At 31.8% G+C, this 57671-nt stretch carries 57 protein-coding genes and 3 tRNA genes (2 of these 60 only partly in view); 22 read left to right on the top strand and 38 right to left on the bottom strand.

From position 1 onward, the window contains the following. The 4 genes from FF52_RS23190 to FF52_RS12775 all read right to left on the bottom strand — a co-directional run. On the bottom strand, positions 1 to 221 hold the 5' end (the start) of the coding sequence (locus tag FF52_RS23190) for a DUF3267 domain-containing protein (protein WP_008466039.1). Its footprint begins 352 nt before the window's first position; the window shows 221 of its 573 coding nt (coding positions 1-221); its start codon is at positions 219 to 221; the stop codon falls past the left edge of the window. 33 nt (positions 222 to 254) lie between these two features. Then, complete coding sequence (locus tag FF52_RS12785; protein ID WP_008466037.1) at positions 255 to 731, bottom strand: hypothetical protein; 477 nt, start codon at positions 729 to 731, stop codon at positions 255 to 257. Positions 732 to 794: 63 nt separating this feature from the next. After that, on the bottom strand, positions 795 to 1010 hold the full coding sequence (locus tag FF52_RS23760) for a hypothetical protein (RefSeq protein ID WP_008466035.1): 216 nt from the start codon (positions 1008 to 1010) through the stop codon (positions 795 to 797). A 67-nt stretch (positions 1011 to 1077) separates the two neighbouring features. Then, the gene (locus FF52_RS12775) at positions 1078 to 1362 is read right to left on the bottom strand and encodes a hypothetical protein (protein WP_008466032.1); all 285 of its coding nucleotides are present in this window, start codon (positions 1360 to 1362) and stop codon (positions 1078 to 1080) included. 372 nt (positions 1363 to 1734) lie between these two features. Here FF52_RS12775 and rseP point away from each other — a divergent pair, with 372 nt between their 5' ends. The 3 genes from rseP (at position 1735) to FF52_RS12760 (ending at position 3348) form a co-directional block, all read left to right on the top strand. Continuing rightward, positions 1735 to 3078 carry an RIP metalloprotease RseP gene (gene rseP, locus FF52_RS12770; RefSeq protein ID WP_008466030.1) on the top strand — a complete coding sequence of 448 codons (1344 nt, stop codon included), beginning with the start codon at positions 1735 to 1737 and terminating at the stop codon, positions 3076 to 3078. 83 nt (positions 3079 to 3161) lie between these two features. Then, positions 3162 to 3235 (top strand) — tRNA-Asn (locus tag FF52_RS12765). A gap of 39 nt (positions 3236 to 3274) precedes the next feature. Next, positions 3275 to 3348: transfer RNA gene (locus FF52_RS12760), tRNA-Asn, on the top strand. A gap of 508 nt (positions 3349 to 3856) precedes the next feature. Here the strand turns inward: FF52_RS12760 and FF52_RS23185 are convergent. Together FF52_RS23185 and FF52_RS12750 are read right to left on the bottom strand one after the other, a co-directional pair. Continuing rightward, positions 3857 to 4537, bottom strand: a complete 681-nt coding sequence (locus FF52_RS23185; RefSeq protein WP_008466028.1) for a hypothetical protein — start codon at positions 4535 to 4537, stop codon at positions 3857 to 3859. Positions 4538 to 4655: 118 nt separating this feature from the next. Beyond that, positions 4656 to 4934, bottom strand: coding sequence for a hypothetical protein (locus FF52_RS12750; RefSeq protein ID WP_008466027.1), 279 nt, complete (start codon positions 4932 to 4934; stop codon positions 4656 to 4658). Positions 4935 to 5109: 175 nt separating this feature from the next. Here FF52_RS12750 and FF52_RS12745 point away from each other — a divergent pair, with 175 nt between their 5' ends. The 3 genes from FF52_RS12745 (at position 5110) to FF52_RS12735 (ending at position 9041) form a co-directional block, all read left to right on the top strand. Then, positions 5110 to 5517 carry a helix-turn-helix domain-containing protein gene (locus tag FF52_RS12745; RefSeq protein ID WP_008466026.1) on the top strand — a complete coding sequence of 136 codons (408 nt, stop codon included), beginning with the start codon at positions 5110 to 5112 and terminating at the stop codon, positions 5515 to 5517. Positions 5518 to 5754: 237 nt separating this feature from the next. Beyond that, entirely contained in the window at positions 5755 to 6663 is a 909-nt protein-coding gene (locus FF52_RS12740; protein ID WP_008466025.1) for a Hachiman antiphage defense system protein HamA, read from the top strand. Next, positions 6633 to 9041, top strand: coding sequence for a helicase-related protein (locus FF52_RS12735; protein ID WP_008466024.1), 2409 nt, complete (start codon positions 6633 to 6635; stop codon positions 9039 to 9041). Before FF52_RS12740 ends, FF52_RS12735 begins: the two co-directional genes overlap by 31 nt. A gap of 70 nt (positions 9042 to 9111) precedes the next feature. Here FF52_RS12735 and FF52_RS12730 read toward each other — a convergent pair whose 3' ends face one another. The 13 genes from FF52_RS12730 to FF52_RS12670 all read right to left on the bottom strand — a co-directional run bounded on the left by FF52_RS12730 (position 9112) and on the right by FF52_RS12670 (position 24134). Beyond that, complete coding sequence (locus tag FF52_RS12730; RefSeq protein ID WP_008466022.1) at positions 9112 to 10308, bottom strand: aminopeptidase C; 1197 nt, start codon at positions 10306 to 10308, stop codon at positions 9112 to 9114. Positions 10309 to 10522: 214 nt separating this feature from the next. Beyond that, a complete protein-coding gene (locus FF52_RS12725) occupies positions 10523 to 11683 on the bottom strand; it encodes a BamA/TamA family outer membrane protein (protein ID WP_008466020.1) in 1161 nt (386 codons plus the stop codon). Between the two features lie 87 nt (positions 11684 to 11770). Further along, positions 11771 to 12946: a helix-turn-helix domain-containing protein gene (locus FF52_RS12720; protein ID WP_008466018.1), complete on the bottom strand. Its 1176-nt coding sequence runs from the start codon at positions 12944 to 12946 to the stop codon at positions 11771 to 11773. Between the two features lie 128 nt (positions 12947 to 13074). Then, positions 13075 to 13653 (bottom strand): DUF4136 domain-containing protein, encoded by a 579-nt coding sequence (locus FF52_RS12715; RefSeq protein WP_008466016.1) that lies wholly within the window; start codon positions 13651 to 13653, stop codon positions 13075 to 13077. 269 nt (positions 13654 to 13922) lie between these two features. Next, positions 13923 to 15323 (bottom strand): DUF2252 domain-containing protein, encoded by a 1401-nt coding sequence (locus FF52_RS12710; protein ID WP_008466013.1) that lies wholly within the window; start codon positions 15321 to 15323, stop codon positions 13923 to 13925. Positions 15324 to 15336: 13 nt separating this feature from the next. Further along, on the bottom strand, positions 15337 to 16155 hold the full coding sequence (locus FF52_RS12705; RefSeq protein WP_008466011.1) for a hypothetical protein: 819 nt from the start codon (positions 16153 to 16155) through the stop codon (positions 15337 to 15339). A gap of 91 nt (positions 16156 to 16246) precedes the next feature. Continuing rightward, positions 16247 to 17263, bottom strand: coding sequence for an HAD family hydrolase (locus tag FF52_RS12700; protein WP_008466009.1), 1017 nt, complete (start codon positions 17261 to 17263; stop codon positions 16247 to 16249). Between the two features lie 59 nt (positions 17264 to 17322). Next, positions 17323 to 18999: an arylsulfatase gene (locus FF52_RS12695; RefSeq protein ID WP_008466008.1), complete on the bottom strand. Its 1677-nt coding sequence runs from the start codon at positions 18997 to 18999 to the stop codon at positions 17323 to 17325. A 601-nt stretch (positions 19000 to 19600) separates the two neighbouring features. Beyond that, on the bottom strand, positions 19601 to 21034 hold the full coding sequence (pyk, locus tag FF52_RS12690) for a pyruvate kinase (protein ID WP_008466005.1): 1434 nt from the start codon (positions 21032 to 21034) through the stop codon (positions 19601 to 19603). Between the two features lie 5 nt (positions 21035 to 21039). Continuing rightward, positions 21040 to 21528, bottom strand: coding sequence for an IPExxxVDY family protein (locus tag FF52_RS12685; RefSeq protein ID WP_008466002.1), 489 nt, complete (start codon positions 21526 to 21528; stop codon positions 21040 to 21042). A 125-nt stretch (positions 21529 to 21653) separates the two neighbouring features. Continuing rightward, positions 21654 to 22394, bottom strand: coding sequence for a ribonuclease III (rnc, locus tag FF52_RS12680; RefSeq protein WP_008466000.1), 741 nt, complete (start codon positions 22392 to 22394; stop codon positions 21654 to 21656). 10 nt (positions 22395 to 22404) lie between these two features. Beyond that, a complete protein-coding gene (fabF, locus tag FF52_RS12675) occupies positions 22405 to 23658 on the bottom strand; it encodes a beta-ketoacyl-ACP synthase II (protein ID WP_008465997.1) in 1254 nt (417 codons plus the stop codon). A gap of 239 nt (positions 23659 to 23897) precedes the next feature. After that, on the bottom strand, positions 23898 to 24134 hold the full coding sequence (locus FF52_RS12670; RefSeq protein WP_007137004.1) for an acyl carrier protein: 237 nt from the start codon (positions 24132 to 24134) through the stop codon (positions 23898 to 23900). Between the two features lie 175 nt (positions 24135 to 24309). Between FF52_RS12670 and purN the strand changes: the two genes are divergently transcribed. Both purN and rnhA read left to right on the top strand, forming a co-directional pair. Beyond that, complete coding sequence (gene purN, locus FF52_RS12665) at positions 24310 to 24873, top strand: phosphoribosylglycinamide formyltransferase (protein ID WP_008465995.1); 564 nt, start codon at positions 24310 to 24312, stop codon at positions 24871 to 24873. Positions 24874 to 25023: 150 nt separating this feature from the next. Further along, positions 25024 to 25503, top strand: coding sequence for a ribonuclease HI (gene rnhA / locus FF52_RS12660; RefSeq protein ID WP_008465993.1), 480 nt, complete (start codon positions 25024 to 25026; stop codon positions 25501 to 25503). Positions 25504 to 25566: 63 nt separating this feature from the next. Here the strand turns inward: rnhA and FF52_RS12655 are convergent, their stop codons facing one another. Continuing rightward, the gene (locus tag FF52_RS12655; protein WP_008465992.1) at positions 25567 to 25914 is read right to left on the bottom strand and encodes a DUF6249 domain-containing protein; all 348 of its coding nucleotides are present in this window, start codon (positions 25912 to 25914) and stop codon (positions 25567 to 25569) included. A gap of 309 nt (positions 25915 to 26223) precedes the next feature. Here FF52_RS12655 and FF52_RS12650 point away from each other — a divergent pair, with 309 nt between their 5' ends. The 4 genes from FF52_RS12650 (at position 26224) to FF52_RS12635 (ending at position 30308) form a co-directional block, all read left to right on the top strand. Next, the gene (locus tag FF52_RS12650) at positions 26224 to 26811 is read left to right on the top strand and encodes an RNA polymerase sigma factor (RefSeq protein WP_008465991.1); all 588 of its coding nucleotides are present in this window, start codon (positions 26224 to 26226) and stop codon (positions 26809 to 26811) included. Next, on the top strand, positions 26795 to 27199 hold the full coding sequence (locus FF52_RS12645) for a hypothetical protein (protein WP_008465990.1): 405 nt from the start codon (positions 26795 to 26797) through the stop codon (positions 27197 to 27199). The genes FF52_RS12650 and FF52_RS12645 overlap by 17 nt, the downstream gene beginning before the upstream one ends. 206 nt (positions 27200 to 27405) lie before the next feature. Beyond that, positions 27406 to 28329: a PfkB family carbohydrate kinase gene (locus FF52_RS12640; protein WP_008465988.1), complete on the top strand. Its 924-nt coding sequence runs from the start codon at positions 27406 to 27408 to the stop codon at positions 28327 to 28329. Positions 28330 to 28409: 80 nt separating this feature from the next. Further along, positions 28410 to 30308 carry an amidophosphoribosyltransferase gene (locus FF52_RS12635; RefSeq protein ID WP_008465986.1) on the top strand — a complete coding sequence of 633 codons (1899 nt, stop codon included), beginning with the start codon at positions 28410 to 28412 and terminating at the stop codon, positions 30306 to 30308. An 848-nt stretch (positions 30309 to 31156) separates the two neighbouring features. On the opposite strand, the gene FF52_RS12630 is transcribed toward FF52_RS12635, so the two are convergent. The 4 genes from FF52_RS12630 to FF52_RS12615 form a co-directional block, all read right to left on the bottom strand. Beyond that, positions 31157 to 31768, bottom strand: a complete 612-nt coding sequence (locus FF52_RS12630) for a superoxide dismutase (RefSeq protein ID WP_008465979.1) — start codon at positions 31766 to 31768, stop codon at positions 31157 to 31159. Between the two features lie 139 nt (positions 31769 to 31907). Further along, positions 31908 to 32537, bottom strand: coding sequence for an aminoacyl-tRNA hydrolase (gene pth, locus FF52_RS12625; RefSeq protein WP_008465978.1), 630 nt, complete (start codon positions 32535 to 32537; stop codon positions 31908 to 31910). A 371-nt stretch (positions 32538 to 32908) separates the two neighbouring features. Next, positions 32909 to 33520, bottom strand: a complete 612-nt coding sequence (locus FF52_RS12620; RefSeq protein WP_008465977.1) for a 50S ribosomal protein L25/general stress protein Ctc — start codon at positions 33518 to 33520, stop codon at positions 32909 to 32911. Positions 33521 to 33593: 73 nt separating this feature from the next. Next, positions 33594 to 34535, bottom strand: coding sequence for a ribose-phosphate pyrophosphokinase (locus FF52_RS12615; RefSeq protein ID WP_008465976.1), 942 nt, complete (start codon positions 34533 to 34535; stop codon positions 33594 to 33596). A 286-nt stretch (positions 34536 to 34821) separates the two neighbouring features. On the opposite strand from FF52_RS12615, the gene FF52_RS12610 reads away from it, so the two are divergent. After that, positions 34822 to 34901, top strand: a tRNA-Leu gene (locus FF52_RS12610). Here the strand turns inward: FF52_RS12610 and FF52_RS24035 are convergent. From FF52_RS24035 to FF52_RS12600, 3 genes are all read right to left on the bottom strand, one after another. Beyond that, positions 34855 to 36417: a recombinase family protein gene (locus FF52_RS24035; protein WP_008465975.1), complete on the bottom strand. Its 1563-nt coding sequence runs from the start codon at positions 36415 to 36417 to the stop codon at positions 34855 to 34857. The two genes, FF52_RS12610 and FF52_RS24035, sit on opposite strands and share 47 nt — an antisense overlap. A 246-nt stretch (positions 36418 to 36663) precedes the next feature. Next, positions 36664 to 37407, bottom strand: coding sequence for a hypothetical protein (locus tag FF52_RS12605; protein ID WP_157498597.1), 744 nt, complete (start codon positions 37405 to 37407; stop codon positions 36664 to 36666). A gap of 1121 nt (positions 37408 to 38528) precedes the next feature. Then, on the bottom strand, positions 38529 to 38819 hold the full coding sequence (locus FF52_RS12600; RefSeq protein ID WP_035691483.1) for a helix-turn-helix domain-containing protein: 291 nt from the start codon (positions 38817 to 38819) through the stop codon (positions 38529 to 38531). A 138-nt stretch (positions 38820 to 38957) separates the two neighbouring features. On the opposite strand from FF52_RS12600, the gene FF52_RS12595 reads away from it, so the two are divergent. The 3 genes from FF52_RS12595 to FF52_RS12585 all read left to right on the top strand — a co-directional run bounded on the left by FF52_RS12595 (position 38958) and on the right by FF52_RS12585 (position 40374). Then, the gene (locus FF52_RS12595) at positions 38958 to 39281 is read left to right on the top strand and encodes a hypothetical protein (protein WP_008465972.1); all 324 of its coding nucleotides are present in this window, start codon (positions 38958 to 38960) and stop codon (positions 39279 to 39281) included. 16 nt (positions 39282 to 39297) lie between these two features. Next, the gene (locus tag FF52_RS12590; RefSeq protein ID WP_008465971.1) at positions 39298 to 39609 is read left to right on the top strand and encodes a hypothetical protein; all 312 of its coding nucleotides are present in this window, start codon (positions 39298 to 39300) and stop codon (positions 39607 to 39609) included. Between the two features lie 138 nt (positions 39610 to 39747). Next, positions 39748 to 40374 carry a recombinase family protein gene (locus tag FF52_RS12585; protein WP_008465970.1) on the top strand — a complete coding sequence of 209 codons (627 nt, stop codon included), beginning with the start codon at positions 39748 to 39750 and terminating at the stop codon, positions 40372 to 40374. Between the two features lie 40 nt (positions 40375 to 40414). On the opposite strand, the gene FF52_RS12580 is transcribed toward FF52_RS12585, so the two are convergent. From FF52_RS12580 to FF52_RS12570, 3 genes are all read right to left on the bottom strand, one after another. Further along, the gene (locus FF52_RS12580; RefSeq protein ID WP_035691480.1) at positions 40415 to 41581 is read right to left on the bottom strand and encodes an IS3 family transposase; all 1167 of its coding nucleotides are present in this window, start codon (positions 41579 to 41581) and stop codon (positions 40415 to 40417) included. 16 nt (positions 41582 to 41597) lie between these two features. Continuing rightward, a complete protein-coding gene (locus tag FF52_RS12575) occupies positions 41598 to 42695 on the bottom strand; it encodes an IS3 family transposase (RefSeq protein ID WP_008465968.1) in 1098 nt (365 codons plus the stop codon). Positions 42696 to 42832: 137 nt separating this feature from the next. Further along, on the bottom strand, positions 42833 to 43390 hold the full coding sequence (locus tag FF52_RS12570; RefSeq protein ID WP_008465967.1) for a hypothetical protein: 558 nt from the start codon (positions 43388 to 43390) through the stop codon (positions 42833 to 42835). Positions 43391 to 43502: 112 nt separating this feature from the next. Here FF52_RS12570 and FF52_RS12565 point away from each other — a divergent pair, with 112 nt between their 5' ends. Together FF52_RS12565 and FF52_RS12560 are read left to right on the top strand one after the other, a co-directional pair. Further along, positions 43503 to 43775: a helix-turn-helix transcriptional regulator gene (locus FF52_RS12565; RefSeq protein WP_008465966.1), complete on the top strand. Its 273-nt coding sequence runs from the start codon at positions 43503 to 43505 to the stop codon at positions 43773 to 43775. A 90-nt stretch (positions 43776 to 43865) separates the two neighbouring features. After that, a complete protein-coding gene (locus FF52_RS12560) occupies positions 43866 to 44795 on the top strand; it encodes a hypothetical protein (RefSeq protein ID WP_008465965.1) in 930 nt (309 codons plus the stop codon). A gap of 39 nt (positions 44796 to 44834) precedes the next feature. Here FF52_RS12560 and FF52_RS12555 read toward each other — a convergent pair whose 3' ends face one another. The 5 genes from FF52_RS12555 to FF52_RS12535 form a co-directional block, all read right to left on the bottom strand. Then, positions 44835 to 45047: a hypothetical protein gene (locus FF52_RS12555; RefSeq protein WP_008465963.1), complete on the bottom strand. Its 213-nt coding sequence runs from the start codon at positions 45045 to 45047 to the stop codon at positions 44835 to 44837. 6 nt (positions 45048 to 45053) lie between these two features. Further along, the gene (locus tag FF52_RS12550; RefSeq protein ID WP_035691478.1) at positions 45054 to 45647 is read right to left on the bottom strand and encodes a hypothetical protein; all 594 of its coding nucleotides are present in this window, start codon (positions 45645 to 45647) and stop codon (positions 45054 to 45056) included. A 174-nt stretch (positions 45648 to 45821) separates the two neighbouring features. Further along, the gene (locus FF52_RS12545; RefSeq protein ID WP_008465960.1) at positions 45822 to 46400 is read right to left on the bottom strand and encodes a hypothetical protein; all 579 of its coding nucleotides are present in this window, start codon (positions 46398 to 46400) and stop codon (positions 45822 to 45824) included. A 102-nt stretch (positions 46401 to 46502) separates the two neighbouring features. Continuing rightward, positions 46503 to 49424: a histidine kinase gene (locus tag FF52_RS12540; protein WP_192811811.1), complete on the bottom strand. Its 2922-nt coding sequence runs from the start codon at positions 49422 to 49424 to the stop codon at positions 46503 to 46505. Between the two features lie 82 nt (positions 49425 to 49506). Next, the gene (locus FF52_RS12535; RefSeq protein ID WP_008465958.1) at positions 49507 to 50262 is read right to left on the bottom strand and encodes a LytR/AlgR family response regulator transcription factor; all 756 of its coding nucleotides are present in this window, start codon (positions 50260 to 50262) and stop codon (positions 49507 to 49509) included. Between the two features lie 163 nt (positions 50263 to 50425). On the opposite strand from FF52_RS12535, the gene FF52_RS12530 reads away from it, so the two are divergent. Next, positions 50426 to 51355, top strand: a complete 930-nt coding sequence (locus FF52_RS12530; RefSeq protein ID WP_008465957.1) for an HNH endonuclease — start codon at positions 50426 to 50428, stop codon at positions 51353 to 51355. A gap of 8 nt (positions 51356 to 51363) precedes the next feature. Here the strand turns inward: FF52_RS12530 and FF52_RS12525 are convergent, their stop codons facing one another. The 3 genes from FF52_RS12525 to FF52_RS12515 are packed head-to-tail and all read right to left on the bottom strand — an operon-like array spanning position 51364 to position 54819. Then, the gene (locus FF52_RS12525) at positions 51364 to 53421 is read right to left on the bottom strand and encodes an ATP-binding protein (protein ID WP_008465955.1); all 2058 of its coding nucleotides are present in this window, start codon (positions 53419 to 53421) and stop codon (positions 51364 to 51366) included. After that, entirely contained in the window at positions 53408 to 53887 is a 480-nt protein-coding gene (locus FF52_RS12520; protein WP_008465948.1) for a hypothetical protein, read from the bottom strand. Before FF52_RS12520 ends, FF52_RS12525 begins: the two co-directional genes overlap by 14 nt. A 2-nt stretch (positions 53888 to 53889) precedes the next feature. After that, a complete protein-coding gene (locus FF52_RS12515) occupies positions 53890 to 54819 on the bottom strand; it encodes a hypothetical protein (protein WP_008465947.1) in 930 nt (309 codons plus the stop codon). Positions 54820 to 54905: 86 nt separating this feature from the next. On the opposite strand from FF52_RS12515, the gene FF52_RS12510 reads away from it, so the two are divergent. From FF52_RS12510 to FF52_RS23180, 3 genes are all read left to right on the top strand, one after another. Further along, positions 54906 to 55859 carry a hypothetical protein gene (locus FF52_RS12510; protein ID WP_035691475.1) on the top strand — a complete coding sequence of 318 codons (954 nt, stop codon included), beginning with the start codon at positions 54906 to 54908 and terminating at the stop codon, positions 55857 to 55859. Between the two features lie 73 nt (positions 55860 to 55932). Next, positions 55933 to 56925: a hypothetical protein gene (locus FF52_RS12505; RefSeq protein ID WP_008465945.1), complete on the top strand. Its 993-nt coding sequence runs from the start codon at positions 55933 to 55935 to the stop codon at positions 56923 to 56925. 74 nt (positions 56926 to 56999) lie between these two features. After that, on the top strand, positions 57000 to 57671 hold the 5' portion of the coding sequence (locus tag FF52_RS23180) for an HNH endonuclease (protein ID WP_008465944.1). Its footprint extends 192 nt past the window's final position; 672 of the gene's 864 nt are visible here — the first part of the coding sequence; its start codon is at positions 57000 to 57002; its stop codon lies beyond the right edge, outside the window.

Genomic DNA, 57671 nt, shown 5'->3' with positions numbered 1-57671 from the left:
ATGCCTACGCAAATAATTAAATTGGGAACCAATAAAATTAAAAGCACATTTAGTTTTTTATTAACAAAAAGCTGTAATGTTTGCTTTACTGCTTTCAAACTATCTGCAAAACCTTGATTCCATGTAAAATACAAAACAAATAGAAAAAACAAAACAATCGGAACACTTATTAGCATTCCTAAAACTTGCACTTTTTTAGAATCAATAAATACTTCTTTCATTACGAATACGAGTAAGGAAATTAAATCAAGTTTTTATATCTTCTTCGCATAGCTGAACTTGTTAAAATTCTGAGGCAATTCATTCGTAATCTCCAATTTATTTGAAGTTATAGTTGGTTTTATTTTAATAGCTTTTGTTTTACTATCAATTTCAACCTTATGATCGCTTCGCATGTTAACCATATCTAAATGCTGCACTTTAAAATTATAATTTCCTTCTTTCAAATCTAAAATAACATATTCGTTTGCTTTTAATTGTCCTAACGATTTATCATTAATCCAGATGTTCAATCTAGCTGTATTGTCTATTTTATGTGAAACATCAGATCCATTATAAATCAAAACTTTTCCATTTCCAAGTTTATCTAATTCAACATTTTCAAAACCATTCTTAACAGAAGTATATTCTGAGGGAATTGCTTTTAAAGCACACGATGATACTAAAAGAATTATAACAGAAAGCGCAATCAGTTTTATTACTCTTGTATTTGATTTCATTGTAATTGACATTAATGTTTATTTTTTAGATTAAAAAGAGCCTTGATTTAATCAAGACTCTCTAATTAAATTTTATTAAAACATAAAACCACCTGTTAATACATCTTCTCTATAATAAGCTGTACCACCATTGCCTCCTGGTCCATTAACTTTTTTACTATTGTTATTAGAAATTAGGCCAACCCCAATAATTAATGCGCCGAGCGCGATAAAGGTAAAAAGCTCTCCCCCTGTTACTTCCTTTATTTCCTGAGCATTAAGCTCTACTAAATTTAAGTTTTCTAATTCCATGATGATAAACTTTAAAAATTTTAATTAATAAATTTTAACAAAAATCATTTTCTCGAGAAACAATTTGTTATAGCAAACTTATCAGAGTTCCGTCCAATAAACTTGGACGGAAGTTAGAACCGCCAAAAATTTCTTTAGATTCATCATCTTTTATTGTTTTTAGCGAAAAATTCAATATCAATTCAAAAGGAGTTTCATAATAAAAAGTCTCTCTTTTTTTACAATACTTTACTGGAGCATCAAGTTCTTTTATGAGTTCTAGCTCGTTATAAAACTGGCTTCGGCTCAGACATAACCTTTTGGCAAATGTTAGAGGAGAACCTATTTTTTCTCCAGAAATTAGTTTGTGCATTTTTTTTATTCTTTCAATTTGTCTAATAAAATTCATAGTCTCACTGTAAAAAATTAATAAAACAAAAAAGTCTTTAAGAAATTCAAAATAGTTTTGTTAACTATTTAAGAATAATCTTTTAAGCTTAAAATGAAATTAGAATTGAAATTTTAAAAACACCTCCCCAATAAGTTTTAAAAATATCAGAATAGGACATTTTGTAACATTTTCATGCAATGAAGTACTAATACAATAAGTGAGATTTACTTTTTTGTTTAATAAAAACTAATATAATTATTAACAAACATTTAAAATCTTAAACACTATCTTGCATACTTATATTAAAATAGAAAACGCTACTTTTGTGCGTTAAATACGAATTAAAAACAAAAAATGGATATAGTTATCAAACTCTCTCAATTTCTATTGAGTTTATCTTTACTTATTATTCTTCATGAATTAGGGCATTTTATCCCTGCTAAATTGTTTAAAACTAGAGTCGAAAAATTTTATTTGTTTTTTGATGTTAAATATTCACTTTTCAAAAAGAAAATCGGAGAAACAGAATATGGTATCGGATGGCTGCCGCTGGGTGGTTATGTGAAAATTTCTGGAATGATTGACGAAAGTATGGACAAGGAGCAAATGGCTCTGCCTCCTCAGCCTTGGGAATTTCGTACTAAACCGGCTTGGCAACGTTTAATTATTATGCTTGGCGGTGTTACCGTAAACTTTATCTTGGCTTTTATTATCTATATCGGAATGGCATTTGCTTACGGAGATACTTATATTGCAAATGCTGACTTAAAAGATGGTGTTGCAATTGAAAATCCTGCTATGCTTAAAGCTGGTTTTAAAACGGGTGATAAAATTATTTCTATAGATGGTAAAGCTGTAGAGAATTTTGACAGCGACATGAATATGAATGTCATCATGGCAAAACACGTTTTGATTGAAAGAAACGGAAAACAGCAAACTATTACAATGCCGACCGATTTTGTGGATCAGCTTTCTAAAACAGAAAAAGGAATGCTAATCGATATCCGCAGACCTTTTGCTATCGGAAAAGTTGGAGAAGAATCGCCAAACCAAAATTTGAAAGCAAAAGATTTGATTCTTTCTCTTAACGGACAAAAAGTTAAATATTTTGATGAAGCAAAAGCAATCTTAGCAGCTAATAAAGGAAAATCAATTTCTGCAGTTGTTTTACGCGATTTAAAAGAAACACCTCTTACTGTGAAAGTTTCTCCAGAAGGAACTTTAGGTGTTTTTGCTGGTGGTTTAGACATGAAATCATTGGAGAAATTAGGATACTATAAAATAAGCACTAAAGAATATGGTTTCTTCGAATCTATTCCGATTGGTCTTGAAAAAGGAAAAGATCAATTAGTAGGTTACGGAAAACAATTGAAAATGATTTTTAACCCAGAAACTAAAGCTTACAAACAAGTGGGTGGTTTTGCGGCTATTTACAACATTTTCCCTAGTTCTTGGAGCTGGGAAGTTTTCTGGTCAATCACAGCTTTATTATCAATTATGCTTGGCGTTATGAATTTATTGCCAATTCCGGCTCTTGATGGTGGACACGTAATGTTTTTATTGTATGAAATTATTAGCGGCAAAAAACCAAGCGACAAATTCCTAGAGAATGCGCAAATGGTTGGTTTTGTTTTACTTATTTCACTGCTACTATTTGCTAATGGTAACGACATTTACAAGGCCATTGTAGGCAAGTAAAAAAAAGTCAAAAAAAGAGTGGAAATGTTTTTGAGAAACTAAAAATAGTTTTATATTTGCACTCGCTAAAAAGAGCAACACTTTCCTCCTTAGCTCAGTTGGTTAGAGCATCTGACTGTTAATCAGAGGGTCCTTGGTTCGAGCCCAAGAGGGGGAGCAACTTTTTTTAGCAAACATATTAACCTTTTAAGGTGATTCCTCCTTAGCTCAGTTGGTTAGAGCATCTGACTGTTAATCAGAGGGTCCTTGGTTCGAGCCCAAGAGGGGGAGCAAAAAAAGACTATCAGAAATGATGGTCTTTTTTTTTGTTCAAATTCCAAAGTTTTAAAATTCCAAATTCCAATATTAGGATTGTTTATTTAACCGCAAAGGGCGCAAGGCTTTTACGCAAAGTGCGCGAAGGTTTTTTTTCGAGATCTTAATAATAGGAATCTATAAAGGAGATCGCAAAGGTTACCAATCTTTGTCGATATGCGAGTGTGATCCTTCGTTCCTCAGGATGACAAACTGTAGATAAAACAAAAAATTCGCAAAGTCTTATACAAAGCTTTGCGAACTTAATCTTTAGATTTATCTCAAAATAACCTTAGCGAACTTTGCGTAAACCTTAGCGCCCTTTGCGGTAAAAAAACTTCACACAAAAAAAGCTCGCAGAGCTTTATAAACAAAGCTTTGCGAACTTAATCTTTAGATTTATCTCAAAATAAAAATAACCTTAGCGAACTTTGCGTAAAATCTTTGCGAACTTTGCGGTTAAAAAAACACACAAAGAAAAACCCTATTTCATACTCAAAGTTTCACTCTTAAATCTTTTCATCAAAGCATTTGCTTTTTCATTTTCATTTATTGCTTTTAAGGACTGAGCATATCTATAATAATAAATAACATCCAAATCTTTGGCTTGGTCAAATAATTGGGTGTAATAGCCCGCTGCTGCGGTTAGATTGCCTTCAAAATAAAAACGGTCGGCTACTTTTTTAAGCATATCGACAGATTTATACCCTTTATCAATCACTTTTTCGTAAGTGTCGACCATATTAACGGTTATATATTTTGAAGTTGAAGGCGCAGGAGCTGTAACTTCAACCTTAACAGGCGGTACAGAAGTATTCGCACTTGCAACAAGCGTTTTGGTTTCTATTGTATTTGGAGCAACTTTAGGTTTTCTTTTTACGTAATTCGGAATTACGGTTCTTGTATTATTCGGACCAAGATCGTAAGTATCGACCATGTCCAATTTTGAAACTTGGTAGGTAATAATTCTACCTCCAAAAAGTTTGTTTATTCTTTCTTCTACATAATACGATTGAATTACCATATCATCTGTAGGGAGACTATCCGTCAATAATGTCGTTTTTCCTGGTGCCGAAGAAGCAGAGGCACTGTTTGTGCTCTGAGCAAAACAGCCGAGAGAAAATACGAACGCAAGTGTACATAAAACTGCTTCATACTTTTTCATGATTTTTGAATAAAATTAATGCTCCTATTAAAAAACTCAGACTAAAGATACTGATTTTCTTTTAGTTAGCTTTTATTCTGACCATGAATTACTTAGAAAGCCGATGAAGTACTTCTTTTTACACCTTTATCATTTTAACGCAGGCTTTTTGCACTTCTTCGTCTGAAAATGGCTCTAGCGCTTTTGCCAGCATTTTACTGGTTCTAATGCAGCTTAGCATTTTAATTCGTAAGGAACGGCTGTCTCCTGATTCTGTTTCTAGAAGATGCTCAAAAATCTCGGTTAAGTATTCTGGATGATTTTTATATTCTCCGTCGAAACCAATATCTGATACCAATCTAGCTATCGATTCTATTATTTGGTTCTCATTGGCATTGCTTTCGTTTTCTGTTTTCATGGCGTTTATTTATAATTTTGGTTATGAATAATTATTGTGAGAAAAATTGTATTTTTATCTCCGCTAAATAAACAATAGAATACATTCTAACAAAACATCTGGTTTGGTAATTCACCAAAAAAGATAGTCTTTCACCAATATCTTAATTTTTAAGGATTTTTAATATCTTTGATGTATGAGCACAGCAACAAAACCAAAACATATCGGAAGAAACATAAGCCGCATTCGTGAGCTTAGAGGAATGAAACAAGAAGCACTTGCCATTGCTATTGGCATGAGCCAACAGACGATTTCTAATATTGAAGGAAGCGAAACCGTTGATGATGAAAAACTAAACGCCATTGCAGAAGCTTTGGGTGTTTCGTCTGAAGCGATTAAGAATTTTTCTGATGAAGCCGTTTTAAATGTTATTGGGAATACTTACCATGTTGATAATTCTTCGGCAATAAATTACGTGTGTACATTTAATCCTTTGGATAAATTAATACAGGCTCATGAGGAACAAATAAAACTTTATGAGCGTTTGGTTCAGGCTGAAAAGGATAAAGTGGAGTATTTCGAGAGATTGATGAAGGGGAAGTAATTTCTGGTTTTAAAAATATATAAAAAGAGGCGCATTAATTGCACCTCTTTTTTTGTTTTATGGAAATCCGTAAAATAATAAAAAACAAACACTTTATCTTTATCAATAATTAAGACTAATAGATGCTATGCTCTTTGTATATAATTCCTGGGCATAAAACAGGTGTTTATACTGTATGGAATAATATTTAAAATTCCTTATTTACAAGCAAATTTTTCGACTCTTAAAATATGCAAAATGAAAGACAGTCTAAAAAAGCTAATAGACAAGACACTTATATTAGAGTATAAATTATCCCATTCTACTTTGGGCATAGATAAAACTTGTATAACTCATAAAGATTTGAATGATGATTGTTATAAAAATGTTGATGCTGAAGATTTAAATAGGATTATTTATGAAAGTATCTTGTATTATGCATATGATGAATTTCAATTACTGGACGGAGATCATCAAAAAATGTTTATCAAAGCATTTAATACTAAATTTAAATACAATTATACTGCAACTGATTTAGCAAAAAGAAGATTAGGTATTTACGGTGAGGCATTATTATGTACTGTACTTCATCACTTTTACAATACAAACACTTTAGTTTCTAGAGGATATTTCTATGACATACAAAAAAAATCAGAAGTAACTGGATATGATTCTTTCCATTTAATTCAAAAAGGCAATGAAATTGAGCTTTGGTTTGGAGAAACCAAATTTTATGAAGATTGTGAAGACGCGATCGATAGTGTTTTTAAAAACATAGAAAAGGCAATTTCAGATGATTATTTAGTTAATACGAACTTTACAACAATTCTTCAAAAAAAAGGTAATATTACAGATAAGAGCTCAAAACTTTATAAAATACTTGATCACTGGGAAAAATGCATAATTGATTCATTAGCAGACGAGTTAATCAAAAATGAAATAAAATTAGTATACCCTATTCTTGTAACGTTTAACAAAATTAATAACGATTATAATGAAACGATTAAGACCGCAATTAAGCATATTAATGATAATTATAATCATATAAAATTTGATCAAATAACTATCGAACACTCAATATTTTTTATTCTGATTCCAATTGATGACGTAAAATCATCTAAAGAAACAATTATAAAATGGATAGACAAGAAAGAACCCTTAATGTAGTAAAAGCATTAAATTCATACAATAGCGGTAACTTACCAATGCACAAACTATTAGATGAAGTTTGTGACTTTTTTGATTTCATTAAAGATGAAGAACTTGACGATTCAGATAAAAGATTCTTAATTTATTTGTCTAATAAAGTTGGAGTTCCTCAATACTATGATGTTTTAGATAAATTTAACTCTAGTTATACTTCTTCGATTGAGGATGAAAACATTGGCTTGAGTACTTTTTCATCATTATTTTATGAATCCTCATTATTCACCGATGAAGATTCAAAGCTACACAAATTTCAAATGGATATTCTTAATTTATTTGAAACTCAAAAGCAAAACAGATATTTTCTATCGGCATCAACATCGTTTGGAAAAACGCATTTAGTTTACGAAGTAATAAAGAAAATGAAATATAGAAACATTGTATTAATATTTCCAAGTATTGCATTACTGTCAGAAAATCTATCGAAAATTAAAGAAGGTAAAATTGCTTTCCCTATTGATTATAAAATCCATACATTAAGCGATATAGATACCGATTATGGATTAAATAATATTTTCATTTTTACTCCAGAGAGATTCTTATCCTTTTTAGACAAAAATAATACATCTTTATTAATAGACTTTATTTTCGTTGATGAAGTTTATAAAATTGATAATGGATATGTCATTGATGATGAAGCGAAAGAAAATGAACGTGATGTTGCCTATAGAATGGCAATATTTTATGGACTATCACAATATACAAATGTAGATTTATTACTTGCGGGACCATACATTGAAATATTTGAAAAAAAATCACCTGGATACAACCCTTCATTTGATTTATTCTTAAATGACTTCAAAATAACCAAACTTTTAAGAAATGAATATGAAATTGTCAAGGTTAGTAAAACAGAAATTGAAAATGTAAAAGCAGAAATAAATATTGATGGTGTAAATTTTAATTTTACAAAAAAGAAGACTAAAAGAGCAAGAATGCAGGAAATCTTGGATCGAATTCTATTAGAAGATGAAAACGCAATAGTTTATTGTAATACCCAAGCCAATGCTGAAAAAGTAGCAAATGAATATGAAAGGTCTAATATAGACACAGATTTCTTTCAGGCATTTATTGATCATTTAAAAAATAAATATGACAACAGGTGGGTTGTAATTGAATCCTTAGAAAAAGGAATTGCAGTACACCATGGTGTTGTGCCAAAGTATATTCAAAAAGAAATCGTGAACTTGTTTAACACAAAAGAGTCAAATGTAAATATACTAACTTCCACAACTACAATAACTGAAGGTGTAAATACCACTGCTAAAAATATGATTGTTTACAAAAGTGAAAAAGGAGCTGGCACTAATGGAAAGCCCTTATTAACCTTTGATGCAAAAAATATTGCTGGAAGAGCTGGACGATTTATGGAACATTTTAAAGGGCGTGTAATTTCTCTAGAAGAAGAGTTTCTTAATGTAATAAATGAAGTTGGGAACCAAATTGAGCATAAGAATTATCAATTATTAAATGAAAGAAAAGAAATTGATGATGAGATGACTCCTATTGAATATCTAAATGAAACAAGTAAACAAAGACTTGCAGAAATTAAAACTTTACAAGAAGACAGAGAGATTCCAGAGGAAATACTATCGCAATTTAAAGTAATTAGCAAAAGAGATAAAATAAAAATATATGACGCTATTAATAATCTAAATGCTGAATCTCATAAAAGAATAAATACTTTGATTCATGATTTAAATTCTGGGCCATTTTTAGTATTAAATCAAATTGGCTTTCAAGAAATATTAGATATTATAAAAGAACTTACTATTGAAAATAATAATTTATATTTTTTAATTGAACGAAAATACAATACTAAGAAAGGAGAGACATTCTCAGTACTTATTGCATCTCTGGTTAGTTACATCTATAATGGATATGAAGGCGTTTACAATTACAACTTTAATAGGCTCATGGATAATATTAATAAGAGAGCTGAAGATGCTATTAAAAAAAATAAATTATTTGACATTGAAAAGGAAACTAGGAATGCAGTCAATTCCGCTATGAGAATTACATCAACTTTAGTTTTTAATACATTTAAATATCAATTAGTAAAATACATTGGAGTTTTTAATCTAATGTACAAATTTTATATTTCTAAACATCAAAATAAAGATTTTGCAGATGTAATTGGTATTGATAAGTTACTCGTTAAACTTGAATATAATGCATTTACTCCCGAGGCAAGAACTGCTAGTGATTATGGTGTCCCACAAAATATTATAAACTATTATGACTCAAATAACGAATCTGAAAGAAGAAGATTATTAGATAGTTTTGATAATTATGAAAAACAAATATACCAAAGGATAAAAAAAATAATTGAAGAATAATTTTATTCAACAAAAAAGCGCCACAATTTCATTGTAGCGCTTTTCAATTTTCTTAAAACCCTCAGGATAATTAAACCCCTAATTTCTTAGCAATTTCAGCAGGAATTCCTCCTTTGTTTACTAGAAGTGCAGTAGTTTTATATTTTACGAAGTTCTTAGTTACAAACAAGAAACCTTTGTAGTCGTTTGTTTCTCCCCAAGAATTTTTTACAATATAGTATTCTTTACCCGTTTGATCTTTTGCAAGACCAATAATGTGCATTCCGTGGTCGTCTGTTGTAGTGTAGTTATCAAACGCTGCCTGACGCATTTCTGGAGTAATTTCTGGTTCTGCTTTTGGTCCGTTAAACATGTCTGCTTTTTCTTCAGCCGTCATATCGTCGAATTTTTTAGTAGACACGTAAGCTACACCGTTTTTCCAGCTAAAGCTTTTCTCGCTAACATCTGTTGCCCAAGCTACAGTATATCCTTTTTTAAGTGCATTGTCGATAACGTCTGTCATATCGTTCAATTTTACGTTGTAAACTTGATCCAATGACCAGTTGTCTGGCACCATCATAGTTGTTTTTTGGTAGTAAGGCGCATTTGTAAAAGATGACATTTCTACGTAATCATCTGGGTTAATTCCTACTACTTCTTTAGCAAAAGATTGTGGCGTATAGTTTTTTCCTTTGTATGTAAAGTTATCTGGCACTTTTCCTAAGTAAGAATCAATAACAGCAGAATATGCTTTTTGCCAGTTTGGAGTCAATTCTCCGTTCGGGTTTTTCACCACTGCTGCCAAAACACCTTCGATAAGAGCGCTCATTTCGGCAAATTTGTTTTTGTCTGTTCCGTAGTTTAATCCTGTGTAAACTTCTCTTGGCACAGTTCCGTATTTTTTGTACATATTAATTACATCGTGAAGAGCTCCTCCATCTCCAAGCGTAATGGCTCCGTGCATACGAACATAGTTAATACCTTTTTCTACATACACGTTTCTTGCAGAATAAATTTGAGAAAGCTCAACAGGCTGTTTTCCTAAACGAATCATTTCTGACTCTAAGAATGAGTTTGTTGAGTAGCTCCAGCAAGTTCCAGATGATCCTTGAGATTTTACCGATGTTGTTCCTAGGTTAATTACTTCTGTAAATTTGAAGTTCTCTTTACTTTTGTCGCTAGCATTTAGTTTAAGTGAATTTACTAAAATGTCTTGCGCAAAACAGCCTGCAGTTCCAGCCAAAAATATTGAAGCGGCAAACACTGATTTGAATGAAAATGTATTCATAAGTTATGTTTAAGATTTACTAAAATTAGTCTCAAATGTTTCCAATTTGTTACAAAACAATTAAATATTATACAATTTGTGTAATGTTTAGTTGTTAATATTTTCTTAATGGGCCTGATTATTAAGATATTTAACACAAAAAACCTCGATACAGGAGCATCGAGGTTTTTTATTTTACAAACAACTTCTTACAAGTTTTTTTCTGTTTTTGTACTTATCGCATCCAGTTGCTTCCAAAAACGATATAGTAAGCCCATTCTTCTGGCCCTTTGGCAACGTCTACTCCCATACGGAGTTTAAATTTTCTGGCTATGAGATATCTAAAGCCTGTTCCGTAGCTGTACACAACGGGTTTTGCAAAAGCATCGTCCCAATCGTTAAAAGCGCTTGCGAGACCGCCGTAGCCCATAAGACTCCATCTTCGGTACAAATCCCATCGAAATTCTAACTCGCTCACAATACTGGTGTTTCCCATGTATCTTGCTGCGGGAATTCCTCGCATATTGATTCCTGGTTTTAAATAAAAAGGCGGACTTCCCAACGCCTGCTCCCCTTCAATCCTTAGTCCGCCAATTAAGGTTTTCGCCAACGGATAATATCCAATTGCCGATAAATTGATACGCCATGCCTGATAATCGCTCCCCAATGCTTTATCAGACCAGAAAAAATCGGTTTGGATTCTTATTCCTTTATCTGGCGTAAATATGTTGTCACGTCCGTCAAACTGAAGCGCGGCTCCAAGCTGACTTATGGTGCTCTTAATATCTTTTGGGTCAACAAATGGCGGCGGAAGATTAAAATCGGGCAGGTTTATCTTAGAATTTAAAAATAAGTACTGCGGTCCTGCGCTCCATTTTGCATTATTAAATTGTTTGAGCCATTGCGTATAAAAAATGGTCGATTTAAAATTGAGTTTAAATTCTTCGTCATTATGATTCGGCAAATTATTGGCATAAAATGATAAATTCATATCGCCGTAAGCTGCAAAAGCGCGATATAATATTTTTGGCTTTACCAATGTTGCCGAACGAAAAGCTCCTGCCAGCCAGCTTTTATTGGCCGTATACATTCCGATTCCTCCCGTAATGTCTGGATTTATAAATCGTTTTTTACCGTTTTCATCCACAACAGGAGCTCGTTTTTTCAGGAAAACTGGCGCAACAGCACCTCCAAATCCTCCAACGGCAGGTTCTGTAATAATGGTGGGCACGACTATAAATCCGTTGGCATAAATTAGAAAGTCGCTCAAATCGAAAGCGCCGTCTAAAGAATCTTTCATAACGGTATGATGCTTCTGTGCATTTAAAACATTAAACGATACTACTATCCAAAGTAAAAACAGGACTTTTTTGTGTATTGTTTTTTTGTTTTCCATAGAATGTTATCGTTTATATTCAAACTCACCTCATTAAAAAAAATAGAAACTACCGCTAGTATTAAACTCATGTATTCCGAAGTACGACTATTTAAAGTAATACGCGTTTGTATGCTCCGGATTTATTCGAATGGTTTTAAAGTATTCTGAAGGAGATTTTCCGGTGTGTTTTATAAATGCCCTAAAACAAGTAGTTCGAGATTTAAAACCAGAACCCCAAGCCATGCCTTCTAAAGACAAATCTTTCCATTCTGGATCGTTTATTTTGTCTTTAAAATACTCTATCCTTTTGAGGTTAACGTAATCCTGAAAGTGAAGCCCAAATTCAGAATTAATCAAATTGGATAAGTGGTGTACAGATATTCCGGTTTCATCTGACAAATCTCTGATTACGAAATCTTTTTTTAAGAATAGATGCTGAGAGTTCAAAACGTGATCTAGCTTTAAAAGATATTCTTCTCTTTTTTCGAGCGTCAGTTCATTTGTTATCGGAATTGCATTTTTGGTTTCTTTTGTTTTTACCTCTATTGTATTATCAACAACAAAATCGAAGGTTTCTTCTTGATCATGAAAAATATGAGGTCTGAAATAAAGCCAGCCGACCGTAAAAAACAATACAGAGGAAATAAGCACATAACAAGAAAGGTCTGTTGCATCTATTTTTCTTAATAGGAAGTGATGAACAAAAAGCGCCGAAAATAAAAACAGAATCATGAGATTATATACTCTAATCCAGTTAATTACTTTAATTTGATGAAATTGGTTTCCTCTAAATTTTTTCAGATCATAGTTTAAAATCAACATGGTTTGAAAAAAGACATAGAAAAGCCAAATCGTCAGGGTTAAAACAGAAAATGGATTTTTGATTAATTCTGCAATATAATCGACCGCTTTTATATTGGTATGGCTTCCAACATAAACAATTAGCGTTAAAAAGAAATAGATCACAAAAGGCATAAAATGCAGCCAATCGTATTTTCTAAAACTTTTATTTAATGATAAAATGTTTCTAACATATAAAAAAGAGCATGGAGCGGTTAAAAATATAAACGCTTTTGTGATAGTAAATAGATCTGGGAAATTTTTAAATAAGTTGGCTGACAGATAAAAATTGTAGATACTTACTACCGCCAAACTCAATAAAAACATTCCTAAAAAGAAACTTTTTGAATAGTTTTTTTTGGAAAACAAAACCATAATTGAAGTTGCCAAACCTGCAATTGTGGCAATAAAAAAGAAAAGTAAGAGTAATATATCGATCATTTTTTTAAGTTTAATTGGTGTGGTATTATTTTTTCTTAAAATCTTAAAAATAGAATACGATGGGGGCGTATGGAGAAGTAGAAATAATTGTACTTGCCGTACTTTCGGCAAGTACAATTATGTATCAATTATTTTTTAACTGCTCCGGGAGGGAAACCAGCTAATATTTTTTTGATTGCATCATTGATGAATTGTTCTGGATTATCTGGTTTGCTGTCAATTTCGGCATTTCCGATTCCTTGCCAAACTAGTTTATCGGTTTTTGTAGATACGATATCTATTACCAACGAGCCGTCAACATAATCATAGCTGTTGAATGTTGTGGTACCGCCGCCCATCATGGCACCGCCGCCCCAATATCCGTATGGACGATACATTCCTCCATAGCCATAAAAATTAGTATCGGCTGTCACTTGAGTTTTGTTTTTTAATATAGAAACCGCATTTACTTTAAGGTCAGGATTGCTAGACTCTGTAAATCCTTTTGCGAGCATTTCGTTTCGGATTGCTTTTGCAACACGATCAACATTTAACTGATTTACTTGGCCTTGCTGTGCTTTTAAATCATACACCGCAAAAGTTTTGTATTCGCTGAAGTTCGCAGCATGATCATAATCAGTTGTAACTTTTACAGTTGGAGAGCAGCTGTAAAACAAACCCAAAAATAAGATTGGGATTATACGAAGACTTGTCCTTTTAATATTCATGTTGTGGTATTATTAAATTAATAATTAAATCAGTTTAACTCGAATGTATTAAAGTCATAAAAATCTTGAACGAGGAGTGTAAAACATATAAATAATTGCAAAAACAACACAAGTACCTATTAAACAATTACTTAGATTACTCTCAAAGATAAATCATTTTATTTAATTAACAGTAATAAATAAATAAAATCTTACTTTGTATTCATTTGACCTATTCTGCTTAAGATTTTTTAGTTTTTTTTAATCTATTTACCTTGTACAGCTACATCTTAAATTTCGGCAGCTATTGGCAGTTTTCCATGCTTAATTGCTTCTAGCATTTTATTGTAATCCACTTCGTTTTGATCAGCATATAAAACCGAAAACTCCGAAATAGCATCGGCAAATTCGTCTGATTCTCCAATATACCCTGAAATCATGGAAGGGTCTCCCGAACGCGCATGAGCTCTTGCAAGTGCCCATCCGCAAGCTTTGGCATATTCTGCCATGTTTTTGGGTTTCATAACTTCTAGAACCGGCTTTATTTTGGCATCTCTAAGCTGTCTGATATAGAAGAATCTATCTTTACTATCGTTTGTCCAGCCTAAAAACATATCAGATGCAGACTGCATAAGCTTTTGTCCCATCACAATACGTTCTCCCTGATGGATATATTTTCCTTTAATTTTTACATTTTCTTCGAGCACACTTTTTCTGGCTTCTTTGAACTGCAAAAAAATAGGTTCGCCTGTAGCAGACATTAGCAAACTGATCCCGCAAAGCGTTCCAACACTTCCTACACCTACCACTTTTATGACAATATCATGAAGTTTATACCTGCTTAGCAAAATCTGTTTTTCTTCTGAAAGAGATTCTATATATCTTTTATGAACAATTTCTCCTTCTTTAGCAACCAGTTTTTCAAGATCTCCGCTCGGGTGAAATATTAAAGGCGGATCATCTTTTATGCGTGCTCTGGCTCCATCAAAATACGTCATTTTTGCAAATTCCTTTTCGTGAGCGGTATATTCTGAAGCTTTTTTTATTCTCTTTTGGTCAAACTCTTTTAGTTCCTTATCATGCCCTAATTCTATGAGCTCTGCCAAATCGATATCTGCATACCAAATTTGAAGCGCCGATAATTTACTGTAATCCAACATATGGCGCTTATAACTATCAGCAACATGCCAGGCAAACTCTTTACAGTTTTTATTGGAGAATTTTCGCCATCGTCCTGCAATCACAAAACTGGCTGCCAATCTTTTTACATCCCATTCCCACGGTCCAGGAAAGGTTTCGTCAAAATCATTTATATCAAAAACCAATTTGCGTTCTGGAGTTGCAAATCCGCCGAAATTCATTAAATGGCAATCACCGCAGAGCTGTAAATTTATTCCCGATACAGCAGTATGAGCTAAGTCGGTTGCCATAATTGCGGCAGCTCCTCTATAAAATGCAAAAGGCGATTCCATCATTCTGCTATACCGAATTGGCACCAGACTTTCAACTCTTCCTTTACTGGTTTGAATTAAAATATCTACAGGATCTTTTCGATTTTTAAAAGAGTTCCATTCCTGATGTTTTGCTAAAGGCGTTTTTTTTCTAATCGAAGCGCCTTTTTCATAACGCTGTGCCTTTGATGCAATAGGATCAAACTTAATTTCGTCTGTATTTTTAAGTACATCAGCCATTCTTGATAAAATATTATGATCCAGGAAACACAAAAGAAATTACAGCTCTCAAGCCCCAATCGGGTTTTATGGCCTGATGTCCCACAATCGGAATAAGTGGTTGAACTGAAAACTGTACCACTTGGTCACCAAATTTGGTAATACCCCCCATCATTGGGTTTAAAGAGATTAAAGTAGTATTTCCTTCCCAGTTTTGGGTAATTTCGGCATTTACGCCCCAGTTGGCACCACTTTTATAACTGTGCGAAAGAAATATCTGGGTGTAAAACTGATTAAAATCGGCACGGTCAGAGGCTCCAGCTACAGACCAGATCTGATTGGCAATAAAACCAACTGAAAGGCCTTTGCCCTGATGCATTACTAAAACGCTTGGTCCGACACCAAATTTTTCTGTTCCTAATAATTTATCTGTAGCCGTTGGTACTAAAAATGCTGGTCCGACTCCATAGATTATTTTTTCAGTTTTTGGAGCAAAAAATGCTGTCACTGTGGCATCGCTCAAACCAAATTCGTGTGTATTTAATCCAGTTATATTTCGCTGATCTACAACCGGCAAAATCCATCGGCTTATTAAGTTTAGGTTGTCACTCAATTTAAATGGAATAACGGGCTGAATATTAACCGTATATTTGACGCCATTGTATGGTCCGATTCCATAATTCAAATTATTCTGAAGTGGCACACTAATTAAACTCGCCACTGGATTTGCCAATTTATCAGCCAGTTCCTGAGGACTATTTCCTGGTTTATGTTCTTCTTGAGCATAAGAACTATAGCTTACAACGAAAGAGATTGTACCCAATAGTAATCTAATAAATTTATGAAACTCCATAGGCGTTCTTTTTAAATTTTGTAAACATTTTAAAATCAAAATGAAACAGCCAACCAATAAACTGTTTCACTTCAATTTTAACTAACTCAATCTAATTGTCTGCAAAAACTTTTTTCCAGTCTTTCTGCATATCTACCACATGCCATTTGTTTTTTGCAGCGGCATTTAATGAAGCATTATCCTTTTCTTGATATTTGTATTCCCTTATTGAATCATTATGATTTACAAGCAGTTGAAATGACGGATATTTATTTCCTTGCGAATAGGTAAGCATCGCAATATCTCCTGCTCCGCCTTCATTACCGCAGGCAAAAACAGGTCGCTTACCAATATGCAGCTGAATGCCTACTGGTTTTCCTTCTTTATCATTAAAATGGTCCAAAGCTGCTTCTCTCTGTACGACATTTTTAGCCGCATCATATTTGTATTTAAAAGAAGTTCCCACCACTTGATCTTTTGGGATTCCGTAAAAATCCTGAGATATAGCTCGTACCACCTCTATTGTCCCGCCAGTAACGATGTACGTTTTAAATCCGTTTGCGCGTAAATAATTTAGCAATTCCAATTGCGGCTGATAACGTATTTGTTTCACTGGAACATTTTTACCAGGATATTTTGCGCTTTTAAAGAAATCATTAACTGAAGCTTCAAATTCATCTTCGGTCATCCCGGTATGAGTTGCCGCAACCAATTCTATAAGTGCTTTATCGCCCCCCTTTTCAAAAAAGGTTTTGTCTTTTTCTATTACTGCTTTAAATGGTTGTTTTTGGGCTAATTCTGGTTTGGCTTCTACCATTTTCTGGACTTTATAAAAAGCAAAAAGTTCCTGTACATAAGGCTTTTCAGCCCATAAAGTTCCATCGTTATCAAAAGTCGCAATTCTATATTCTTCTGGAATAAAATCTGGACTTCCTTCTTTTGTTACTTTTTCAACATAAGCAATTATATCGCTTTTTAAGGCTCCGTCATTCCAGCTTGGCAAAGGGTCTCCGCTTGCAATAGTTTCCGTTTTTTTACTCTCTGTATTTGGAGAAGTTATTGTATCTGATTTTTTACAGGAAAAACAAAACAAAACTGCGAGAGACAAAATGAATATATTTTTTCTCATGGTGTTTATTTTTATTAAGAGATTCAGATCTTATTTATCTGAATCTCTTTTTGATTAATTTATTTTTTCTTTTTTGAAGCTGCCTCTTCTTCTTTCACTTTTGGTAAAATATTTTTCTCAACATATTCCCTCGCTTTTATATCTTTTATTGCATCTTCCATGATAGTATAAGCAGAGAAACTTGGCGGGATTGATCTTGGAGGATATTCTTTAAAGGTTTCTGCAAATACCGTCACATCATATATAGCGCCATATACCATCTGTACATGATTCATTACCCAATCCCAATATGTATTTGAGGTTATATCGGCTCTCTCAAATGGGTCTTGGTATAGATTGAATATTTTCTGTAAACGCAATTTAGTAAAAGGCTCACCCCAAACTCCCAATGTTCCTTGCATACGCTGTTCTGCAAAAACATATTTATAATCTCCTTCTCTTAAACCAACCAAAAGACCATCATCATCTGTATAGAAGAATTTGTCTCTGGCGCTTTTTTGTGTTTTTCCTAGTAAAAAACTACTTTGGTCATAACCATCTAAATGCACTTTATAATTTTTACCGTTAGCACTATATCCTTTTAAAAGTTTGTTAACTATATCTGGTTCTCCTGCAATAGAAGCCAAAGTTGGAATCCAATCGTTGTGACTCATCAATTCGTTAGTGATTCCTGGTTTGATATGCCCTGGCCATCTCACGATACAAGGTACACGGAAAGCTCCTTCCCAGTTAGTGTTTTTTTCTGAACGGAATGGAGTCATTGCCCCATCAGGCCATGTGTTCATATGAGGGCCATTGTCTGTTGAATAGATTACAATTGTATTATCGGCAATTCCTAAATCATCCAATGCTTTTAATATACTTCCAATAGTTTCGTCATGTTCGATCATACCATCAATATATTCACTGTCTCCGTGAGTATATCTCCCTCTATGCTCTTTTCTAACGTGCGTACGAAGATGCATACGAGTAGCGTTGAACCAGCAAAAAAATGGTTTTCCAGCTGCACTTTGTCTCTTGATATAATCAATTGCTGCTGCTGAAGTTTCATCATCTATCGTTTCCATTCTTTTTTTAGTAAGTGCTCCTGTATCTTCAATTTTTTGTTTGCCTACTCTTCCAAAACGAGGATCTGTTGTTGCATCATCGACATTTGTAGCTGTACATTTCAGAACGCCTCTAGGACCAAATTTTTTCAGATATTCTGGATCTTTAGGATAATCTGGTAATTCTGGTTCTTCTTCAGCATTTAAGTGATACAGATTCCCGAAAAATTCATCAAAACCATTTACTGTTGGAAGATTTTCATTACGATCTCCAACGTGATTTTTACCAAATTGTCCGGTTGCATAACCCAAACTTTTCATGATTCCGCCAATTGAAGGATCTAGCTGGCTCATACCCATTGGCGCACCCGGATATCCCACTTTTGTAAGTCCTGTACGAAGACCATGCTGTCCTGTTAAAAAGGCCGCACGCCCTGCTGTACAGCTTTGTTCTCCATAATAGTGTAAAAAACGCAATCCTTCATTGGCCAACTTGTCTATATTAGGAGTGGTATACCCCATAAGGCCATCACTATAAGCACTAATATTAGTTGTTCCAATATCATCGCCCCAAAGCACCAAAATATTGGGTTTCTTACTTTGTGCACTAACAGAAACACCAGATAAAAATAGTATTGCAAATAACTTTATGGCATTTATAAATCCGCATTTTAATTCGATTTGTTTCATGATAAAAAAATTCGTTAGTAATTCCTATGTATGAGTTTGAAAATCCAAAAAAAATAAATGGGAAATAGTAATTTCCAAAAAAACGCTTTTACATCAATGTTGCATCTTTTCGATATGTTTCAAATTCATTTTATATTAAAAATTTGAAACATGATATTTTAACTTTTTCTTAAGTATCTCAAAATTAACTAATAAAAGAGCGAACAATCGTATTTATTCGGCATGAGCTTGTTTCATTTTATAAAATGAAACAAGAAAATTGGAGAATCTGCAACAAAATGTTTCATTTTAGAAGATGAAACACATCAAACTGCCAGAAAATTAATCAGTTATGTTTTTATTGTAAAACGGCAAAAAAGAAGTTATTAATCGTCAAAAGATTTTTTTTGAATAGACGATTTTTAAATTTTTAGTAAAATGAAACAAAAAATTCTTTTTTTTGTCTAAAATTTTATCAGATTATTAAAAAATTATAGATCAAAATTTCCACTAAAAGACAAAATATAAATAGCGAAATCAGTTTTAATTTTAAAGACTCTTTAAAAACAAAAAACCGCTTAAAAAAATTAAGCGGTCTTTTTAAAATTATTTGAAGAAATTGTTATTCGATTTCAGAAACTCTCATCGTATTAACCATCCCTTTATCTTTAATTGGCATTGCAGCAAGGTTAATTAAATAATCACCTTTTTGTGCATAACCCTTGTCAACTGCAATTTGATTCACATCTGTTACAGTATCATCTGTACTTTCTTCATTATCATAGTAGAATGATTTAACTCCCCATAATAAATTCAATTGTGTTAAGATTCTTCTGTTTGAAGTAAATACTAAAATATGAGCTGTTGATGGTCTCCAAGCTGAAATTTGGAAAGCTGTGTAACCGCTATTTGTCAAGGTACAAATTGCTTTAGCTTCGATTTCATTTGCTAATAAAGCTGCTTGGTGGCAAACCGTTTTAGTAACAAAACGTTTCGTTTTAATTTGCGGTGTATTTTGAGGCACTTGAATAAGCGGAGAGTTTTCTACAGCTTCGCAAATTTGTGCCATTCTTTGAATAACTTGTACTGGATAGTTTCCTGTAGCAGTTTCTCCAGACAACATTACAGCATCTGCACCATCCATTACTGAGTTAGCAACGTCATTTACCTCTGCTCTTGTTGGAGTTAAACTTGTAATCATTGTTTCCATCATTTGAGTAGCAACGATAACTGGAATTCTAGCCGTTTTAGCTCTTCTGATCAAATCTTTTTGAACCAATGGAACTTCGTGAGCTGGAAGCTCAACACCAAGATCTCCACGAGCCACCATTAAACCGTCGCAGTATGCTACAATTTTATCCATGTTCTCAAGAGCTTCTGGCATTTCAATTTTAGCAATGATTGGAATTTTATATTCAGAATGCTTAGCAATTAATTCTTGTAAATCTTGCAAATCGCGAGGAGTTTTCACAAATGAAAGTGCGATCCAGTCTACTTTTTGTTCGATTGCAAAAATAGCATCTGCAATATCTTTCTCTGTTAAAGCTGGTAAAGAGATTTTTGTATTTGGAAGATTAACTCCTTTTTTAGATTTTAATTCTCCGCCTTGAATAACTTTAGCAACAACTTCAGTTTTTTTATCTGTAGAAACAATTTCAAAAATAAGTTTACCGTCATCAAGCAAGATTCGCTCTCCTGGGTTAACATCATTTGGGAAATTCTGATATTTCATGAACACTCTTTTTGATGTTCCGATAATATCTTCAGCAGTTGTAAAAGTGATTTCATCTCCATCGTTTACAACAGTACCTTCTTCCATTACACCAACTCTAAGTTTTGGTCCTTGCAAATCTCCTAAAATTGCTGTCGTGTAACCAAACTCTTCGTTTAAGCCTCTAATGATATTAATTCTTTCTTTTACTCCTTCGTAATCTGCATGCGAAAAATTGATTCTAAACACATTAACACCTGCATCGATCATATCTTTAATGATCTCTCTTGTACTACAAGCGGGGCCAAGTGTAGCAACAATTTTGGTTTTCTTGTTTGTTAGCATTTTTTTTAAAAAATTAGATTGTTTTTTGATTTTATTTTGTCTGTATCAACGGCATAAATAGCCACAATACTTTCTATTGTGTTTAATTTTTGTTGAATTTCTGAAAAATTAAGCGCCTCTTCGCCATTATCAATTTTCAAGAAAAAATCGACTTTTTTGAATTCAGGAAGTAAATGAATTGTTGTCGAAACCTCACTTGTTTCATTAGAAAACAAATTCTGGAAATCATTTGTACTCACAGAAATGATTTCATTTTTATTCTGAATTAAATTCCAGGAAACAGCTTTTTCTTCATCATAATAATAGAATCTCGAAAAATTTGCTTCACCTTCCTTAGTCTGAGCATGGATCTCGTTTTTGCTCTTACTTAAGTTGATCGGAAGGATTTTATTGATAAAATAGGCTAATCTATAATCTTCTAATGAAGTATGAATTGCCATTAAATAATAATCAATTTCGTCAAATTCGTCTAAATCCAATTTATGAATAGCCATGTCTTGAAAAATCAAGTTGTAAATATACTATTTCTAAACGGAGCATCAACAGTTATGACATGCTTGTTTTGTTAAATTATAAACGAAAACGATGTAGCCTCGTGAGAGTTACAACATTTTTGCAGCTATTTCTTGTCAATTTTTTCTTGAAACGCAAAATAAGCTCTCTGCGATGCTTTTTCTTCTGCTTTCTTTTTTGAAGTTGCTCGCGCTCTTGCGACAACTTTATCATCAATACTCAATTTAACACCAAATAGACGCTGTCCGTCTATACCGTTATCTTCAAAAATGTCATAATGAAAAACTCTTTTTTCTTTCTGGCACCATTCGATAACAAGGCTTTTATAACTTATCACTTTTCCTTCTAGTCGCGCAATATCTACATAAGGCGTCACTACTCTTTTTTGGATGAATTTCTCGCAAAAAGTATAGCCTTTGTCTAAATAAATAGCACCTATTAGGGATTCAAAAATATTACCGTGAATGTTTTCTCCAAAATGCTGAATCGGCACTTTGCTCTCTACAAACTGCACTAAATTTAAGTCTTTACCCAATTCGTTCAAATGTTCACGACTCACTATTTTCGAACGCATTTTGGTTAAATAACCTTCATCTCCATTTGGAGCTTTATTAAATAAATGTGCAGCAATCACGGCACTTAACATAGCGTCTCCTAAAAATTCTAAACGTTCATAATTAATAGGATGCCCATTTTGATCTAGTTTATTAGACGAACGATGGGTAAATGCCCGTCTATAAAAATCTACGTTAGAAGGCTGAAAACCAAGAATTTTCTGAATAGTGTCAAAAAAAATCCCGTCTTCTTGAGAACGGGATTTCGAAAATATTTTTTTGATAATATTCATATACAGAAAATTAATCAGCTAGTTTTTTAAACAATACGCAAGCATTGTGTCCACCAAAACCAAATGTATTACTCATAGCAACATTTACTTCTCTTTTTTGAGGTTTGTTTAGAGTAAGATTTAAAGATGGATCAATGTTTTCGTCAACAACTGTATGGTTAATCGTTGGAGGAACAATTCCGTGCTGCATTGCCAAGATAGAAGCAATAGCTTCAATAGCTCCAGCTGCACCCAATAAGTGTCCTGTCATAGATTTTGTAGAGTTAATGTTGATGTTTTTAGCATGATCACCAAAAACAGCACTAATTGCTTTTAATTCAGCAACGTCTCCTAATGGCGTAGAAGTTCCGTGAGTATTGATATGATCCACTTGATCGGGAGTCATTCCAGCATCTCTCAATGTGTTTTCCATTACTGCGATAACTCCAATTCCTTCCGGATGTGGTGCAGTTAAGTGGTAAGCATCAGACGACATACCGCCACCGCCAATTTCGCAATAGATTTTTGCCCCTCTTGCTTTAGCATGTTCATACTCTTCAAGAACTAAAGCTCCTGCTCCTTCACCTAAAACGAAACCATCTCTGGTTGCATCAAAAGGCCTAGAAGCTGTTTCTGGGCTTTCGTTTCTTGTAGATAAAGCGTGCATTGAGCTAAATCCTCCCATACCTGCAATTGTAACAGCAGCTTCAGAACCACCAGAAACAATAACATCGCACATTCCTAAACGAATGTAATTGAAGGCATCGATTAATGCATTTGCAGAAGATGCACAAGCAGAAACCGTAGTATAATTTGGCCCCATATACCCGTTACGCATAGAAATATGTGCAGGAGCAATATCGGCAATCATTTTAGGAATAAAGAAAGGATTGAACTTTGGAGTTCCATCACCTTTTGCATAATACAATACTTCATCTTGGAAAGTCTCTAAACCTCCAATTCCTGCTCCCCAGATAACACCAACTCTTTGTTTGTTTACGTTATCATTTGTGATTCCAGCATCTTTAATAGCTTCATCACTGGCAGCAATTGCGTATTGTGCAAATTTATCTAATCTACGAGATTCCTTGCGATCCATGTAATCTTCAATATTGAAGTTTTTTACTTCGCAGGCAAATTTCGTTTTGTGTTTCTCGGTATCATAATATGTGATTGGAGCGGCTCCGCTAACTCCATTCACAAGTGCATTCCAATATTCTTGGATATTATTCCCAATAGGAGTAAGTGCACCTAATCCTGTTACAACAACTCGCCTTAATGCCATAAATATGTGTTTTGTACTTTAAACAAATAAAACCCACGCTTTCTTAACTTATAGTTATTTAAGAGCCATGGGAATTACAATATAAATATATCTTTTTGATTGAAAAATCAATCGAAATTTAAATTTAAAAAATAATAACACCCGATTTCTAGAAATTCCAATTCTTTAAAAAACAAATTCCAATTTTGGGATTTGGATATTCAAATTTTGAGATTTTTTAGAATTCGGGTGTGGTATTATTATTTTTTTGCTTCTTCGATATAAGAAATAGCTTGACCAACAGTAGCAATGTTTTCTGCTTGATCGTCTGGAATTTGAATATCAAATTCTTTTTCGAATTCCATAATAAGCTCAACAGTGTCTAGTGAGTCAGCTCCTAAATCATTAGTGAAGCTTGCTTCTGTTACAACTTCGTTTTCGTCAACACCTAATTTGTCTACGATAATCGCTTTTACTCTTGATGCAATGTCTGACATAATCTTTAATTTTAGAATTTAATTTGTTGGCAAAAATAAAAAACTTTATTTTAAAACAACTATTTAGTTTATAAATGTGACACTAATTTATAAAATTAATTTCAAGAAAGGTCTTTTAAAGCTATTTATTTTCGATTTTTATTCCGTTTTTTGCACTCTCAAAACACACAACTTTATGAAAAAAATTATCGTTTTTGCCTCAGGATCAGGAACTAACGCAGAGAACATTATAAAATATTTTTCGAACACTGAAATTGCAAAGGTCGTTTCGGTCTTTACAAATAATGCTTCGGCAAAAGTGATTGAAAGAGCAAAAAATCATCAAATTCCAGTCGAAATCTTCGAAAAAAACGAACTTTTAGAAAGAAAAGTGCTACAAAAAATACAAAAAATCGACCCGGATTTGATAGTTTTGGCTGGTTTTCTACTCAAATTCCCAGAAAACATAATTGAACAATATCCAAATAAAATAATCAATATCCATCCTGCACTTTTACCTAATTATGGGGGCAAAGGAATGTATGGAATGCACATCCATAGAGCAATTATAAATAATAAGGAAAAGGAAACTGGAATATCTATTCATTATGTTAACGAAAACTACGACGAAGGCGCTATCATCTTTCAGGCAAATGTGGCTTTGACAGATGAAGACACTCCAGAAACAGTTGCAGAAAAGATTCATGAGCTGGAACAAAAACATTTTCCAGAAATCATACATAGATTATTAGAAATTTAAACTATTAGACTTCTTAGACATAAGACTACTTAGATTTTAATCTAAAGCATTTTTAAAAATCTAAGCAGTCTAAAATCTAAAGATGTTTAATGTCTAAAAAAGAAAAACCTAAAAGTCTAAAAATCTAAAATCTAAGCAGTCTAAAATAAAATGAATCACGAAGTACATATATATACCGATGGCGCGGCAAAGGGAAATCCAGGAAATGGCGGTTATGGGGTCGTGATGGAACTGGTGGGCACTCCGCACAAAAAAGAATTCTACGAAGGCTTTCGTCTGACTACTAATAATAGGATGGAACTTTTGGCTGTAATTGTGGGGTTAGAAAAACTGAAAAAACCCAACATGAAAGTCCTTGTGGTTTCGGACTCTAAATATGTTGTCGATTCTGTTGAAAAGAAATGGGTGCTTGGCTGGGAGAAAAAAGGTTTTGCTGGAAGAAAAAATGCAGATCTTTGGAAACGCTTTTTAATCGTCTACCGCAAACATCAAGTCGATTTTAAATGGATTAAGGGACATAACAACCATCCGCAAAACGAACGCTGTGATCAACTGGCCGTAATGGCATCTATGCAACCCAAACTTTCAATCGATTCTTATTACGAAAACATCGATTCTAAGTTGCTATAAAAAAGATAACGTATCGAAAACCTAAATTCTCGATACGTTATACTCAAATTACTAATTTCAATTTTATTCTTTATCTAAGTCTTTTGCAGTTTTAAATCCTGTCAAAAGTCCGATTCCTGACATTATAAAAATAATTGAAGGATAAACCGCACCATCATTAAGAGATGTATAAGTGGTGATTAATAGCGCAAGAAAAATTCCAACACCGCTTCCTATTAATAAGAATGCTAGATTTACTACAAAGATTTTCCAAGCTGGAACTCCACTTCCCTTTCCTTGCAAAAAGATACTGGCATCTACCCCTTTTTCTATTAGAGCCAGACGCTCTCTGTTTCTTGTTGAATAAATTAAATAAACGATTCCGAAGATCATTAAGAAAAGACTGATTGGAATTAAAATTTTTTCGTCCATGATATTTTATGTTTTTAATTGATTGATATACCTCATATGACGAGGGTTTTTAAATTGAGGTTACAAGAATTTTAAAATAAATTCCAATTTCTAAACTCCAAATTCCAAAACTTACTGATAATCAATTAATTTTGACTCTAAAAAACTTTGTCAAAGTTCAATCTTTCTAAAAGCTTATACTATATATATAATATGTATAATCTGAATTTAACTCTGATAGTTAATTAGATTGGAATTTGGGATTTGCTTTTTGGAATTTATTTTCAATTTCTTGTAACCTAAATTAACATTCTGTCGTCCTATATAATTATGAGCACATTAACTGATCAACATTATATCGATAAAATCCTGAAGGGCGAGACCAGTGCTTTTGCCGTTCTTGTAGATCGTTATAAAGATATGATCTTTACGCTGGCTCTAAAAATGGTTAAAAATCGGGAAGAAGCAGAAGAAGTTACACAGGATACTTTTATAAAAATTTATAGTTCGCTGACAAAATTTAAAGGAGAATCTAAGTTCTCAACTTGGATTTATAAAATTGCCTATAATACTTGTCTAGACCGTTTAAAGAAAAACAAAAAAGAAGATTTGAATATTTCTATTGATGATTTTTCGTCTCATTTAATCAAAACAATGGACAATGCTTTAAGCGCATTAGAAGAAAATGAACGAAAGCAGACCATTCAGAAATGTTTGACTTTATTGCCAAGTGATGAAAATTTCCTTTTAACCTTATTTTATTTTGATGATCAGAGTTTAGAAGAAATTGGAAAGATCATGAATATATCGGCCAATAATGCAAAAGTGAAATTATTTAGGAGCCGACAGAAATTAGCCGTAATTTTGAGACAGCAGTTAGAACCAGAAATAATAGAATGTTATGAGAGAGAGCGATAAAAATATAGACCAACTTATTAAGAAAATGATGGCTGAAGAAAAACTGCAGTCACCATCAGTAGATTTCACTTCAAAAATAATGGCTGAAGTTCATATACTAGAAGAGAAAAAACTCAAAGCATACAAACCTTTAATTTCTAAACCAATCTGGATTACGATTGGCTTAGCTGTGGCGGCATTAGTGCTTTATGTTTCTCTGTTTTCTGTTTCGAATAATGATTTTAAAATTGACGTAATCGGGAAATTATATTCTGATAGAATCTCAACAGCATTTTCTAGAATTCATTTTTCTAAAAACATCTTATATGCCATTTTGATTGTTCCAATTATGATTTTGGTTCAGGTTGGTATTTTGAAGAATTATTTTGATAAGAAATATAATCTGTAAAATATTCGCAATTATTTTCAAAAAACTTGCATCCTAAATTCAAAAAGCCTATTATAAACACTGCTAAAAATCAATTTTAACCCATTCATTTACAATAGTTTTACTTCGAAATCGTTGTCATTTTTTTAAGAAAATTTTGAGAACCTAAACCGTTGCAAGATTGTAACTTATGAAGTATCTTTGCACCCTAATTCGAAATTCATAAAATGAATAAACTATTGATTGTTGGAACAGTTGCTTTCGACGCTATTGAAACTCCTTTCGGAAAAACAGATAAAATATTAGGTGGTGCTGCAACGTACATCGGATTATCAGCGTCATTTTTTAACTTGCAATCGGCCATTGTTTCTGTAGTTGGCGACGATTTCCCTCAAGAACATTTGGATCTTTTAACTTCAAAAAATATTGATATCTCTGGTATCGAAATTGTAAAAGGAGGAAAGACTTTTTTCTGGAGCGGTTTATACCACAACGATTTAAATTCTAGAGATACTCTTGTAACTGAGTTGAACGTTTTAGCTGATTTTCAGCCAAAAGTTCCTCAAAACTACAAAGATGCTGATGTTGTAATGTTAGGAAACTTACACCCATTAGTACAAAGCAGTGTTTTAGATCAAATGGAGAAAAAACCAAAATTAGTAGTTTTAGACACTATGAACTTTTGGATGGACTGTGCTCTTCCAGAATTATTAGACGTTATTAAACGTGTAGATGTTATTACAATCAATGACGAAGAAGCAAGACAACTTTCAGGAGAATATTCATTAGTAAAAGCTGCCGCTAAAATCCAAGACATGGGACCAAAATATGTGGTGATCAAAAAAGGAGAACACGGAGCACTTTTATTCCACAACAGAGAAGTTTTCTTTGCACCGGCTTTACCATTAGAAGATGTTTTTGATCCAACAGGAGCAGGAGACACTTTCGCAGGTGGTTTCTCTGGATTTATTGCGCAAAGCGAAAATATTTCGTTTAACAACATGAAGAATGCAATTATTTACGGTTCAAATTTAGCTTCTTTCTGCGTTGAGAAGTTTGGAACTGAAAGAATGGAATCATTAAGCAAAGCCGAGGTAGCGATTCGATTACAGCAATTTAAGTCGTTAACTCAGTTTGACATAGAAATATAATGCCTAAGAGCCTCGATAAAACGGGGCTTTTTTATTACGAATACACACAACTTACAACAACACACAAATAACAAAAAACAATGAGCGACGCTTTAAAACACGAATGTGGGATAGCTTTAGTTAGACTACTTAAACCGCTTGAATATTATAAAGAAAAATACGGAACTGCTTTCTACGGAATCCAGAAGATGTATTTAATGATGGAAAAACAGCATAACCGTGGACAAGACGGAGCTGGTTTTGCAAGCATTAAATTTGATGTCGATCCAGGACAGCGCTACATTAGTAGAGTTCGTTCTAATCACGCACAACCTATACAAGATGTTTTTAAACAAATCAATGAAAGAATCAGCGAGGAGTTAAAAGCACATCCAGAATTGGGAGACAACATGAAAGAGCTAAAAGCAAATATTCCTTATGTTGGAGAATTGTTTTTAGGTCACGTTCGTTACGGAACTTTTGGAAAAAACAGCATCGAGAGCGTTCACCCATTCCTGCGTCAAAGCAACTGGATGCACCGTAACCTGATTTTGGCAGGAAACTTTAACATGACAAATGTTAAAGAACTTTTCGAAAACTTGGTTGAACTTGGCCAGCACCCAAAAGAAATGGCTGATACCGTTACGGTAATGGAAAAAATCGGTCACTTCTTAGACAAAGAAGTAATGCAGTTATACCAAGATTGTAAAGCTGAAGGCTACTCAAAAAGAGAAGCTTCTCCAGTAATTGCAGAACGTTTGGATATTGCTAAAATCTTAGCTCGTTCAGCGAAAAATTTAGACGGAGGTTATGCTATGGCTGGTTTACTAGGTCACGGTGACGCATTTGTTTTTAGAGATCCTGCAGGAATTCGTCCAGCTTATTATTATCAAGATGACGAAGTTGTAGTTGTCGCTTCTGAAAGACCAGTTATTCAAACTGTATTTAATGTTCCTTTTGAAAGTGTTCAGGAAATCAATCCAGGAAATGCATTGATTATCAAGAAAAATGGTAACGTTACTATGAACCAAATCTTGGAACCAACTACTTTAAAAGCTTGTTCTTTCGAAAGAATCTACTTCTCAAGAGGAAGTGATGCTGAAATTTATCAAGAACGTAAAAATTTAGGAAAATTTATTTTACCTGCTGTTCTTAAAGCAATTGATAGCGACACAGACAACACTGTTTTCTCATATATTCCAAATACAGCCGAAACATCATTCTATGGTTTAGTTGAAGCTGCTCAGGATTTCTTAAATCAGAGAAAAAATAATTACATTCTAGAAAATAGAAACACATTAACTGCAGAAACACTTCAGGAGCTTTTATCTGTAAAGATACGCACAGAGAAAGTGGCTATTAAAGATGCTAAACTTAGAACTTTCATCACAGAAGATAGCAGCCGTGACGATTTGGTGGCTCACGTCTACGATGTTACTTATGGCGTAATTAAACCAGAAGATAACTTAGTAATTATTGACGACAGTATTGTTCGTGGTACTACATTGAAAATGAGCATCATCAAAATGATGGATCGTTTAAAACCAAAGCGCATCGTAATTGTTTCATCGGCACCTCAAATTCGTTACCCTGATTGTTACGGAATCGATATGGCAAAACTAGAAGGTTTAGTTGCTTTTAGAGCAGCACTTGCTTTATTAAAAGAAAGAAACCTTTATCATATTGTAGACGAAGTTTATGCCAAATGTAAAGCTCAAGAAAATTTCGCAGACAAAGATGTTGTGAATTATGTTACAGCAATATACGATCAATTTACTGACGAAGAAATCTCAGATAAAATTGCAGAAATGCTAAGCTCACCAGAAATAAATGCAGAGGTAAAAATCATCTTCCAAACAGTAGAAGATTTACACAGAGCATGCCCTAAAAATTTAGGTGATTGGTACTTTACGGGAGATTACCCAACTCCTGGCGGAAACAGAGTTGTAAATCGTGCTTTCATGAATTTTTATGAAGGAAAAGACGCTCGAGCGTATTAATAAAATACTAATAAAAGGTTAAATAGTGCATTTCATCGGTTTTTTTTGCCGTTCATCCCATTTCTTTGGTGAAATTGAAAAGCTATGATACTTTTGAGATACCATAACATTAGTAGGTTAAGTTTATGGTAGATTTGGGGCAAAAAGGGTGGAAGCAATTCCACCTTTTTTATTGAAATAAACTCAACCTATTTATAAACAGCCGATTATATCTCTTCATCGGATTTACTTACCTTTCATCTAAAAATTTTTACTCGAAAAAATAACTGTCATACATTTACTAGACCATAACGTTAGTAGGTTAGTTTATGGTAGATTTGGGGCAAAAAAGGTGGAGTAACTTCCGCCTTTTTTATTTTAAATAATTAACGAATTGATAATCAGTGAGATAAAGTCTTTTTATCGAGTATAATTGCATTTCATCTAAATTTTTTTCTTTATAAAAATTCCCGCCATACCTTTACTGGACCATAACATTAGTAGGTTAGTTTATGGTAGATTTGGGGCAAAAAAGGCGGAACTTCTTTCCGCCTTTTTTATTGAAATATATCCCATAACTTTAACAAACAGCCATTATAAGCGTTTTATCGGATATTAATGCCTTTTATCTGAAATGTTTCCTTCAAAAAAATATCTCCCATACCTTTACAGAACCATAACATTAGTAGGTTAAGTTTATGGTAGATTTGGGGCAAAAAAGGCGGAACTTCTTTCCGCCTTTTTTATTTTCTCTTTTTTTGAGAATAGATGAAAGAAAATAGAGTAAAGATTATATACGAAATGTATAGATAAAAAAAGACGAGCACCTTTGGCACTCGTCTTTTCTCTATATTCTTTACTCTATTCTCTTATTTTTCTAAAGCAAATCTTCTTGCAACTTCTGTCCAGTTAATTACATTGAAGAAAGCTTCGATATAATCTGGTCTTCTGTTTTGATAGTTTAAGTAGTAAGCGTGCTCCCAAACATCCATTCCTAAGATCGGAGTTCCACCGTGACCAGCAACTTCTGGCATTAATGGATTATCTTGATTTGGAGTACCTACAACTTCTAACTTTCCTCCTTTTTGAACTGTTAGCCAAGCCCATCCAGAACCGAATTGCGTAGCACCAGCTTTAGCAAATTTTGCTTTAAATTCTTCGAATGATCCGAAAGAAGACTCAATTGCAGCTAATAAATCACCTGTTGGCAATCCTCCTCCGTTTGGAGACATTACAGTCCAGAATAAATTGTGATTGTAAAAACCTCCACCATTGTTACGAACTGCCGCGTTAGATTTGTCTAAGTTGATTAAGATATTTTCGATAGTTTTTCCTTCTAAATCTGTTCCAGCAATAGCAGCGTTAAGATTTGTAGTATATGCGTTGTGGTGCTTTGTATGATGGATTTCCATTGTACGTGCATCAATATGTGGTTCTAATGCATCGTATGCATAAGGTAATTGTGGTAATTCAAAAGCCATGGTATTATGATTTTTATGGTTTATAATAATTTATTCCAAATTTAGACATTTAACTTTGGAATTGAAAATACTATTTCGTTATAATTAAATTAAATTCACTGATAATTTACATTTTTAGAATATAAACACCTGAAAATCTTTATTTTCCATTAAATGTAGTCATTGTATTTTCTAAACCAGCAGTTCCGAAAGTTTTTATAATTTCAGCAGAAGTTTCTAAACGCTCTGGCAATTTTGCTTCTTCTTCGGCATTCCATTCTCCTAAAACATAATCTACCTGCTGTCCTTTTTTAAATTGGTCACTGATACCAAATCTATAGCGGGTATAGTTTTGCGTATTAAGAACTAAATTGATGTTTTTAAGTCCGTTGTGGCCGCCATCGCTTCCTTTTGGTTTGATGCGGATTGTGCCAAATGAAAGGTTCAAATCATCTGTAATAACCAGAATATTCTCTAACGGAATATTCTCCTTATCCATCCAGTATTTTACTGCTTTACCGCTAAGATTCATGTAAGTGTTTGGCTTTAAAAGAAAAAAGGTTCTTCCTTTAAATTTATATTCAGCCAATGCACCCAATTTTACGGTTTCGAATGAAAGCCCTTCTTTTTTAGCGAAAAAATCAAGCACTTTAAATCCGATATTGTGTCTGGTGTTTACGTATTCGGCTCCGATATTTCCTAATCCTACGATTAAATATTTCTTCATATTGTCTTCTTTGTTCTCTTCTTTTGATGTTGATGAAAACAGTTTTGTTATCCATTTTATCATGATTGCAAAAGTAAGATTAATTAGAGAATGCGGCAATTGGATAATTAGATAATTTGAAAATGCGGCAATTAAATAATTTCTTACTGGCCGTGGTTTAACCGCAAAGTTCGCAAGGGTTTACGCAAAGGACACTAAGATTTCTTGTCCTTCTTGTCATCCAAAGCGAAGTCGAAGGACCACATAGAAGGTCGACAACCTAAATTACATACTTTGCGTTGGCTCCGACTCCGCTCAGCCTAACATGTTCAATATTTGTCAAGCTGAGCGGAGTCGAAGCGTTACATAGCAAAAACCTTAGAATCTTAGAAACTTAGAAGCTAAAAAAAAGCCCCAATCGAAAGATTGAGGCTTTTTGTATAGTTTGAAAAAAATTATTTTTTCTTTCCTTTTGCAGGAGCTTTTGCAGCTTTTGCAGCCTCTTGAGCAGCTTTCATAGCAGCACGAGAGATTCTCACTTGACAAACTACAGTGTTGTCTGGGTGCATAATTTTGTACTCTGGTTTTCCAACTTTAGTAACGTATAATTTGTTACCCATTTCAAGTGGAGTGATGTCAGCTTCAACAAAATCAGGAAGATTTGCTGGTAAAGCTTTAACTTTTAATTTACGTTGGTTTAAACGTAAAACACCTCCCGCAAGAACACCTTTAGATGTACCAACGATTTTCACAGGAACTTCCATTGTGATTTCTTTATCATCAAATAATTGGAAGAAGTCGATGTGTAAAATTTTGTCAGTTACTGGGTGAACTTGGATATCTTGCAAAATTGCATTGAATGATTTTCCTTTTCCAAGTTCGATCACAACTGTGTGAGCGTTTGGAGTGTAAACCAAGTTTTTGAATGCAGTAACGTCTGCAGAGAAGTGTACTGCCTGGTTTCCTCCGTATAAAACGCAAGGTACCTGTCCAGCATTACGTAAGGCTTTAGTTGACACTTTGCCCACGCTTTCTCTTTCTGATCCTTTAATTGTAATCGATTTCATTGTAAAAAAATATAGTTATTAAATAAATATTCTAATTTTTAGTGTAGTGAGATTGCTTCGTTCCTCGCAATGACTACATTATAAATTTTCCACTGATGGAATTGTTGTGGTGAACCATTTGCATTACCTCAGCAAATAGAGGTGCGCAGCTTACCACTTTTATTTTCTTTGATTCTCTCTTTAACGGAATTGAATCTGTTACGATTAATTCTGTTAGTTTTGAGTTTTCAATTTTCTCATACGCTCCGCCAGATAAAATAGCATGCGTACAAATTGCTCTTACACTTAGCGCTCCTTTTTCGATCATTAGGTCTGCCGCTTTCGCTAAAGTTCCTCCTGTATCGATCATATCGTCTACTAAGATTACGTTACGTCCCTTTACTTCACCAATAAGCTCCATAGTATCGATAACGTTGGCTGCTTTTCTTTGTTTGTAACAGATTACCACATCTGATTCTAAAAACTTAGAGTAAGCGTATGCTCTTTTTGAACCTCCCATATCCGGAGATGCAATTGTCAGATTTTCTAAATTTAAACTTTCTACGTACGGTAAAAAGATGGTAGAGGCAAATAAATGATCTACCGGTTTTTCAAAGAATCCTTGAATCTGATCTGCGTGCAAATCCATTGTCATGATTCTTGTTGCTCCTGCAGCTGTTAGTAGATTTGCTACTAATTTAGCTCCAATTGGAACTCTTGGTTTGTCTTTTCTGTCTTGTCTTGCCCAACCAAAATAAGGCATAACAGCTGTAATATGTCTTGCTGATGCGCGTTTTGCCGCATCAATCATTAACAACAATTCCATCAGATTATCTGCACTTGGAAAAGTTGAACATACGATAAATACTCGTAAACCTCTGATTGATTCTTCGTAAGACGGTTGAAATTCTCCGTCACTATACGTTGACATCGTTACTTTTCCTAACGGAATCCCGTAATCTTTTGCAATTTTTTCTGCAAGATAAACACTTTGCGAACAAGCAAAAATTTTAGCTTCTGGTTCTAGGTGCGACATTGTAATTTGTTGTTTTATTCCGCTACTTTTCTACAATTCAACTTTATTATTTAAATAAAGCAGAAAGCGTATAAATGTCTCGGATGTAGTTAGTTGTGTGTGCTTCGTTTTAACGAGCTGCAAATTTATAAAATTTATTGAACACTGAAAGTAAAAATTTAAGTATTTTTAGTAGTTGGTTTAAAATTATTTTTTACATTTGCACCGTGTTAAAGGAATGGCGCCATTTATGACTTCATTCTATTGCGTTAAAATAATCGCTTTTGGTTATTTTTTCGTCTGCTACGCCCGGATGGCGGAATTGGTAGACGCGCTGGTCTCAAACACCTGTGGGAAACCGTGCCGGTTCGACTCCGGCTCCGGGTACATTAACGGAAAAGCTGTCATTTTTGACGGCTTTTCGTTTTTTAATACCTTCCGAAGCCTTGATATTCCTAGTCAGAATCTCAATTACCTCATTCACTTTAGTGGTTCGACAATTTTCATTTCCAAAAATTAATTTTTCAGAAAATATAGCTCCTGCCAGGATTCTTTTCCCTTCGTAATCACTAGTAGCAAAGAATTTTTGTAAATTCATAAGCAACTCAAGCCCTGATTCAATATCCGACTTTATCGAATCCGTTTTTAATCCCAGAATTTCAATTTCATTATTGACAATGTTTAGTTCTTTATTAATTCGGGAGACTATATTATTAAATCTATCTTTATCAATATCTTTTGCCAACAACATATCTTCTGCATCTTCTATTTTGGTTTTTAAAGTCCTTTGAAGCTCTTTTTTTAGCTTCAACTGATTTTCCTTATCCCCGTTAATTTGAGACTCAGAATCTTTTAAAATATCGAAATACAGACCCTTTGCGCTTTCATTAATTGCTAATTCAGATAGTATGTTCTCAATTTTATAATGCGCATGCTCTGCACGAACCCTAGTTTCACATTTATTTCTACAATGATAATAAGCATATTTTTTAGTTCTACCTGTAGATAAGCTACCAGTAATTTGACCTCCACAAACTTCACAAATTAAGAAATCACGCATTGGAAATTCTAAATTTTTATGAGAAGGCTTTGTTCCATACCATCTTTTTCTTTTAAAGACATCCTGCACTTTATTAAAGGTTTCAATGTCGATTAAAGCTTCATGTTTCCCATCGACCACCATCGCAGGTTCTTTCTTGTATTCAGGAACTGCTATTTTACCAATATAAATAATGTTTTTAAGCATTTCACTAAAAGCGCTTTTTTCCAACTTCATTCCTTCCGCTCTCAATCTTTTTCGGATAACTTCTACAGGCTCAATATTTATGGCTACCTCATGAAATGCTCTTTTCACAAAAATTGAATATTCATTAGCTTTTAACGTCGACTTTTTAAGTTCATTACGGAAATTATTATAACCATATGGAGCTTTTCCTGTAAAATATCCATCTTTTTTACATTGATAAGTTCCTGCTATGGTTCGACTTGATATCTTATCCCGTTCAACTTCTCCTGCTGTCAAATATATTGACAGCACCATTTTATTATCTGAATTACTTGTATCTAAATATTGTTCAGATGCGTTTAATTCAATTCCCATTGAGTCAAACTCTCTTAAAACAGTTAATGCCTGCTCAACATTACGAGAGAACCTATCCCACTTAGCAAAAAATACTTTATGAATTTCTCTTTTATTGGCTTTTGCATAAGTCTTTAATTTTGACCATTCTGGTCGGTTAAAGTTTTTTGCAGAGTGGTCTTCTCTGTATACTTTCACAATGTTATAGTTTCTCGCATCGCAGTATCTCCTTAATGACTCTTCTTGGTAATCAAGACTAAAACCTCTTTGAGCTTGCTCATCAGTACTTACTCGACAATATATTATTACATTTATATTATTCATTTTTTTTCTAATTTATTTTTATAGTACACCTCAGCAAATTTATAAAGCACATCCCTGATTAACTTTACTTCTTCATCTGTGTAACTAACACCTTTTTTATTTAATTTTTTTTTACACTCTGTTATACTTAACAATTTTATTCTCAGTCACCCATCTCAATTTTTATTAGGGAGGAAGATTGGTTTTTTGGGATAAAATCCCAATTGAAATACTTACAACCAGTAAGCACTTTTTTATTTCCAAAAATTATTCTGGAAATAATGTTTCATCTATAATCATCAATGTAGATTTCAAATAATACTTTCCTGAATCTGGCACTTTAATCGCTTCATCTTCAAATTTTGTTGCTCCATCAACGACTGTAATCGTTATAAAGGGAAAATCTCCACTCTCTTTAAATTGACCTATTAACGATTCCCCTATTCCTGTATTACTTTCTAAATCATCCCACTTAACTACAAGATATTCTTCAAAAGATTGAGACCTTTCTTGGATGTCTTTTTCAACATCCACTGGACTTTCATCTTCTCTTTCTTCAAAATAGTCAGTATCAACTTCATGTTTTTCTCTAGAAATAATTTTTGATACATCTTTAACAATTTCTGGATTCTCTATTTCGGAAGAAACTAATTTACTTTTTCTTCTTTTTCTATTCCATGAACAATTGTCACCTTTAATTTTCCTTACCGTCGGCATAATACTAATCTTTGATTTTTCTAGAAAATCATCTGGAAATATCCATTTTTCAATTTGTGTAACCTCAGCCTCACGTAAGTCATTGGTATGTTTTCCATCATTATATGGTTGAGTATTCAGATAACCTATACTCTCCAAATATTGGAAATTCATTTGAATAGTCTTCTTTTTATAAGTTCCCAACTCTTCCGCCAGAACGCTACTTGTTTTAAAGTATGGCTGTCCTTGGATTTGTCTAGATATCACGTCACTTATGATTACTTTCTGAAGAAGAGTTAGGTCTTTATTTTTCATTAGTTTAGGAAATAAACGGAGGAAATTATCTAACCCTTCAGATTCTATTTTTTTATTTTTAAACATTGCATTATAATATTATTACCCCAAATTGAAGTTGGGGATTTATTTGGATTAATATTTGCATCAATCAGACTGATTAATACTATGAAATAAAATATTGTATGATTTTAAATAATTCTTCATGAAAGGCTTAAGAACCATTTCAGATTGAAGATTTAATTAGTTTCTAGTTTTTTCAAAACCCGAATTTAATCTACCAGACAGTTGTCCTTTTTAGGCATTAAACTCCTTTATTAGTCAAACGTTAAATCACTCAAAATAACGCACTTTACTGACTTATAACAAATATACTTCGGAATTTAGGGATAGCCAATAAAAATAAATTTTGGTGTTATTTTATTTTCTCATATATTGCCCGACCCGATTAAAAATAGCACAGCCCTACCTCTCAATTAGCATAGTACTACTATCTGTAACACATAGCTATACTGCCTAAAACTGATACAGCATCCCTTCTGAAGAGTAATAAAATAATAATACAAATAACAAAAAAATAAGAAAAAGTAGAAGAATAAAATAATTCATTTAGATTGAATTAACCTTATTTCTTTAAAGAAATAACATAAAAAAAATATAAGTAACCTAAGACAAAAATTGGATATTATATCTTTTAGGAATATACCAAAAAAAAGATTTAAAACGATAACAAGCAAAGTAATTATATCTATATAAAAACTCACCAATCCTTTTCTATATCACTCCTTGCTTGACAGTACCACCATCTACATAGTACCCTTCCCTGAGGGTACCCCCCCTCCGTGGAAATCATATCACCAAATGATTATGTTAGTTACCTCTCTTTTTATATACACAATAGAAAAAATAGCAATTATATACACATCATGCCGAAAAAATATTTTTGACAATTTTTGACAATTTTCTGTACTTAAACAGCATTTTTTGAGCATCTTTTTGTACAATTTCGAAATAAAAGAGCACGTATCAAGAGGCAATTTTAGCTCCAAAACCCCTTTATTTTAGGATAATTGAACGTTTAGTTGAGTTCTCTTTATGCCGTAAAGTGATTTTTTCTATTTTTTTAAGCTTAAACTAGCTTTTTAGACCTTATCGGTTTTATTTCCTTCTAAAATCAACAAACCTTTTTCAATAAAACTTTTAGCTTCCTCAATCTCACTTTGAGCGATAGACGTTCCTTTAGTAGGAACGAACATCTCCCTTACATCAACATCAAGTGCTTCTGCCAACTGAAGCAACAAATTTATTGTTGGCAAATTTTTCTCTGATGAAATATTGGAGATTGTTGTCATGCTTACACCAACCTTGCTCGCAAGCTCATCTCTTGAAACTCCTTTTAAATTCATCAATTCTTTTAGTCGTAGTATTTCCATTTCAGTATTTTTTCAAATCCAAAGATAATCAAAAAATAAAGCATAGCTTACTTTATCATGATAAAAATAAAGTGAAATTTGCTTTTAAATAAAATATTACTTTACTTTGCAATGTAATAATAAAGCAAAACTTGATTTATGACCGCAACAGACTTTAAATTAGAATTAAGAGAAATCAAAGAAAGCCTAAAAGGACTAACACTTCAATTGGTAACTCAAAATGGCTACAGACCATATTACAGTTTAAAAGATTTTGGAAATGCAATTTTAAATGAAGAAGCAAAGGGAAATGATTTTAGGATAAATGAAGTCTGGACAGAATGTGGAACAATATCAGCTAAATCATCAAAAAATCTTGCAGAATTATTCAAAACCAACGTAATAACTGGAATCCAATTTGAAAGCTTTTGGAATCCAAAAACACAAGAAGAATTTATTAAAAGTTTTGGAGCATTAGACTAACATAATTAATAAAGACATGGAAACACCATCAAGAACAATGCAAATTGCACAAACAATATTAGAACAAATTAAGTGTGAAGATAGAAGCGCTTTAATGGCATGGGGAGCTAAAAACTTTTCCGCAATCAGTGAAAGTGAAGAGTTTGAAGGGGGATTAGCTTTTCAAGTAAATGGATTAAAACACAAAGGATGGGTTAAAATTTGTCTTCGCTGGGTTGACGATTATACGATAATATTCATCAATCGAAATCGTGAAATTGTTAAAACTTTTGAAGGAGCTTATTGCGATATGTTAGTTCCAGTTATCGACTGGATTGAAGGCAAATAAATTTCATTCCTGTTTTAGTTTTAGACTATAACCATAAATTAAAACGAGCAAACTTCTCTAAAGTCTTATCAAATGAGTCAAATGATTCAAAATAATTGAGAGTCTAATTTTGAAACAAAAATCAATAAATTTTTAGTTATGTATTACTTTTATTCTCGCATCTCAACTGCTCAACAAAATTCAAGTCGCCAAATTGAAAATTTCAAAAATCACATTGGCTATGATGCAAAATATGTTTTCATTGAAAAAATTCAAGGAAATATTCCATTCATGCAACGTCCAGAGGCAATAAAAATGTTTGATGAAATTACAAGTCAAAATAATTACTGTACTGTAGTAGTGGATTCAGTCGATAGACTTGGTCGAAATTTATTAGATATTCTGAATACTATTGAACTATTTACTCAAAACGGTATTAATCTTAAATCTTTAAAAGAAGGATTCTCAACCCTTCTGGATAATGGTCAGGAAAATCCAATGGCAAAACTTGTGATTTCAGTGATGGGAAGTATTGGAGAAATGGAACGAAACCGCATTAAAACCAGAACTGCCGAAGGTGTAGCAATTGGTAAGGCTTTGGGCAAATTCACTGGTAGAAAATTAGGAAGCATCCAAACTGACGAAAAGCTTTTACTGAGACACCAAACTATTGTCAAAAAACTTCAAAAAGGTCTTACTATTCGTGAAATTTCAGAGATTACAGGAGCGTCCTCCGCTACTATTATCAAAGTAAAAAAAGTAATGAAGTTTAGACAAATAAAGTAATCATATAATTCAAACAATTATCACATTTAATCTATGAATTTCAAAGATACTCTCGTATATAAGATTTTTCAAATTCTTCAATCGTCTTATAGCCTAAAAATGAGTGCCTTCTTTTTTTATTGTACCAATTTTCAATATATTCGTAAACTTCCTCTCTCATCTGTTTCCTCGATAGCAGTTTATTTCCAACAAGCATTTCAGCTTTGAAAAAAGTAAAAAAACTTTCGCAAACAGCATTGTCGGTATGATTTTCTCTACGGCTCATACTTCGTCTAACAAATTTACTAGAATCTAATGTATCAGTAAAAAGTTTGTTAGCGTATTGAACTCCTCTATCGGAATGGAAAATTAATTCTTTTACGATTTTTCTATTTTTAACAGCCATTTCCCATGCAGGTAAAGTTGTTGCTTTAACGCTTAATTTTGTACTTAAATTCCATCCTATGATTTTCCTGTCAAATAAATCCATAACAATTGTAAGATACATAAAGCCTTTTATTGTTTGAATATAGGTTATATCCGAAACCCAAACTTTAGCAGGCTCACTTACTGTAAATTGTCTATTTAAAGCATTTGGAACTACGTAGTGGTTATGAAATGAATCAGTCGTGACCTTAAATTTTCTTTTAATTTTTCGACGTAACCCCAACATTCTCATGTACTTTTTTACTGAAGAGTTTTTTATTTTAAATCCTCTATTTTGAAGCTCTCTTGTAATTTTGAAACATCCATATCTTCGCTTAAATTCATAGTATATAGATGTGATTTCTTGTTTCAATAAAATTACTCGAGATTCTGTATCTGTAAGTTCCTGTTTTTTTGTTCTATAATATGTTGTTTCCGACACTTCTAATACAGTTAACATTTTTGCAATTGAAAATTCAGATTTATTGTTTTCAATGAAATTTTTAGTCGCTATTTTACCTTGTGAAACGTGTTTAGTTCCTCTTTTTAAAATTTGAAGAGAAATTTTTGAATCTTTAATTTTTCTTTCAAGGTCTGTAATTACAGCTTGTTCCGCAGTTAAATTTGGGTGACCAGGGCCTGGAAAACTTCTTGTTCCAAATTTTTCAAAGTCTTTTCGCCATTTGTACAAATTATCTGGAGATATTCCCAACTCTCTTGCAAGACATGCAAGTTGTCCCTTACCTCGCTCATAACTTAATTTAACTGCATTCACTTTGAAAGTACGTTCGTATGTTTTCATAGGCTGAAGTTTATCGTCAAAGGTTTTCAAAATATTCAGATATTTTTTCTTGCATTTGTTTTCTGGTAAAAAGCATATTTAAATTAACCAATTCAGATTTAAAAGATTTGAAAAAACTTTCTGATACAGCATTGTCAGAATGATGTCCTATTCGACTCATACTTCTTCTAATAAACTTATAGGAGTCTAATTTATGGCTGAAGATTTTGTTAGCATATTGAATGCCTCTATTAGAATGAAATATTAGTCCGTTCTCTGGTTTTCTTTTATTGACAGCCATTTCCCATGCTGGCATTGTTGTTTCATTTATAGTTAATCCATTACTAAGGTTCCATCCAATAACTTTTCTGTCATATAAATCCATAATAATTGTTACAAATAAAAATCCGTTGGATGTTTGGATTCGGGCTATGTCAGATATCCATGCCTTGCATGGTTCTTCGAATGTGAATTGCTGATTTAAAATATTTGGAAATTTATATGGGCTGTTAAGTGAATTTGTCTTAAGTCGGTAATTTCTTCTAATCTTACTAACAAGACCTAGTTTTCTCATATGAATACACACTTGACCTGTTTTTATTTTAAACCCTCGACTTTGCAACTCTGCTGTAATTTTTGCACCTCCATACAACTCTCTGAATTCATAAAATATGGAAGTTATCTCTTTTTGCAACAAATTTACCCTATGCTGTCTTTGCGAAATTGTGTGACTTTTCCATTTGTCAAATGTAGTTTTATCTGTACCCAAAACTTTACACATTTTTGTAATTGTGTATTTGTCTGAATGTTTTTTTATAAAGTCATAGATGGTAAGGTTTGATTCGGAAATGTATTTACTAGCACTTTTAAAAATTTCAAGCTTAAGTTCTGATTCTTTAAGCTCGTTTTTTAGTTTCCTTTTTAGTTTAGAAAATTCTGTTTGTTCTTGATTTAATCTCCAATTACCACGTCCACAGAAACTTGTTTTTCCAAATTCAAGAAACTCTTGTCTCCAGCGAGTCATAAAGGAAGGATTAATGCCAAGCTTTCTTGCTCCTTTTGTAAGACCGATTTCATAACCTAATTGAACAGCCTTCTCTTTAAAGTTTCGGTCGTAAATTCTGCGATTTTTCATTTCTTAAATTTGAAATTTCGTTCAGATGTGAATTTAAGAAATTTAGTAACATAGATATATAAGATAATGAGATACCGTATTCAATGAAAATTTAAATTAAGAAAAAAGCAACTCGTAATTTGAGTTGCTTTTTTTGGCTATCTACAGGTCGGACATGAACTTCTTCTTGCTTCACTACAACATTTCATTGAACAGTATATTCCAATCGAAGTTGAAGAATCAGTACTGTAACATTCTGACATTTTTCCAAGATGCGTGTAATGTGTTCCACTGAACGATTTTCCACACCACGAACATGTTTTACTACCTGAACTGGTTGATGAAGAACTATAACCATAACTTGGTGTTTCCTCTTTTTCTTTTAACTTCTTTTGAAAAGTGGCAATTCTATATTTAATTCCATTTATTAATTCATCATTATTTTTTGGTATTCCTCTTTTATTGCAATCAGCTGTATAACTTATGATATCCTGATTCAATTTTGTATAGTCTACAATTATCTTCTCATATTCCCAGTCCATCTTTATTGTATCCTCTCTTGCGATTAATTGTTCATTTTCCTTAATACAAGCGTTTTTTCTTGCCTGTAAATCAGCTGGCAAATCATTACAACTTATTATGAATAAAGAAATTATTCCCAAAAATAAAAATCTACTGACGTTTCCAAAATTTAAAAATGTAATTGTTTTTCTCATTGATTTCTTGATTAAAAAATTTAATTAATATGATATTTAAAATTTTTACAAAGATATAAATTATAGCATAAGTGCTATAATGATTTTGTTTTTTATATGTTCTTTTTGATATGTGGAAAAGAATGATAATAAATCAAGAAAGTTAATCTTCGATGAGGAAGGTTTAAAGTTGTTAGCGAGAAGACTAAAAGAGATACGTTCTGAAAAGGGAGTATCGCAAGAAGAGCTTGCTTATAGGGCTGAAATAACTTTATCACAGATTGCTAGAATAGAGACAGTAAAGATAAATCCAACTGTCAGTACGGTCTTCAAAATCGCTAGAGCATTAGATATTTCTCCAAGTGAAATATTTAATTTTGAATTGACTCAACCATCAACACAATAAGCCTTTTAATTAAAGTCATAAGATAAAAGCTACTCTAATTGAGAGTAGCTTTTTTTTGTATCTTTAAAAGTTTATAACCAAAAGTAAATTATGGAGATTGGCTATCAACTTGACCCTGAGCAATTTTATAAAGTATATGAAATTCATAATTCGTCTGTAAAATATACTTATTCTAAAGATGAATATCATATCTGTCGGTACTGTAATACTACTGATAAAAAGAAGTTTAGGTCTAGGGCACATTTAATACCTGAATTTACAGGAAACAACGACGTATTCTGCTATAATGAATGTGATGACTGTAATAATATGTTTGGTCTATATGAAACTCATCTCAGTGCATTCAGTGGTATACATAATACATTTATACCTATAAAAGGCAAAAAGCAATTTCCAAAGTTCAAGGATACCAAAAATGGTTTTACAAACCAATTTCAAGGTGATAATAAAACACTGATGAGGATTGAAGGGAATTCAGATTTTATCAAACACGAAAATGGCTTCATTAATATTGAATCGGTGACACAATCATTCATTCCGCTGTACGTATACAAGTCATTAACAAAGTTTGGCGTTTCAATGTTACCAAAAGAAGATTTGCAGAACTTTTCTAAAACAATTGACTGGCTAAAAAATCCTGAAAGTCAAGCTGAAAACTTCATACCATTGCTATTAATTCACAATGAAGGGAGACCTCCTTTAATAAAACCTATTGCTATTCTGATGAAAAGAAAAGACGAATATATTAAAAATGATGTACCTGAATACTCATTTATATTTGCATACGGCTTTCATCGTTTACAAATTTTTATTCCTTTCAATACAAAAGATGAAAGGTTAAGTAAAGAAACAATTATTCTACCGCTAAATTTTGAATTTGTACTTCAAAAAGAAAAAAATAAAGGATTCTGGAATTTTGGACACATGGATATGGATTGCCTAAAAAAAGTAAAATTACGAGACAACTTCAAAGCTAAATTCACACCGCAAAGTGGAGATTTTAGTAAATTTAAAAAATAAGGGATAGCGTTAATCAAGCTATCCCTTTTTCATCATATTCTAATCTATTAAAGTATATATACTAATATCACTCATAATAAATTCCCTAACATCATTAATGTTTTCATTAAATATATCATCATCACTAACAGTGAATACATCTCTTTCAGTAGCATTAAATTCTTCTAGAATTGTCTCAGAATTTATTTTTGCTTTACCTTGATAATTAACACGCATGTATATTATTAAATGCTCTAATTCTATTCTTTTCATAAATATTTAAAATTTAATTTTTTCTCCTTTAGATGTTACTCCTTCATATTTATTCTTTTCTTTTCGAATGAAAGCATCGTAATATCTTTGTATAGCGCTGAAGAACAAATCAGAGTTATCATATCTATTATAAAAAGGGCAAAAAAATATTTCAGTACCTATTTCAATAGCCACAGAAACAACTTTATTGTTCTTTTCAATTATACCAATTAGTTTACCAAAATCCGTGTCTTCTGCAAAAATAGATTTACCTTTTAACTTTCCTTTGAGGGCAATATATTCGGTTTTACGAACGAAATTTCTCGCAAGGTCAATTAATTCTATAGGTTCATTTCGATGTACGATTATATCTTCTTCGAATGCGGATAAAATCGCTTTTGGAGTATTATCGTTTTTCTCATATAAACTTATTTTTGCTTTTTTCATATCCGAAACAACTATCTTATACCATTCATTTTCATGAAAAATCGCAAACTCAAAATCGCAATTTGAGTATATTGCAGTCAATTTCAAAATTACATCTCCATTATCGAATCTATAGACAGGCTCAGATTCAAGAGATATTTTAATCATTGATTCGAATAATTCCTTTTTATCCATTTCTCTACTTTAATTGATTATATATTTTCTAATAATAATTCTAGCGAAAATAAATCCGTAATTAATTTAAATACTTCATGAATTAGTTATCGTACCGATTTACCAATTAAACGTTGGATAAAAGCAAAAAACTATACATCTCTGAATAGTTTTTTAATTATCTTAAAAATATTTTTAAGACTTGTACTTCTCAATTTTTGTGAAATTCCCAGTTATTTTAACTTCTTTCTTTTTGTTATTATCATAAGTTTGTTCAATTTTTTCAAAACTAAACTCAGCACTCATCGTAACTCCATCAAAATAAGTTACTTTTAATTGTCCTATTGTAGTATCCTGCAAAAAATAAACACTGTTTGAAAGACCATTAAAACTAATTTGAAAATCAAAACCTGAAGAATTTATATTAAAAACCTGACCTTGTTTTATATCTTTTCCTAATTTGATAGAAACATATCCGCTTCCTGCTAAAGAAATTCCTTCTACTGAATCTATATAACCACTTACTGAATACTCTTTTTCTCCATAACTATCTTGAGACCAATTAAATGTATGGATTTTCTTGTCATAATTTGGCGGATTTGAATCAAAATGCTCTTGATAAGTCGAATTATCAATTTTCATTGAAACTTTTGAATCTTTATCTACTCCATTAATAGCATCATTTATTTCATCTACATCGCTACTACAACTACTAAATAGTGTCAAAAAAAATGTATATGCAAAAATCTTACTAAGTAATTTTAAATCATTCATTATATTGTTTTTAAGATTAATATAAATCAAAATTACTCTCAAAAAAGTGCAAAAATTTGAACAATTAGTTACCGTATCTCTTTTCTGATTAGTCGTTAAAATTTAAGAAATTATCAATCTCAAACTAACTTTAGTCCCTTCATTTAATACTGAAGAAATAGTTACTGGATTTAAATTATCTTTTTGGAATAAAGCAAGACGCTCTTTTGCTAAATCAATACCTTTAGATTTATAGAGAAGATTTAAATTTACTGATTGCATTCCTTTTCCATTATCCATGATTTCGCAGATGAGATAATTGTCTTGTTGCATAAAGGATAACATCAATTTTGGCGAAATTGAATGAGAATCAAATGCATGAACAAATGCGTTTTCAATAAATGGCTGAATCAACATTGGAGGAATTTCAATTTCAAATAAGTCTAATTGCTCATCAATAATGAGCTCAAATGCAACTTGATTTTTAAACCTCATATTTTCTAACTTAATATAAGATTGTAAATACTCAATCTCCTCATCTAATATGATTCGCTGAATAGCTGAGTTATTAAGTGTCTGACGAATTATTTTAGAAAATTCTCCCATATACATTAGAGCATCGTCCGTATTATTATCTATGATATAATTCTGAATAGAATTCATAGCATTAAAAATAAAATGGGGGTTCATTTGGCTTTGTAATGCCTCCATTTTGGTTTCAGCTAAACGTTTTTGTATTTCAGCTTTTGCACGTTCCTCAGACTTAATGATTCTGATACGCTTTAGATAAACCAAATAACCAAAAACACATATAAAAAATAAGCTTCCTAATAAAAACCACCATGTCTTCCAAAAAGGCGGAGTTATTAAAATTGTTAAAATATCATTTGAAGATACCCTACCTGCAAACAAATCTTTTGTTTGCAACCTAATTTGATACTTTCCACTTGGCAAATATGTAAGATTTATATTTTTATCTTTAGTCCATTTAGTCCAATTCGAATTCTCTAATCCAATTAACTTATAACGGTATTCTAATTTGTCAGGATACTGTATATTTTGAGGTTCAAATGCAATTGAAATTACATTCTGATTGTATGGAAGTATTATCTGGTTTGAATCGTATTTTAGCCATTTAAAACGATTCTGATTGATTGACTCAAAATTGGTTTCAACTCCTGTGATTTTAATATTTGGGGCGTTGGTTTCTGTCGATAAATAATTTTTAAAATCAAATTCGAAATATCCATCTTGCGTTCCCATAGTCAAGATTGACCCATTTATATTTGAAGAAGTAAATGCTTTAGTTTTTAATCCCTGCTCTTCATCAATAAAACGAATTGTTCCATTTTTATAGATATTAAGCCCCTTTTCAGTCCCTATAAATAAACAGTCTTTATAACATTCCACAAAAGAAATCGAATTGCCTATTAGTTGGGAATGGCTAATTTTCTTAGTTATTTTAAACCCTTTATGAACATCAATTATAAAAACATCTCCGAATGAATTTGCAACTACAAGTTGTTTTTTGTTATTAACTCTCGCTTGAACTAATTCTTTTTCTTTCCATATTTTGTTAAAACTATAGGAATAAGGTGCATCATTTTTATAACTATATAAACCTCCAGATAATGAAGCTATATAGTATTTATCATATAATGCTAAAATTGAAAAAGCATCTCGAGGAGTATTTTCATCTGACAATTCATATATTTTAAAACCTTCATTATTTCTATAATTATCAGATTTATAAAACTTACCATAAGCAATCTGGTAAATTATCTTATTCAAGTTCATAAAATTAAAAGCACTAACCGAATACGGATAATAAATCTTTATTTTTCCTTCATTGTTTATCCCGAATAAACCCGTCGTAGAATTAACCCAAATAATATTATTGATTATTTGGACACTTCTCAATTCTAAATCTTTAAGTCTGCTTTCATCAAAATACACGCTATTTTCAAACTTCTTAAGCTCAGGATTTCTATAAAATGAAGACCTCATAAAGTCATAAAACACATCTTTTGAAATTTCTTTGCTTATTTTTCCTTCTTTTAAGAAAAGTAAGCCATCCTTATGCAAAAGAATTTTTTGATTTTGATAATTTTGGATTGATACTATACTTAATTTAGGTTTTCCTAAGAATGATGGGGAGTAGTATCTTATATTTTGTTTTAAATCAACTTTAAAAAAACCTTTATCGATAGTGCCTACATAAAGTATATCCACTTTTTTATCGTAAAACAAACTCCAGACTTCGGTACTTTCGATTCCAAAAGAAGAATTCATTTTTATTAGTTTATCTCCTTCATTTTTAAAAATGCCTCCTGTAGAAATATTTATGGCATTCCCAGCAATATATGTTATGCCTCGTTTGTCAGTCGCAAAATTCCAGAAAACAGTACTCCCGAAATACGTATTAGATTGTTTACCTGAAAAATAATCTTTAATACTAATTTTATTAATCGCTCTATTTTTCTCTTCACTGTAACAAAAAAACAAGCTGTCATTTGCTTTATGAATTGAAAAAATTCCTGTATGGTCATGGTTTACTAAGCGTATCGTATTAGCTTCTAAATCGACTTTCCAGAATCCATCGTTGAAAGTTCCAAAATAGATTTTAGAATTAATTTCAACAAAATCCATTACCTGAAATAGCTTTCTACGCCCAATTACTCTTTTACTTAAAATAATTTTATGAGTTTTAATATCTAGGACAGAAATTCCAAACTCAGTTCCTATATAAAGAAGATTTTTATGGATAAATAATCGTCTGATTTTATCATGAATTAAACCGTTTTTATGATTTAATATTTTAAACTTTTTACCATCAAAAAAAGTTAAACCTCCACCATGACTCCCGAACCACATATCATGATTTTCGTCTTCTGTTATCGCCCAACAGCTATTATGAGCTAATCCATCTGAAACATAGTAATTCTTTACCCCTCCATTTTGAATTGCTGACAATCCATTTGCAGTTCCAATCCAAAGAATTCCTCTAGAATCCTTGTAAATTGAATAAACACTATTATTTGGCAATCCATCTATGGTAGAAAAGTTTCTAGATGGAAATTGTTGCGATAAAGTAATCTCAACAATAAAGAAAAGTATAAATAACAGATTATTTTTTCTGGAGGATAGCATTTATGAATTCTTCTTTTTTTCTAACAGATACAGGCAGACTTTCTCCATTGCTAAGTTCAACAAGGAGTTCATTGGTTTTATTAAATCTAATAACATAATTCAGATTTACTAAATATGTTTTATGGATTCTTTGAAAAATGGAACTTGGAAGAAGTTCTTCAACGTATTTTAAAGTTTTAGATAAGGTAATATTTCTGCCATTTAGACAAACAATTTTGCAATAATTACTATCTGCTTCACAATACAGTATTGCGTTCGTTTTAAGCAACTCAAATCCATTTTCTGTTGGTAATGCTATCCTATTAAATTCAGAGCCTCCGGTGTCGATATTTTCTAGTAGCAACTTTAGCTTTTCTTCTTGAGATGCTTTATGTTGCTTTTCATCATATTTTTTAACTGTCTCCAACAAATCAATATAATTAATTGGTTTCAGTAGATAATCTAAAGCACTACATTTTATAGCATCTATAGCAAACTCTGAGTGAGCAGTCGTGAAAATAACTTCAAAATTAACTTTACTTAATTCCTTAAAAAGTTGAAAGCCATTTTTATTAGGCATTTGAATATCCAAAAAAACTAATTCTGGATTGAATTTTTCGATAGATGGAATCGCATCATCAACACTTTCACATTTATCAAGAACTAAAAATTTATCTGGAAAATAACGAGTAAGTAGTTTTTCTAAAAACTCTCTTGCGTTGTATTCATCGTCTACAATTATAGTTTTAATCATTTGATAAATGTAAAATATTTTATTTATTTGATAAGATTCAATTAGTAAACGTACATTAAAGTGGAGTAATCGGATTATAAATCTATTGTGCAAAAAAAAAAATAGAATCTACTATCATGACGAATTAAGAAAACATTTTTTTAAATTAACTACTACTTTTATTATGAATAAAAATGCATTAGATTTTTGGCAAAAATATGAACTAATAGAATCTACAAAAACATTTATAGCAATTTCTAATAATCCCAAGAGCTGTAGATTTTGCAATTTAGATGAACAACATACAACTTTTAATACTGAAGCTCATCTTATTCCTGAACTTATGGGCGAAAATAAAATTATAAGTTATGACGAATGTGATAAATGTAATAATAAATTTAGTGGATTTGAATCCCATTTATCTATATTTTTCAGACCTTATTTAACAATAATGGGGGTAAAAGGGAAAAAAAAAATTCCAACCTTTCAATCAAGAACGGAAGATGGGAATGAACATACAAGAACTATTATAACAGTGAATGACAACAAGCGAAATGTTATCTTACAGAACCTCGATGATTATCAAATTAGTAAAGAGAACAAGACTTTCACAATAACATTTAGAAAGCCCCCTCATAAACCTTTTCTAGTTTATAAATCTCTTGTTAAAATTGCGTTGTCACTTTTACCTAGTGAAAAAATCAAAGACTATAAAAATGTGTTCGATTGGATTCTAGACAAGTCAAATGAAACAGATGCATTTATCACTGCATTTATCACTGTGATAAAAGCGGGGAAATTCCGAAAACCTTTTGCTGAATTATATTCTGCAAAAAGAATCTATTATAAAAATCACTTTTTACCCGAAATGACTTGTATAATTGGTTTTGGGAATGTTGTCGTTCAAATATTTCTTCCCTTATCAAATACGTTTGATTATAAAAAAGCAAAATTAAAAACCCCGACTTTAAACTTATTCCCCTCAGTCATCTATGACAAAAACAAAACTGTATTTAATTTTAAAGCAATTGATTTAATTGAAAAAAATTCTATAACTTATAATGAAATACTACATTTTTCTTTTGAAGATGCCGAAATTAATATCCCTCGATGATACCGATATTATCTTGAGATAGGTTGAATTAATTTCCCATCAATTTTTATTAAGTTAAAATCAATATCTTTTGTTGCTGTTGCGAATGCTTCGTCAGAATTTTCAAAAGAAGCAAAAATTAATATTTGAGAATCTTTGTGTTGAGATATATTTTTTAAAAAATTATGAAAACTTTCAATTGCGGCATCCTGTTGTTTTGGCTCATCCATCATAATCAATCTTGGATGGTTACCATTGAATTTTATAGAAGTATTTAACAAACTAAATGTGTAAGCCCAAATACATCTAATGAAGTCACTTCCAGACGAATCGAATCTTATATCATAATCTTTTGTTTCATCACCAAATGGTTTACGTATAACAGGTAAATAGTTTTCCTTAGACAAATGAATTACCTCACTTTGTTGGCTCGTATAGCTAAATTCCTTAAGTAAAATTTTGAAATTCTGTTCTAAAAAGTTTAATTTTTCATTGTCTAAACTTGAGAAATAATTTCTAGGCAATCCATTTTCGTCTGAGATAATTTTTTCCCATTCTTTAGAAAGTTTTTTTAAATCTTCTACTAAAAGATTGAAATCTTCCAGATATTTACTATAAAACTCTATTCTTTTTTTTAGGTTAAGACGATTTTCAATTTCAATAATGGATGGAAGTCTTTCATCCGAAATTAATTCCTTTTTAATTTGTCTTACATTGGCTCTAGCTTCTGACAACTTTGACCTATAAACATCCATCTTTTTTTCTTTCTCTCTGATTGTTCTCTTCTGACCATCAATATAAACCGAAATCATTTTTATTTGAGCATCGATAAAATCAATATTTTCATCCAAGCGCATTGGAATTTGTTCTACCTCCAAAGGCAATAGCGAATCCTTTAAATCCTGATTACAAGTTGGACAGCTATCATTAGCAACTTTTAAATTAAAATCTGAGCCTAGATTTTTAACTTTTAATGCTCCCTTATTTTTTCGCAAATCATCCTTAAGTAAATCTAACTGAGTTCTATAACTACGAAGTTTATCTACATCAAAATTTAATTCCGTCGATAATAATTCAAAATTTAACGATAGTTTGTTTATAAAAAGATTTAATTTCTCTAATTGAGATTCATCATTGGAAATATTTTGACCCACAGAATAAATAGATTTATTTTCTGTTTCTTTTAATTCTTTGATTTGTAAGTCAATGTAATCGGAGATTGAATAATCAACTTCGTCTTTGGTCAACAAAACATTAATTTTATTATAATCGTTTATTATAATAGGTTTTTGTTCAATACCAATTATTTTTCCTCCGCCTTTTTCAGCATGTCTAAAGAATTGATTATTCAATGATATCCATTTTTCTTCAATTAATCTTTTTGTAAAAGCAATTCTTTGTTTTCTCTTTTTATTTTCTGTTACATCCAATTTTAATAAAAATTCGATTGCTCGAGCTTCTTTATTTGTTAAACTGTAATATGGCATTGTTGCAAAAAAATCAGACCAGCCTGATTTTTGCTCAATCATAAAAGTTGATGCTATCTGTTGTATATAAAGCTTTCTGGAATCCCCAGAATTAGTTAAAACATTAGGAAGATTCCAACTTAAAAAGTTTTCCAAAAATAAATGAAAGCCATAAATTTCATCCGTTGCACCACCTTTGTCGTGAATATACATCGGTTTAAAATCAATAATATTACCTTCATTTTCATCAATATATTTACCAAAATAAACATCTACAAGTTGTGGTTTTCTACCCGAATTGCTAGCTACACTTCGTTTTATAGTGATAACCTCTTGTTTCTCATTTTCAATTTCAAGATAAACAAAGGACTGAATTACTTGATGAAAAGAACCTTCAGGAAATTCTACTTGGTCTCTAAAAACTGATTGCATTGTCTTTTCATTCTTTCCTCCGATAATCTCTTCAAATCCCAAACAATAAGTTATGGCTTGAAAGAGACTACTTTTACCACTTGTATTATTGGCTCTAATAATATTTAACCCTTCAACAAACTCATATTGCGAACCATACAATCCAGAAATTGTATTTATTTCAAACTTTATTTTATTAATTTTCAACATTGAATAATGACCATTTATTTGAAATAGATTCTATTCTATTATCCGTTATTTTTCTTTTCCCTACAAAATTCAAAAATTCTAATTCTTCATTAAAAACATCATTTTTTTTTATAAGTTTAAAAAAGCCTTTGCCTTTTTCTGTTAACAAATACTTACCTCCTTCAATTTTACAAATATCTTCTGCTACACAAAACAATAACGCTCTATTAAGCGCAGGCTCTATACCCCATACTGTCATTTCCTCAACATAATTATTCTTAATCAGTTCTAATACTTCATCTTTATTTTTATCATTTTTTAAAGCCCAACTCAATAGATGTAATTTCAATAAACTAGACTTATTTCCAGTACACGTAATACTTAAAATCATTACAATTTGAGCAATTTTATACATTGGCCTATAATCTGCAGGAATAGAAATTGGCTTTTTAGAAAATTTCAAACTTTTAATTTCAAAATCACTCATAATTATTCAAAATTTATTGGACATCTCAAAATCCAGTCTGCCATTACTTGATTTGTTAGATTAATAATCATTTCCTGCTCTAATTTTGGAAATGTAGCATTAAGTTTCTCAGTAACTAAATCTCTAAAGCTAAAATATAATTGATTTTTATCTTTCACAGGAAACATACATTTTTCAACTACTTCATTTTCAACTAGACTAACAATTGCTAAAAATTTCTCATATTCGGTTGGATATTGGTTTTCCCAAGTCCTCAATAAAATATTTCCACCTAAAAAAGATGCAATTGTTTTTTCAGTTAATATATCTACTCTTTCATCAACATTATTTGCACTGCTATCAAACCTTGATAAATGTTTTCTCTGAGCATTCTCCACCAATGATATTTCACTATCTTTCCATTTCAACTTCTCTCCTTCTGTAATTTCATCATTAGGAGATAAATTAATTTTTTGGTTAGTAGAATCTAAAGCTAGTGTTAAGTGGGGGTGAAGAAAATTAATGTCTTCGAAAATAATTTCAAAATTTTCATTATCAACAATAGACAACTGCCAAGATTTAACTTCATCTCTCTTTGATGTACAATGCGCAACTATGTCATTCTTACTATGAAGAGGAGTAACAAAATACCATTTATTGATTTTAGTATCTCCTAAAAAAGTCTTTAACTGTTTCTCATAAGTTTTAAGCTTTTTCAAATCTTTAGTTATCTTATCCCTGTGCTTTTCATATAAATCAGAGCTTGAATATGTTTCATCTGGACAATAACATTGAAAAACTTTACCAGTCCTTGTAAAACCCTCAATTCCATAATCTCCAGGTGTAGCTTTAACTTCGATATAAACTTCTTCTCTAAAATTTTGTTTAAAACAGATTTGACAAATATATTCCCACTTGTCTCCATCAAATGTTCCGAATTCAGTTTTTATCATTCTTAGAAATTAATTAGGCTCTAAAATTAATAAAATTTTATCAAGAATATGTTTATATTGTAGCCAATTAAAAGACATTATATCAGGTGATAAAAGATATACCAAATTCAGGTGAATATAAAAATATGGGCATCGAATGTTTACTTCAGGCCTATGACAATATTTGCAATGTAGACAATACCTTAAGTCCAGAAACTCCTCGTGATAAAATCTGGAATTACAATCAAATTGTTTTAAGAACTTCTATGGTACTAATTCATCAAGGAATTGAAGGATTACTTAAATCTGAAATTTGTAAAAAATCCCCACTACTGTTAATTGATAGAAAAAGAAGTGATTGGAAAACTCTACCTAATAGTGGAGATGAGTCTTTTTCTGATTTTAATACAATTGGTGGTGATGATTTATTAAAAACATTTTATGCTTGCGTAAGTTTAAAAGACATACATGAAAATTTCCCAATCCATTATGAAGAAATAAGAGTTAAACGAAATAAAATAGTTCATGGGCTAGGAACTGAAAGTTTAACCCCAGAATATGTCCTAAAATTAATTTTAAATTCATTTACATACCTATTAGGTAAAGATAGTTTTTGGGATTCTGTATTAAGTAAGTTTTATCAACACCCTGGATTTGACCATGATGATTCTCATGTAGAATGGCAAGATTGTAATCAATATATGAGGATGGAGTATCTGAACGCTTTTCTAGGAAAAAAAGAATTAAAAAAACATTTTTCTGTTAATATAACTGCACGGGAATATTTATGCCCTTTTTGTATTGAAAAAGGTGAAGAAATAACTGAAGAAGGAATTTTTAGACCCGATAGTAAGTGGGCATTTTTGAATCCAAATGAACCAAACTCAACAGATATGTCTTGTATAATTTGTCAAACAGATTTTGGAGTCATACGAGAAGATTGTATTAAAGAAGATTGTAAAGGCAATGTAAAATACTTACTTGAAGACGAAGATTTAGGAGATGAAGAAATATGGGTCTGTTTAACTTGTTGGCACGAAGAAACTAAAAAATATATTTAATACAACCTTTCATTTAACATCATTTGTCAGATTAAATAATTATAACATTATTCCAATTTAAAAATCAATATTTATGAATGAATTATACAATAAATTAGAATTGTATTTCAATTTTGACAAGAAAGATTTGGTAATTCAAAGCTTATTTAAATCAATAGTTCTCCTTTTCGGAGGTGCTTTATTAGGTGCTTTAATTACTGACTTTGAAATTTCTAAAGCTACCTTCATGATACTTTTATTGTTTTTATTCCTGCTCACAATTTATATTTATCTGGAATATAAATTTCTAATTAATCAAAAGAATTTTCCAATATCAATTTTAGAACATTTAACAGCAAAAGAAGATTTAGAAGTTTTAACAAAACACCATAATAGACAAAAAAAAGTTTTTGAATTTATTGACCATTCAATAATGTCACTAAACACTAATACTTGTCCTGTATCTTATGATGCAATTGACGACGCAATTTGTAGAGAAGACCTTAAAGAAAGTCTTTCAAATATATTAAATGACTTTATAAATAGGACTAATTATTTTCTTGAAGTTGATAAATTAAATTTTACCAATGGTGTTTATCTTAATGATATTCTAACATTTACAGAAAACATCCCTAGTGAATCCGTTCAGAACTTTAATTTTAAAGATGATTTAAACTTCAGCAAATATTTTGGAGATTTTGAGTATGATTTTAATTCTAAAGAAAAAGAATTCAAATTCCATTTGATATCCGCAATAAGTGAATCCATTTTATTTAGTAAATACATTTGTAAACAGCTAAGATTAAATGATAAAGATTATTCAATTGTAATTTCTCCAATTCCAAATATTTGTGATAGTTGTCCTCCTCGTGGCGTGATTTATGCAATATATGAAGGCACCGAAAATTGTAATTGCGATTCAAATAAAATATTAGAAATACATTGTAGGCTTTTAACAAATTGGATTTCAAAATACGAAGATTGTCTATATAATGACAAACTTAAAGAACTTGGAAATTCTGTTCAAAAAAGTAATTCGGAGCATCAACACAAAAAAACTAACATAACAGAAAATCCAGAAAATTAAACGCACATAAGAATCGCAAACAATTAAACCGAATTGAATACTCATTAATACATTTACCTTCTAATTTTAATAAAATGCTAAACCCCTTAAATGTAAAATGGATTAAAAGTGTAACAAGAGATAATGGTAAAGCTTGGGCATATACAAACTATAATCTGGGAGACACATTCTTATTAAATTTCTCCAAAAACCCCAAATGGTATCCAACAAATTACTTAAAAGCTAAACCTGGAGAAATAATTGTGCTATTTCAATCAATGTTACAAACTTCGGAATATCCCGCTGGATGGTATATGACACATTTAATTACTCCACTAGACAATCATATTGATAAAATAGATAATACATTACATCCTTATGTAAGATTAGTGGGGGTTGTTGGAAAACCAAGAAATTCAAACCCTATCAATAATGAATGGAGTTTATATAAATGTAATCGAGGTCAAATTTGTAAAATAGATACTATTGAAAACAAGAATAGAGACTTAACTATTTTACAAAAACAGGAATTCATCAGTAACTTATTTGAAATTGACACTCACTTATTAGAAAATTTGTCAAATATAGAATTTGAACAAATTGATTTCTACGAGAATGGAGTGGAAGAAGGTAGTGAGAAAACAAAACTCAAACTTCATAAATATAAAGAAAGAAATGCAGATATTATAATAAAAGCCAAAAATCAAGCTAGTCTACTTAATAAATTGTATTGTGAAGTATGCTCGTTCAATTTCGCAGATGAATAC

It is taken from the genome of Flavobacterium sp. F52 (genome assembly GCF_000278705.1).
Taxonomy (GTDB): domain Bacteria; phylum Bacteroidota; class Bacteroidia; order Flavobacteriales; family Flavobacteriaceae; genus Flavobacterium; species Flavobacterium anhuiense.
This window is presented reverse-complemented; position numbering and strand designations above follow the sequence as displayed.

Bases quoted from the DNA above. Each gene is read 5' to 3' on its own strand.
- FF52_RS12595 (WP_008465972.1), top strand. From the start codon at position 38,958: ATGACCGCAACAGACTTTAAATTAGAATTAAGAGAAATCAAAGAAAGC.
- pth (WP_008465978.1), bottom strand. From the start codon at position 32,537: ATGATAAAATGGATAACAAAACTGTTTTCATCAACATCAAAAGAAGAG.
- FF52_RS12645 (WP_008465990.1), top strand. From the start codon at position 26,795: ATGAGAGAGAGCGATAAAAATATAGACCAACTTATTAAGAAAATGATG.
- purN (WP_008465995.1), top strand. From the start codon at position 24,310: ATGAAAAAAATTATCGTTTTTGCCTCAGGATCAGGAACTAACGCAGAG.
- FF52_RS12650 (WP_008465991.1), top strand. From the start codon at position 26,224: ATGAGCACATTAACTGATCAACATTATATCGATAAAATCCTGAAGGGC.
- FF52_RS12615 (WP_008465976.1), bottom strand. From the start codon at position 34,535: ATGTCGCACCTAGAACCAGAAGCTAAAATTTTTGCTTGTTCGCAAAGT.
- FF52_RS12555 (WP_008465963.1), bottom strand. From the start codon at position 45,047: ATGAAAAGAATAGAATTAGAGCATTTAATAATATACATGCGTGTTAAT.
- FF52_RS12535 (WP_008465958.1), bottom strand. From the start codon at position 50,262: ATGATTAAAACTATAATTGTAGACGATGAATACAACGCAAGAGAGTTT.
- FF52_RS12520 (WP_008465948.1), bottom strand. From the start codon at position 53,887: ATGAGTGATTTTGAAATTAAAAGTTTGAAATTTTCTAAAAAGCCAATT.
- rseP (WP_008466030.1), top strand. From the start codon at position 1,735: ATGGATATAGTTATCAAACTCTCTCAATTTCTATTGAGTTTATCTTTA.
- FF52_RS12570 (WP_008465967.1), bottom strand. From the start codon at position 43,390: ATGAGAAAAACAATTACATTTTTAAATTTTGGAAACGTCAGTAGATTT.
- FF52_RS12605 (WP_157498597.1), bottom strand. From the start codon at position 37,407: ATGAAAAATAAAGACCTAACTCTTCTTCAGAAAGTAATCATAAGTGAC.
- FF52_RS12530 (WP_008465957.1), top strand. From the start codon at position 50,426: ATGAATAAAAATGCATTAGATTTTTGGCAAAAATATGAACTAATAGAA.
- FF52_RS12670 (WP_007137004.1), bottom strand. From the start codon at position 24,134: ATGTCAGACATTGCATCAAGAGTAAAAGCGATTATCGTAGACAAATTA.
- FF52_RS12700 (WP_008466009.1), bottom strand. From the start codon at position 17,263: ATGAGAAAAAATATATTCATTTTGTCTCTCGCAGTTTTGTTTTGTTTT.
- FF52_RS12750 (WP_008466027.1), bottom strand. From the start codon at position 4,934: ATGAAAACAGAAAACGAAAGCAATGCCAATGAGAACCAAATAATAGAA.
- FF52_RS12580 (WP_035691480.1), bottom strand. From the start codon at position 41,581: ATGAAAACATACGAACGTACTTTCAAAGTGAATGCAGTTAAATTAAGT.
- FF52_RS12560 (WP_008465965.1), top strand. From the start codon at position 43,866: ATGGAGATTGGCTATCAACTTGACCCTGAGCAATTTTATAAAGTATAT.
- FF52_RS12525 (WP_008465955.1), bottom strand. From the start codon at position 53,421: ATGTTGAAAATTAATAAAATAAAGTTTGAAATAAATACAATTTCTGGA.
- FF52_RS12745 (WP_008466026.1), top strand. From the start codon at position 5,110: ATGAGCACAGCAACAAAACCAAAACATATCGGAAGAAACATAAGCCGC.
- FF52_RS12785 (WP_008466037.1), bottom strand. From the start codon at position 731: ATGTCAATTACAATGAAATCAAATACAAGAGTAATAAAACTGATTGCG.
- FF52_RS12730 (WP_008466022.1), bottom strand. From the start codon at position 10,308: ATGAATACATTTTCATTCAAATCAGTGTTTGCCGCTTCAATATTTTTG.
- FF52_RS12715 (WP_008466016.1), bottom strand. From the start codon at position 13,653: ATGAATATTAAAAGGACAAGTCTTCGTATAATCCCAATCTTATTTTTG.
- FF52_RS12635 (WP_008465986.1), top strand. From the start codon at position 28,410: ATGAGCGACGCTTTAAAACACGAATGTGGGATAGCTTTAGTTAGACTA.
- FF52_RS12585 (WP_008465970.1), top strand. From the start codon at position 39,748: ATGTATTACTTTTATTCTCGCATCTCAACTGCTCAACAAAATTCAAGT.
- FF52_RS12505 (WP_008465945.1), top strand. From the start codon at position 55,933: ATGAATGAATTATACAATAAATTAGAATTGTATTTCAATTTTGACAAG.
- fabF (WP_008465997.1), bottom strand. From the start codon at position 23,658: ATGGCATTAAGGCGAGTTGTTGTAACAGGATTAGGTGCACTTACTCCT.
- FF52_RS24035 (WP_008465975.1), bottom strand. From the start codon at position 36,417: ATGAATAATATAAATGTAATAATATATTGTCGAGTAAGTACTGATGAG.
- FF52_RS12775 (WP_008466032.1), bottom strand. From the start codon at position 1,362: ATGCACAAACTAATTTCTGGAGAAAAAATAGGTTCTCCTCTAACATTT.
- FF52_RS12550 (WP_035691478.1), bottom strand. From the start codon at position 45,647: ATGGATAAAAAGGAATTATTCGAATCAATGATTAAAATATCTCTTGAA.
- FF52_RS12695 (WP_008466008.1), bottom strand. From the start codon at position 18,999: ATGAAACAAATCGAATTAAAATGCGGATTTATAAATGCCATAAAGTTA.
- FF52_RS12735 (WP_008466024.1), top strand. From the start codon at position 6,633: ATGGATAGACAAGAAAGAACCCTTAATGTAGTAAAAGCATTAAATTCA.
- FF52_RS23760 (WP_008466035.1), bottom strand. From the start codon at position 1,010: ATGGAATTAGAAAACTTAAATTTAGTAGAGCTTAATGCTCAGGAAATA.
- FF52_RS23185 (WP_008466028.1), bottom strand. From the start codon at position 4,537: ATGAAAAAGTATGAAGCAGTTTTATGTACACTTGCGTTCGTATTTTCT.
- FF52_RS12630 (WP_008465979.1), bottom strand. From the start codon at position 31,768: ATGGCTTTTGAATTACCACAATTACCTTATGCATACGATGCATTAGAA.
- FF52_RS12710 (WP_008466013.1), bottom strand. From the start codon at position 15,323: ATGGCTGATGTACTTAAAAATACAGACGAAATTAAGTTTGATCCTATT.
- FF52_RS12655 (WP_008465992.1), bottom strand. From the start codon at position 25,914: ATGGACGAAAAAATTTTAATTCCAATCAGTCTTTTCTTAATGATCTTC.
- FF52_RS12620 (WP_008465977.1), bottom strand. From the start codon at position 33,520: ATGAAATCGATTACAATTAAAGGATCAGAAAGAGAAAGCGTGGGCAAA.
- FF52_RS12685 (WP_008466002.1), bottom strand. From the start codon at position 21,528: ATGGCTATTCATAAATTGGATTTAGACGAATTTGACGAAATTGATTAT.
- FF52_RS12740 (WP_008466025.1), top strand. From the start codon at position 5,755: ATGAAAGACAGTCTAAAAAAGCTAATAGACAAGACACTTATATTAGAG.
- rnc (WP_008466000.1), bottom strand. From the start codon at position 22,394: ATGAATATTATCAAAAAAATATTTTCGAAATCCCGTTCTCAAGAAGAC.
- FF52_RS12640 (WP_008465988.1), top strand. From the start codon at position 27,406: ATGAATAAACTATTGATTGTTGGAACAGTTGCTTTCGACGCTATTGAA.
- FF52_RS12590 (WP_008465971.1), top strand. From the start codon at position 39,298: ATGGAAACACCATCAAGAACAATGCAAATTGCACAAACAATATTAGAA.
- FF52_RS12515 (WP_008465947.1), bottom strand. From the start codon at position 54,819: ATGATAAAAACTGAATTCGGAACATTTGATGGAGACAAGTGGGAATAT.
- FF52_RS12725 (WP_008466020.1), bottom strand. From the start codon at position 11,683: ATGGAAAACAAAAAAACAATACACAAAAAAGTCCTGTTTTTACTTTGG.
- FF52_RS12720 (WP_008466018.1), bottom strand. From the start codon at position 12,946: ATGATCGATATATTACTCTTACTTTTCTTTTTTATTGCCACAATTGCA.
- FF52_RS12600 (WP_035691483.1), bottom strand. From the start codon at position 38,819: ATGGAAATACTACGACTAAAAGAATTGATGAATTTAAAAGGAGTTTCA.
- pyk (WP_008466005.1), bottom strand. From the start codon at position 21,034: ATGCTAACAAACAAGAAAACCAAAATTGTTGCTACACTTGGCCCCGCT.
- rnhA (WP_008465993.1), top strand. From the start codon at position 25,024: ATGAATCACGAAGTACATATATATACCGATGGCGCGGCAAAGGGAAAT.
- FF52_RS12575 (WP_008465968.1), bottom strand. From the start codon at position 42,695: ATGAAAAATCGCAGAATTTACGACCGAAACTTTAAAGAGAAGGCTGTT.
- FF52_RS12705 (WP_008466011.1), bottom strand. From the start codon at position 16,155: ATGGAGTTTCATAAATTTATTAGATTACTATTGGGTACAATCTCTTTC.
- FF52_RS12545 (WP_008465960.1), bottom strand. From the start codon at position 46,400: ATGAATGATTTAAAATTACTTAGTAAGATTTTTGCATATACATTTTTT.